Source organism: Mesorhizobium sp. M0833 (assembly GCF_040319905.1).
In the GTDB taxonomy this organism is placed as follows: domain Bacteria; phylum Pseudomonadota; class Alphaproteobacteria; order Rhizobiales; family Rhizobiaceae; genus Mesorhizobium.
The window spans coordinates 1-54973 of sequence record NZ_JAMYOQ010000007.1 but is presented as its reverse complement, the minus strand read 5'-3'; the positions used below and the strand labels follow the sequence as shown (position 1 = coordinate 54973).

Sequence of the window (54973 nt, the reverse complement as noted above, 5' to 3'; positions counted from 1 at the left end):
GTCGCAATAGGGGCATTTGGCCGCGCAGAACGGCCAGTGGACGTAGACGCCGAAACCGGGGCTGCGGTCGAGCAGCATGGTCATGCGCCGGCCAATCGGGCTTGCGCGAATTTCTGGAAGGCACGGGCACGGTGCGACAATGCGGTTGGCTGGCCGGGCTTCCAGCCATGCTTTTCCTCCGCGCTCATCTCGCCAAAGGTCTTTTCGAACCCATCGGGCAAGAACACCGGATCGTAGCCGAAGCCGAGCTCGCCGCGCGGCGGCCATACCAGCGTGCCCTCGACCTCACCGCGAAAATATTCCGCCTGGCCATCAGGGAAGGCAAGGCAGATGACCGCGACAAAGCGGCCCTTGCGCTGGGCAGGCGTGATCGCGCCAACTTCTTGCAAGGCCACTTCCGTGCGCTGCATGGCCATGCCGAAGTCGCGGGAGCCGTCCGGCGTCTCGGCCCAGTTGGCGGTGTAGACGCCGGGTGCGCCGTCGAGCGCATCGACACACAGGCCGGAATCGTCCGACAGCGCCGGCAATCCAGTGGCCTTGGCGGCGGCCAACGCCTTTATGAGGGCGTTCTGCTCGAAAGTGGTGCCAGTCTCGTCCGGCTCCGGCAAGCCGTATTCCTTTGCGGACTTCGCTTCTATGCCGAATGGCGCCATCAGATCGGTGAATTCGCGCAATTTGCCGGCATTGTGGCTTGCGACGACGATCTTATGCCCGTCAAGCGAGTGAACAGCTGGCGAATGAACAGTCGGCGAATGCATCAGATGCCCCAAATTCTTGGCTCGGCGAATTCGATCGAATTGCCTGAGGGGTCCCGAATATAGATCGAGCGGCCGCCTTGCGGCCACTCGAACTCGCTTTCGATGGCGATTTTCTTCGCCTCAAGATGCGCTTTCCAGCGTGGGATTTCATCCGCGCTTGCGGCGAAGCAAAGATGGCCCTCGCCGACCGTGCCATGCGGCGGCACGGGCAGCTTGGCCTCGGCCCGCGGCGGCACCTTGGTCGCCTCGGCATTGAAGATAAGCAGCACGCCGTCGCCGCAGCGGAAGAAGAGATGCCTGCCATCGACCTTACCGAGCAGATCGAGCCCGAGGACGCCCGAATAGAACCGTTCCGCGGCAGCAAGGTCCGTCACGTAGAGTGCTGATTCCAGGATTGCGGAAGGAGTCACAGGATCGCCAATCTCTTCAATATTGACCGCAGCTAAGCCACCGCCATCTGCTGCAAGCTGACCAGGCGCTGAATGCCTTTCTTGGCGAGCCCCATCAGCGCCGCGAACTGCTCTTCCGAGAACGGCTCGCCCTCGGCTGTGCCCTGGATCTCGACGATGCCGCCCTTGCCGGTCATGACGAAATTGGCGTCGGTGCCGGCCGAGGAATCCTCGATATAGTCGAGATCGATGACCGGCTGGCCATCATGGATGCCGCAGGAGATCGCTGCGACGTGATCCTTAAGCACCTTGCCCAGGCTCGCCATCTGGCGAGCTTCCATCCAGCGCAGGCAGTCGTAGAGCGCCACCCAGCCGCCGGTGATCGAAGCGGTGCGCGTGCCGCCGTCGGCCTGGATCACGTCGCAGTCGACGGTGATCTGCTGCTCACCGAGCGCCTGCAGATCGACCACGGCGCGCAGGGAGCGGCCGATCAGCCGCTGGATCTCCAGCGTGCGGCCGCCTTGTTTGCCGGCCGAAGCCTCGCGGCGCATGCGCTCGCCGGTCGAACGCGGCAGCATGCCGTATTCCGCCGTCACCCAGCCCTTGCCGGAGTTGCGCATCCAGCCCGGCACCTTTTCCTCCAGGCTGGCCGTACACAGCACATGAGTGTCGCCGAACTTCACCAGGCACGAGCCTTCCGCATGCTTGGAGACGCCGCGCTCGAAGGAGATGGGGCGCATTTCGTCGAATTGGCGTTTGGAAGGGCGCATTCAGGCTTCTTTCTTTCTTCGGAATCTTGGCCGGGGAATCTTGGCCGGCTTGTAGCCGCACGGGGCGTGAGGCGCAAAGGAAAATGGACCGGTTGCGCCGACGCCGCGGAAGTCTATATCTTCGGACCGGAGGTTTTTGGCTCGAATGACCAAGGTAGTCGATCCCGGTTCGCAGTCGCCAGTGCTCTCGTCGCCGGCACTTCAACCGCCCGCGCTTCAATCGCTCGATATGCGTTCGCGCGACATCTTCCGGCGCATCGTCGATTCCTATTTGAGGGATGGCGAGCCGGTCGGTTCGCGCAGCCTGTCACGCATCCTGCCGTCATCGCTGTCGCCGGCCACCATCCGCAACGTGATGAGCGACCTCGAGCATCTCGGCCTGATCTACGCGCCGCACATCTCGGCTGGCCGGCTGCCGACGCAGGCCGGCTTGCGCTTCTTCGTCGATGCATTCATGGAACTCGGCGACCTCTCCGACGAGGAGCGCCGCACCATCGAGGCGCAGGTGCGCGCCTCCGGCTCGGGCGCGACACTGGAGCATATGCTGACCGAGGCCAGCCAGATGCTGTCCGGCATGTCGCGCGGCGCCGGCCTCGTGCTCGCCGCCAAAAATGAGGCGGCGCTGAAGCACATCGAATTCATCCAGCTCGAGCCGACCAAGGCGCTGGCCGTGCTGGTCTCGCAGAACGGCGACGTCGAAAATCGCGTCATCGATCTGCCCGCCGGCATCACCGTCTCGCAATTGCACGAAGCCTCCAACTTCCTCAACGCCCATATCCGCGGCCGCACCCTGGCCGAGGCCCGGGTCGAGATCGCCCGCATCAAGGAAGAGACCAGGGCAGCCCTCGACACGCTGTCGCAGGATCTGGTCGAGAAGGGCCTGGCGGTCTGGGCAGGCGCCGAAAGCGGGGTGCCTGGGCGGCTTATCGTGCGCGGCCGCGCCAATCTCCTGGAAAACGTCACCGCCCAGGCCGACATAGAATTGCTGCGGCATCTGTTCGAGGATCTGGAGACGCAGGATGGACTGATCCAGCTCCTCGACCTCGCCGAGGAAGGCCCGGGGGTGCGCATATTCATCGGTTCGGAAAACAAGCTGTTTTCGCTGTCGGGCTCCTCGCTGGTGGTGGCACCCTATCGCGACAAGGACGCGCGCGTCGTCGGTGCGCTCGGCGTCATCGGGCCGACGCGGCTGAATTATGCGCGCATAGTACCGATGGTCGACTATACCGCACAGCTGATTTCGCGCATGCTGCGCTAGGAGCCGCCGCGGCCTGCCGCAAGGAGAAAAAGAATGGCGCTGGAATCGTTCAAGGCCCAGATCAGCCTGCTGCTCGAGGAAATGGTCAATCAGCCTGAGGATCAGCACGAGGTGCAAGAGCAGTTGCGTGAGAAGCTGCAAGAGATGCGGGCCATGGGCCTGCCGCTGCCGGCCGATCTGGTCGCGCTGGAAAAGCGCCTCGACGACGACTTCTACGCCTCTGGCAACTGAACGGGGTTCGGCTTCAAATCCTCGTGTGCTGGACCACCGCTTGGAACGACCAATGCCTGATCCCGTTTGCCCTCTTCGAGGCAAACCTCGGAGGACGTTAATGATCCGATCTGGCGGCTTTGCGGCCGTTGCCGCTGCCCTCCTTGTCGCGACACCGGCAGCCGCCCAGCAGGCGGATCAAAAGGTGCTCAAAGGCGAAGCCGCTTTTGGCGATTGGCACGCCGACAGGCCTGGCGTCCGCCGCCTGATCGGGCCGCAAGACATGCCGGCAGCCGACCCCGCTCAATCCGCTTCGAACGGCGGCGGCGTGGCGGAACGGCCCGAAAGCGCCGAGCCAGAATTGCCGCCGGGCTTTTCGGCCGAAAGGATCGCCTCCGGACTCTATAATCCGCGCGTCGTTCGCGTCGCTCCGAACGGCGACCTGTTCATCGCAAACGGCCATGCCGACCAAATACGCGTCTACCGTCTGGCCGAGGGCCGCGCCAAACCCATCGAGAAAGCGATTTTCGCCCAAGGCCTCAACTATCCATACGGCATCGCCTTCTATCCGCCAGGCGGCAAGCCGCAATGGGTCTATGTCGCAAACAGCGACAGCATCGTCCGCTTCCCCTATCGCGACGGTGACCTGAAGGCGTCCGGTAAACCAGAAACCATTGTCGCCAAAATCCCGTCGGGCGGTCACTCGACCCGCGACATCGCCTTCTCGCTTGACGGCAAGACGCTTTTTTTATCGGTTGGCTCGGACTCGAATGTCGCCGAGGACATGGACAAGCAGCCGGATGGCGGCCTCGACGCCTGGGCGAAATCAAAGCCGCTCGGGGCGGCCTGGGGCCCCGAGGAAGGCCGTGCCGATGTGCTCGCCTTTGACCCGGACGGGAAAAATCCCCGAACTGTCGCCACCGGCCTGCGCAACTGTACGGGCATGACGGTGCAGCCCGCCAGCGGCGCGTTGTGGTGCGTCGTCAACGAGCGCGACGAGCTCGGCGACAATGTGCCGTTCGAGTTTGCAACTGAAGTCAAGGACGGTGCGTTCTATGGTTGGCCTTGGTACTACATCGGCAACCACGGGGATCCGCGCCATCACGGCGAGCGGCCAGACCTCGCCGGCAAGGCCACTGTCCCCGATGTATTGATGCAGGCGCATTCGGCGCCGATGAACATAGCCTTTTACGACGGCAAGAACTTTCCGGCGGATTACCGGGGGGATGCTTTCGTCACCATGCATGGTTCGTGGAACCGTGGCGCCAGGACCGGCTACAAGGTGGTGAGGCTCAAATTCAGGGATGGCAAGCCGACCGGCGAGTATGAGGACTTCATGACCGGCTTCGTCATCTCGAACGACGCCGTCTGGGGCCGCCCGGTCGGTGTCGCCATGGCCAAGGACGGCTCCCTGATCGTCACCGAGGACGGTAACGGCACCATCTGGCGCGTTACCTACGAAGACGGCCGCTCCTGAACGGCGGCGTCGCCTGCTGCGCTGGCGCAATCGAATTCGGCCCGAGGGAATTCACCCAACTTCAACATTGTGCGACAAGCGCGAACCATGACGCTCACCGGGTTCCTCGCCTATAGCGCCGCCCTCGGCATCGCCGCAGCCATCCCCGGCCCAGGCGTCACCGCGCTTGTTGCGCGTGCGCTGGGTTCCGGCTTCCGCTCGTCGCTGGCCATGTCGTTCGGGCTGATGCTCGGCGACCTGACCTATTTGACTGCCGTGGTGCTCGGCCTGGCTTTCGTCGCACAGACGTTCGGCATGGTCTTCCTGGCCATCAAATGGCTGGGTGTCGCCTACCTCGCTTTTCTTGGCTGGCGTTTCTGGACGAGCGGCATCACGCCCGAAACGGTAGAGGCGAAGAAAGGCAAAGGCGGCTTGGCATCCAGCTTTGTAGCCGGTCTCGCCGTCACACTCGGCAATCCGAAGACGATGATCTTCTATCTCGCCATCACCCCGACCATCGTCGATCTGAAGACGATCACGCTGGCCGATTACGGCATCCTGGTCGCGCTCACTATCGTCGTTCTACTCGTGGTGCTGGTGCCCTATCTGGCGCTGGCGGCCAAGGCGCGCTGGTTCCTGAAGTCGCCGCGGGCGCTGAGGGCACTCAACCGCACCGCCGCCGGCTTCATGGTCGGTGCGGCGGGGGCAATTGCCGCCCGCCAGTAGATCTCTTCGCCAATCCGCCCAACGCCCTGCAAGGCGTCGGTATTCAGCACGAACGTCACTCGGATATTTTTCGAACGTGCCTATCTTGCGCGGTGGATGGCTCTATCCTATGCCCGCCCGGCTCTTGCCGCTTGACCTCTGGGAGGAAAACCAATGAACAAGCCCGCCACCCACACACACGTGCCCGGCCGCGGCCGCATCTACAATTCGATCACCGAGACGATCGGCGACACGCCGCTGGTGCGGCTGGATAAATTCGCCAGGGAGAAGGGTGTCGTCGCCAATCTGCTGGCCAAGCTCGAATTCTTCAACCCGATCGCCTCGGTCAAGGACCGCATCGGCGTCTCGATGATCGAGGCATTGGAGGCTTCGGGTAGGATTACACCCGGCAAGACCACGCTGATCGAGCCGACCTCGGGCAATACCGGCATCGCGCTCGCCTTTGCCGCCGCCGCCAAAGGCTACAAGCTGATCCTGACCATGCCGGAAACCATGTCCGTCGAACGCCGCAAGATGCTGGCGCTGCTCGGTGCCGAGCTGGTGCTGACCGAAGGGCCGAAAGGCATGAAGGGCGCCATCGCCAAGGCGGACGAGCTGGCGGCAACACTGCCCGACGCCGTCATTCCGCAGCAATTCGAAAACCCCGCCAATCCGGAAATCCATCGCCGCACCACGGCCGAGGAAATCTGGAACGACACCCATGGCGAAGTCGATATCTTCGTTGCCGGCATCGGGACCGGCGGCACCATCACCGGCGTCGGCCAGGTGCTGAAGAAGCGCAAGCCCTCGGTGCATGTCGTCGCCGTCGAACCGGAAGCCTCGCCGGTGCTGTCGGGCGGCCAGCCAGGCCCGCACAAGATCCAGGGCATTGGCGCCGGCTTCGCGCCAAAAATCCTCGACACGACGATCTACGACGAGATCATCAAGGTCTCGAACGAGGATTCGGTTGCCAATGCACGGCTCGTCGCTCGGCTCGAAGGTGTGCCGGTCGGCATCTCGTCGGGTGCCGCCCTGCAAGCGGCGATCGTCGTCGGCTCGCGGCCCGAGAACAAGGGCAAGACCCTCGTCGTCGTCATCCCCTCCTTCGCCGAGCGCTATCTCTCGACTATCCTGTTCGAGGGATTGGGGACTTAGAGTCTGGACACGAGAGTTTTTGACCGGTTCGTAGCGATCCTTTGCGCTGCCCCTCCGGCATCAAACGTTCTGTATCGACGCTTCGGCGTGGACCGCTGAAAAACCACCTGTGGCGGGCGTCGTTCGTTTGAGCGGCGGGTCACTTCCGTATCAAATCGTCGCTGCCCGGCAGGTGGAGGACTTCATGTACAAGCTCTATACGCGTGCCAATACCGGCGGCTTTGTCGTCGAGGCGGCGCTCGCTTTGGCGGGCGTGCCTTTCCACCAGGTCGACGTTCCGAAGGGCCGCCTCGATCAGGCCTTTCTTGACATCAGCCCCTTGAACCAGGTGCCGGTGCTGATCTTGCCGGACGGACGCTCGATGACCGAATCCGCGGCGATCTGCATCCTGCTGGCCGAGCGCCACCCGGAAGCAGGACTGGCGCCCGCGGCAAGTTCGCCTGACCGTGCGGATTTCCTGCGCTGGATGGTTTTCATGTCGTCGGTCATCTATCCAGCCAACCTGCGGTTCTTCTACCCACATCGCTACACGGCCGACGCCGGCGGCGTGGACGCCCTCAAACAGGCGGCGGTCTCGGAAATGGATCGCAGCTTCGCCATTCTCGATGCCGCTCTCGACGGCCGCGACTGGCTGGCCGGCGACCAACTCTCGCTGGCCGACATCTATCTCGTCATGTTGGTGGCCTGGCATCCGGAGGTCGCGAAGGTTCCAACCGCTTGGCCGAACATCGAACGCCTGTGGGCCAATTTGCGGGAACATCGGGTGATGAAGAGGCTGAATGCTTCCCACGACATGTGGCCGGCCTGAGCACTCCGCCTTGTCTCAGTCTTTTTCCGCGCGGCCGAGCGCGGCCCGTCGTTCCTGCAGGAACCGGCGCACGGCTGGATCGCGTTCGAGGCCGATAGCCCGGTCATAGGCCTCGCTCGCCTGCGGAACTTTGCCGACCCTGGCCAGCAGGCCCGCGCGGGCGGCCCAGTAAGGTTGATAGTCATACAGCCGCTTATCGCCGCTGAGTTGATCAAGGGCGCCCAATCCTGCCGAGGCACCTTCGGCCTCGGCAATGGCCACCGCACGGTTGATCGAAACCACCGGCGAGCCGGCAATCACCGACAGCGCGTCATAGAGCTCCTTGATCGCGACCCAGTCGGTGCCGCCGGTCAGCCGTCTTGTCGCATGGGCGGACTGCACGGCGGCCTCAAGCTGGTAGCGGCCGACAACGCCCTTGGCCGCGGCGCGCCCAAGCAGCGTCTCCGCTTCATCGATCAGTGTATCGTCCCACAGTGCAAGATCCTGCTCGGCCAGCGGCACATAATCGCCCGCCGCATTGCGCCGCGCCGCGCGCCGCGCTTCGGCGAACAGCATCAGCGCCAAAAGGCCGAGCGCCTCCGGCTCGTCCGGCATCAGCGTGGCCATCAGACGGCCGAGCCAGATGGCTTCGGTCGCGAGGTTGCGGCGCCGCGTTTCGGTGCCGGCCGGGTCGGACCAGCCTTCGGCAAACGCCGCGTAGATTGCTTCCAGAACGGTGCCCAGCCGCTCGCCGAGTTCGGCCCGCTCCGGCACGCGGAACGGAATGCCTGTCTCGCGAATTCGTGTCTTGGCGCGCACCAGGCGCTGGCTCATCGTGGCTGGCGAGACAAGGAAAGCCGAGGCGATCGTCGCTGCGTCGAAGCCCAAGACCGTCTGCAGGATCAGCGGCGCGCGGACGCCGGCCTCGATCGCCGGATGGGCGCAGGCAAACATCAGCCGGAGCCGCTCGTCCGGCAGGTCTTCGTCGACCATGCGTGCCTCCATCTCCTCGGCGATCAGCCTAAGGTGGTCGCGGGCCGCCTCGCTTGTCAGTCGCCGTCTGACCGCGTCGACGCGGCGCTTGCGTGCCACCGCCAGCAGCCAGGCGTCCGGCTTGTCGGGCACGCCCGCCTGTGGCCAACGCTCGAGCGCCGCTGCAAAGGCATCTGCCAAGGCGTCCTCGGCAGCGGCCACGTCGCGTGTGCGCGCGGCGAGATACGCGACCAGCTTGCCGTAGCTTTGCCGGGCGGCCGCTTCCGCCGCCGCCCGCGCGATCTCCGGACGACTGTCCATCACACGGTCACTTCTGGGATGGGTACTCGGTCATTTCCCAGATCGGCCGCACCTCGATCGTGCCGGTGCTGGCACCCGGGCAGCGAGCCGCCCAGGCAATTGCTGCGTCGGCGTCCTCAGCCTCGATCATGTAGAAGCCGGCGAGCTGCTCCTTGGTGTCGGCATAGGGACCGTCGAGCACATTGGTCTTGCCGTTGGCCATCCGCACCGTGGTGGCGGTCTGGGTCGGCTTCAACCGGTCGCCGGCCAGCCACGCTCCGGATTTCTTCAACGCCTCGGTATAGGCTCCATAGGCTGCGCTGATTTCGTAGGTCTTCTCCGTCGGCGCGGCCGCCATCGCGGCTTCGTTCGCATAGATCAAAAGCATGTATCGCATGGTCTTCTCCCGTTTTTCTCGAAGGCCGCTCCGTTGCGGGCCGAACGTATGTCGCGCGGCCTCGCCCGATTTCGACAGGCGCTGCAAAAATCTTTCGGCTCCCATGGCATTTCACGCAAGCTCAACCGTTCGTCTAATGGCGACAATTGCGGGTTGGCATTTCCCGTCCGCTCTCTAAACTCGTCCCGGATCGCGCTGACGAGGAGAGTGCGGCAGATACTTCAGGGAGGAAACCGAATGCTCAATTTCAGGACGAAGTTCGTTGCCGCCGGCGCCATAGCGCTGTCGCTTGGCCTTGGCGCGGTATCGGTCAAGGCACAGGAATTCATCAACGTGCTGACCGGCGGCACGTCGGGCGTCTACTATCCGCTCGGCGTGGCGCTGTCGGAAATCTACGGCAAGGGCATCGAAGGCGCGCGCACCCAGGTGCAGGCGACGAAAGCGTCGGTCGAAAACCTCAACCTGCTGCAGCAGGGCAAGGGCGAGATCGCCTTTGCGCTCGGCGATTCCGTCAAGCTGGCCGCCGAAGGCAACACCGAAGCAGGCTTCCCAGGCAAGCTCGACAAGCTGCGCGGCATTGCGGCCATCTATCCCAATTATATCCAGATCGTCGCCAGCAAGGAATCCGGCATCAAGACGCTCGCCGATCTCAAGGGCAAGAGCCTTTCGGTCGGCGCGCCGGCCTCAGGCACCGAGCTCAACGCCCGCACCATTTTCGCCGCTGCCGGGCTGAAATACGAAGACCTCGGGCGGATCGAATATCTGCCCTTTGCCGAATCCGTAGAGTTGATCAAGAACCGCCAGCTCGACGCCACGCTGCAGTCGGCGGGCCTTGGGGTCGCATCGATCCGTGACCTCGCCACCTCGGTGCCGGTAAACATCGTTGCCGTGCCGGCGGAGGACGTCGCCAAGATCGGCTCGCCCTATCTTTCCGTGGTCATCCCCAAGGGCACCTATGAGGGCCAGACCGAGGATGTCGCGACCGCCGCCGTCGGCAATTTCCTGATCACCAGCGCCGATGTCCCTGACGAGACCGCCTACCAGATGACCAAATTGCTGTTCGAGCATCTCGACCAGCTCACCGCTGCCCACGCCGCCGCCAAGGCGATCGACCCCGCCAAGGCGCTCGACGGCATGCCGGTGCCGCTGCATCCAGGCGCCGAGAGGTATTACAAGGAAAAGGGATTGGTGAAGTAAGGAGCCTCGCCTCGCTCCGCACCCTCCCTCGGGGAGGGGAGCGCCCCGCCAGGAACCCCGCCAATGACCGCAACCCCGACCGTTCTTTCCCCCACAGCGGAAGCTCCTGTCGAAGGATTGCCGCCGGGCTTCGGCGAAGGCATCGCCGGCAAGGCGGCTTTTCTCATCGCCATCGCCTTCTCCATCTTCCAGATCTACATCGCCGCCTATGGCAGCCTGCCGAGCCAGGTCGTACGCGCCATGCATGTCGGCTTCCTGCTGCTGCTCGGCTTTGCCCTAATCGCCAATCTGCGCGCCAAAAGCGTCCCGGCGAAAGCAGTGTTCTGGACGCTCGGCGTGCTTGGCTTCGCCACCGGTCTGTACAATTGGGTGTTCTATGCCGACCTCATCCGCCGCTCCGGCTTTCTCACCACGCCTGACCTGATCGTCGGCGCGGTGCTGGTCGTGCTGGTCTTCGAGGCGGCGCGGCGATTGATGGGGCTGCCGCTCGCCGTCATTGCCTTCATCTTTCTCGCCTACGCATTTGCCGGCAATCATCTGCCGCCGCCTTTCATCCATCGCGGCTATGATTTCGCCCAGCTCGTCGACACCTTCGCCTATGGCACCGAAGGCATCTACGGCACGCCGATCTATGTTTCGGCCGCCTACATCTTCATCTTCGTCGTCTTCGCCGCCTTTCTTGAGCGCGCCGGCATGATCGCGCTGTTCAACGATTTTGCGCTTGGCCTGGTCGGCTCATGGCGCGGAGGTCCGGCACAGGTCTGTGTGCTGTCCTCGGCGCTGATGGGCACCATTTCCGGCTCCGGCGTCGCCAATGTGGTGGCCAGCGGCCAGTTCACCATCCCGCTGATGAAGCGCTTCGGTTTCCGCTCGGCTTTCGCCGGCGCCGTCGAGGCGACCTCGTCGATGGGCGGCCAGATCATGCCGCCGGTGATGGGAGCGGTTGCGTTTATCATGGCCGAGACCCTGAACATCCCCTATGCCGCGGTGGTCAAGGCGGCGATCATCCCGGCGCTGCTCTATTTCGGCGCCTGTTTCTGGCAGGTGCACCTGGAGGCAGGCAAGGCCGGCCTGCACGGCATGGCCAAGGCCGACCTGCCCAATCCGTGGGATGCGGTGAGACAGCACTGGCCGCTGGTACTGCCGCTCGCAGCACTGATCTACCTGCTGTTTGCCGGCTACACACCGGTGTTCGCCGGCACCATGGGCCTCGCGTTGACCATCGTGCTCATCCTCGGCACGCCGCTGGCAGCATCGATCGGGCCGCTCGCCTTCCGCATCGTCTTCTGGCTGGCGCTCGGGCTTGCCGCGGCTTCCTTCATGAAATTCGGCGTCGACATCCTCAGCCTGGTCATCGCCGTGCTGGTCATCGCCTGCCTCACGTTCAAGGGCGGGCGCGAGACGCTGCGCATATGCATCGATTCCCTTGCGGAGGGAGCAAAGAACGCGCTGCCGGTCGGCATTGCCTGCGCCATCGTCGGCATCGTCATCGGCACGTTGACGCTTACCGGCATCGCCTCGACCTTCATCGGCTGGATCATCTCGATCGGCGAGAACAATCTGTTCCTGTCGCTGCTTTTGACCATGCTCACCTGCCTGGTGCTCGGCATGGGCATACCGACCATTCCCAATTACATCATCACTTCGTCGCTGGCCGGGCCGGCGCTGCTGTCGCTCGGCGTGCCGTTGGTGGTCAGCCATATGTTCGTCTTCTATTTCGGCATCATGGCCGATCTCACCCCGCCTGTGGCGCTGGCCGCCTTCGCCGCCGCACCCATGGCCAAGGAAAGCGGCCTCAAGATCGGCATCCAGGCCACCAAGCTTGCCATTGCCGGCTTCGTTGTGCCGTTCATGGCGGTCTATACCCCGGCGCTGATGCTGCAGGACCCCGGCCCGATCGCCGCCCAGTTCGGCTATCCCGTCGAGGTCGCCTATATCGTCATCAAAGCCTGCATGGGCATCGTCCTGTGGGGCGCCGCTGCCGTCGGATTTCTGGCCCGGCGCATGGCCTGGTGGGAACGCCTCGTCACCTTCGCCGCCGGCGTGCTGCTGGTTGCGGCGCTGCCGCTTACCGACGAGGCGGGCTGGGCGCTGTCCCTTGCCTGGATCGGCTGGCACTGCTGGCGTGCGCGGCAGGCTTCGCTGGCCAACTCGGCATGAGCCTCTGCATTGCCGCGGCCGGCAAGACGGTGACGCTCGCGGTCGCTGCCTTCACGCTCTCCTGGGTGCATTCGGTGGAGAAGACCCAGTGGCAGGAAGACTGGAAGGTGCTGCCGTCCGGCCTGCAGCTGGTCGAGGCCCGCATCAAGGGATCGGGCGCCGGGATGGAGCCGCCGCAAGGCTCGGTGCTGAGAAACGGCTGGTGGGTCTATGCGCCCAAGGTCGGGCCACAGCGGCGCCTCGTGCTCGCCGCGTCGGGCGCTACGGGTCAGGGTTGGACGCTGTGCACGGCGCAGGACTGCCGCGAACTGGCTAAGCTGGCAGGCGACACGATCTCGCTGGAGCCGTGCGGGCCGGAGGGCTCCAGCCAGCCGCGGTAGCAGGCGATCATGCCGGCAAGTGGATGCGAGATCTCGACGTGGAAGCGGAAGCGGCCATCCTCCACCGTTTCGTAGGAAGTCGAGCGTGGACCGAGCCACATCGGCAGCGGCAGGCCAAAAAAGCTCCAGCGGCGCAAGACCAGCGCCAGCCGGCCGTCCTCCGCAACCAGCGCCATCGCGAAGGTCAGCGGGCCGAAGCGTTCGCACAGCAGGCGCTGCGATCGACCCCGGCCTGCGAACTGTAGGCTCGAAAAACTGTGCTTGCCGAATGTCCGCGTCCAGGTCTCGCCGTCCTTCTCGGTGTCGAAGCGGACATGAACCGGGATGTCCTCGCTTGCCCCGGGGAAGCCGACCATCCGGGCCATTAGCCGGCCAAGAACATTGCGCCCGCGTTCGACGCGCGCGCGGCCTGCCGCCATTGTTGTGCAATCGTGCATGGCGCGGATTTCCCGGGGCAGGCCATGCCAGGCGTCGCCGAGCAAGACGGTATAAAGCGACTTGTCCCTGTCAGCGGGCTCATTCCTGAACCCGGTGTAGATTGTCTTGCCGGCGAACAGCGCTTCATAATCCCGGAGCTCCAAATCGCGCACCGCCGCCCGTGCGCCCGGCGCGGGCTGATGTCCGGCCAGCGCTTTGCGGACCAGCGCTTCGACCGCCATCGACGGGATCAGCGGCCCATCATTGCCCTCGGCCAAGAGATGCCACGAGCGCTTGACGATGGCGCGCGCCCGGTCAGATCCCTCCACCTCGACGAACATGCCGCCGCGATGCTCGCCCCAGCGCAGCCGGTTCGTTGCCTGATGCATCAGCGGCGCCAGCGGCAAAAGCGAACCGATCAATCCGGCGCGCACCAGCCAGGCGAGGCAGATCAGGGCGCGGTGCAGCAACTCGGGTACCGGCCCGGCTCCCATCCAGATGGTCCTCGCCTCCGGCCAAAGTTCGGCTAAGGCGCGCAGGTCGGGAACGTCGACAAGCGAAAACAGCGTGTATCGAAGCGGCAGCCGGCCCGGCGGCGCGATGGTGTAGCGCAGTTGTTCGGTGAACGGACGGCCTTGTTCCGGACGGCCATTGCGAACAAGCCGCACCGGCTGACCAGCATAACCGGCGATAGCGTGAATGATGTTCCCGCCGACACCGGCAAAGGGCGACGGCGCGATGCCGCCGCGAATGCCGTCGACCCGCGTCAGGTCCGACGACAGGCGGCGCACAACCGCGGCCGTCAGCACCGGAAAGCTCGAGACGCCGGACAGCGCGAAAACCCCTGCATTTCGCGCCGCCTCGTCGAACGCAGAGACGCCGGCGACGAAATCCGAGCCGTCGGCTAGATCGAGATAGTTGATGCGCCGGGCGATGCAGGCCTCGATCAGGCGATAGCGTCCCTCGCCATAGGCCTGGAACGGGCCGCTCGCGTCGACTACAATATCAGGCTCAAATGCAGCGAGTTGCGCGGCGAGATCGCCGTCACGGTCGAACAGGGCCGGCTGCAGCCGGGCTGCTGTCGGCGCACGCCTGTTGCAATAAGCGTCAGCCTTGGCAAGCGAGCGCCCGGCGACGAAGAGGATCAGACGCGGTTCGCCTTCCAAAAGCTCGACGGTGCGACCGCCAAAGGTGCCATAGCCGCCGACGACAAGAACCTTCATCCGCAGTTCCCCCAAAATGCCCCGCGCCGCTCCCGGCCACGGCAATGAGCCTAGCCGATCAACCTTGCCCTCACCTCGGCGGAAGGGATTTCACAATTGTCCTTCTTGCCGAACAGGGCATAGCGGTTCTTTGCGATGCGGTCGTAGAGCCAGTCGCGAAGTGGGCGCGGCAACAGCAGCAGGATCAGCGCCGCCCGCCACGGCCAGCCGAGTTCGGCCATGACGGCAACGAAACTGTCCAGGCGGGTGAAAGCGGCGCCATCGACGATGACGAGATTGGTCTCGTAGCGATCCGTTCGCAGCCCGGATTTCTTGAACAGCATCTCGCCGAAGGGCGACTGCGCCGTTGCGAAATGGAAGCGGCCCTTGCGGTCGAGCTTCACCACCATGCGCACAAAGCCCGAGCACAACACGCAAATACCGTCGAACACGATCAACGGGCGACGTGATTCGAATTCTGGCGGCTCAGGAGAATGGTTCGGCTTGACGATCACGTGACGCCCGGCAGCTGGTGTCACGCGACACTAGACCTGCCGACGGCTGGATCAAAGCCCGAACTGCTGAAGGCTTGGCGTTGTCGCACGCCGTCTGTCGGTCAGCGCAGGGCGCTCGGCGCGATAGGTCGTTGACCGATTGTCGGCATCGGGCCGGCATATCCGGCTGTCGTGACGGCTCTCCATGCTCATCATCAGTGCACGCTGATCCCAAGCGTGTTGCCACGGCGCGCGCAGGCGGGGCCTGGGCCGCGCATGTAATAGCGCTCGGGCCGATAGGTCGGTGCGACGAATTCGCGGATGGCGGCAGCATAGCCGGCGATGTGATTCCAGAAGCTCATTTTACTCGGTCCCTATCCCGTTTCGGATGTCCCTTCCGAATTGCGGGGATCATAGCGTCCAGGCGTGAATAGTCGGTGAACGCGATGTTAATCTCTGGTCGAAAATGCCTTCGTTCATGGCTGGAATGCGGCTGATTCGCGGTGTTTCCATGCAGTCCGTCGGCATTTCGCCCAGTGTGACTTTTGCATCACATATGTTTCGCCTGAATGTCGCTGAGACGCGATTTTGTTTCAGCTTTTTGCTGGACCGCGAAATTTCCGTGCACGCGGCCGGAAAACCAGGAACCCGCCCGTCAGCCGCACGTTGATTTCCCAGTGCCGGGACGAACCGGTTCCGCAGGCTGTGGTGCTCGGGTTGGGCCGCAGCCAAAAATCCGAAACTGCAAGAGCAATGGAAAGGCAAAGGCCATGGGCTTCTTTTCGAAGGATATCAAAACACTCGATGACCTGTTCGTGCACACGCTGCGCGACATCTATTACGCTGAAAAACAGATCGAGAAATCGCTGCCGAAGATGATCGACAAGGCGAGTGATCCGCAGCTGAAAGCCGGCTTTGAGAAACATCTCGCCCAGACCAAGGGTCATATCCAGCGTGTCGAGCAGGTGTTCGAACTGCACGGCGTGAAGGCCAAGCAGGTCGACTGCCCGGCCATCGACGGCATTCTCGAAGAGGCCGACGACATCAGCGGCGACATCGCCGACAAGGAGGTCCTCGACGCTGCGCTGATCGCCTCGGCCCAGGCGGTCGAGCATTATGAGATGACACGTTACGGCACCTTGATTGCCTGGGCCAAGCAACTGGGCCGCAGCGACTGCGCCAATGTGCTGGCCAACAATCTCAAGGAGGAACAGGCGACCGACCGTAAGCTTACCGAGATAGCGGAAAGCAAGATCAACCTGCAAGCCGCCGAGTAGGGCAGCGATAGAGAATTGAGTTCGAGGCAAGGCCGGGCTGAAAGCCCGGACTTGCCTTTTTGCGCCGCCGGAACCGGAACGGGCTTTGGCCGTTCTCGGTTGAACGCCGTTATCGGTTGAACCTTGTCGCGCAGGGAGTTTGTCATGGCGCCGCGCCCCGCCTGGAGAGGATATCTCAAGCTTTCGCTGGTCACTTGCGCCGTCGAACTGACCAATGTCGTCACCCAGGCGGAGAAAGTCTCGTTCCGCGTGCTCAACCGCAAGACCGGCAATACCGTCAAGCGCGTCTATGTCGATTCGGCCAACGGCAAGCCGCTCGATGAAGGCGACGAGATCAAGGGCTACGAGATCGGCGACGGCGACTTCGTCCAAATCGAGGAGGAGGAGATCGAAGCCGTGCAGATTGAATCCTCGCACACGATGAGCCTCGATGGTTTTATCGAAAAATCCTCGATCCAGCAGATCTATCTCGATACGCCCTATTATGTGACGCCTGCGGACGAGGTCTCGGAAGAGGCCTTCGCCGTCATCCGCGACGCCATGGCCGCCAAGAAGACGGCGGGGCTGGCCCGTATCGTGCTCTATCGCCGCGAACGTCCGGTGGTCATCGAGCCGTTGGGCAAGGGTCTGCTGCTGACGACCCTGCGCTATGGCGATACGGTTCGCAGGCCCGAGATGGTGTTCGGCGACATCAAGTCGGTGAAGACCGACGCCGAAATGATCAGGCTGGCCGAACACATCGTCGATGAGAAACAGGCGAAGTTCGATCCTTCCGAATTCGAGGACAAATACGAAAACGCCCTGATCGAGCTGGTCCGCGCCAAGAAGGCCGGCAGGAAGGCACCGAAGACAAAGGCGGAACCACGGCCCTCCAACGTCGTCAATCTCTTCGATGCACTGAAGAAGAGCCTTTCGTCGGAAGCCGGTGCGCCGGCAAAGGGCGGACGCCCGGCAAAGGGCGCCAAGTCCAAAGCCGCTCGGCGCAAATCTGCTTAGGATCGGACCATGGCCAGCCTCGAGCAGTATCACGCCAAGCGCAATTTCAAGAAGACCACCGAACCGGCCGGCAAGGTTTCGCGCGGCAAGAAAGCCGAGCCAGGTGGCATCTTCGTCATCCACAAGCATGCCGCCACCAGGCTCCACTACGACCTTCGTCTCGAGCATGGCGGCGTGCTGTGGAGCTGGGCAGTGACGCGGGGCCCGAGCCTCGACCCGCACGAAAAGCGGCTCGCCGTGCATGTCGAGGACCACCCGATCGACTATGCGCCGTTTGAAGGCACTATCCCGAAGGACCAATATGGCGGCGGCTCGGTCATTGTCTGGGACGAGGGAACTTGGGTCCCCGATGGCGACCCGGCAAAGGCGATGAAGAAAGGCCACATCAGTTTCGAACTGCATGGCCACAAATTGCATGGCGCCTGGCATCTGGTGCGGCTGAAGCCGCGTCCGGGCGAAAAGCGTGACAACTGGTTGCTGATCAAATCCGACGATGCCGCCGCGCGTCCGGGCGAGGACATTTTGCAGGAGGCGCCGCAATCGGTGAAATCCGGCCTGACCATCGAGGAGGTCGGCGAAGGCAAGACCGCCGACGGCAAGAAGCCAAGCGTCTGGCAGTCCGACAGGCCGGCCGCCAGCAAGGCGAAGGCCGTCGCGGCAAGGCGGCTCGAATTCATCGAACCGGCGCTCGCAACACTGGAGCGGGACGCCCCGCCCGGCAAGGACTGGCTGCATGAGGTGAAGTTCGACGGCTATCGCATGCAGGCGCAGCTTGCCGGCACCGAGGTGCGGCTTTTGACACGCGCCGGCCTCGACTGGACCGACAAATTCGGTGGCGCAATTGTCGCGGCACTTGGCGGCCTGAAATGCACCGATGCTATCATCGACGGCGAAATCGTCGTGCTGGCGGATAATGGCGTGTCGTCATTCTCGCTGCTGCAGCAAGATCTGTCGGCGGGCCGCACGGATCGTTTCATCTACTACGTTTTCGACCTGTTGCGTCTCAACGGTGAGGATATCCGTTCCGAGCCGCTGGTCGAGCGCAAGGAAAGGCTGCGCACTTTGCTCGCCGGACAGGCCGAGGATCAGGCCGTGCGCTTCAGCGACCACTTTGCCGAGCCCGGCAAGATCATGCTGGAGCATGCTTGCCGGCTGGGGCTCGAAGGCGTCGTCTCCAAGCGCGCCGATGCGCCCTACCGCAGCGGCCGGGTCCCGTCCTGGGTGAAGTCGAAATGTACGGCGCGCCAGGAATTCGTCATCGGCGGCTACATGCCGTCGGACAAGACCGGGCGGGGCCTGCGCTCGCTGCTGGTCGGCTATCACGAGGGCGGCAAGCTGCGCTATGCCGGCCGCGTCGGCACCGGCTTCACGGCCAAAAGCACCAACGAGCTGAAGAAGAGGCTTGATGCGCTGAAGACGACAACCTCGCCCTTCGACAGGGCGGTGCCAAGGGGTAAGGGGCTGGTCTGGGTCAAGCCCGAACTTGTCGGCGAAGTGGAGTTTCGCAGTTGGACGTCGGACCGTATAATACGCCACGCGTCGTTCCAGGGATTGCGCGAGGACAAGCCGGCGGAGGAAGTCGTGCAGGAGAAACCGAAAGCACGCTCAGCCCCGGCAGAGTCGAAGCCAAAGCCCGCCAAACCCGCGGCCACGGCGAAAACCTCGGTTACGCTGTCCCGCCCCGACAAGCTTCTGTGGCCCGAGGAGAACGTATCGAAGCAGGATCTGGTCGATCACTACGCGCTGGTCTGGCCGCGCATGAAGCAATTCGTCATCAACCGGCCGCTCAGCCTCGTGCGGGCGCCGGACGGTGTTGGCGGCCAACGGTTCTTCCAGAAGCATGCCTCGGCCGGCATGCACGACAAGATCGCCGTGATGAAGGATCCCACCGACGGCGAGGAGATATTGTTCATCCGCGATTTCGACGGTGTCGTGGCCCTCGTTCAACTCGGCGTCGTCGAGATCCACATCTGGGGCTCGACCACGGACGAGCTGGAAAAACCAGACCAGATCATCTTCGATCTCGATCCCGACGAGGGTGTCGACGTGAAGGCGGTGCGTGCCGCGGCGCTCGACATCCGCAGCCGGCTCGACGAACTGTCCCTGCCTAATTTCGTCAAGACCTCGGGCGGCAAGGGCTATCATGTCCTCGTCCCGCTGAAGCCGTCGGCGGACTGGGACGAGGTCAAAGGCTTCGCCCATGAGTTCGCCCGAGCGCTCGAGCAAGCCGCACCCGACCGCTACACGGCGACGTTGTCGAAGAAGGCGCGCACCGGCAGGATATTCGTCGATTATCTGCGTAATGGCCGTGGCGCGACCACGGTCGCGCCCTATTCGTCGCGCGCCAAAAAAGGTGCCACTGTATCAATGCCGGTGACCTGGGCGGAAATCGAGGCCGGATTACCGCCGAACGCCTTTCCGATCGGCGACAAGACGACGCTGAAGCGGCTTGGGCAAGCCGATCCCTGGGAGGATTTTTTCAAGCAGGCCAAGCCGCTCAAGCGCGGCTAGAGCAATTCCAGGAAAAGTGTGTGGAACGATTTTCCGTCCGGAATTGCGTCAAAACAAAAAAGATAGAGCGGTTCGGCGTTTCCGTGGAGACGGCGAGCCGTTCTGGTGCGTCGAAGCGAGCCGTCAGGCGAGAAACGTCTTCTCGAACGCCTGCTTGCCTGTCGGCGAGAAGATTACCGCACGGCTGTCCTTCTCGCGCCGCGCCCATTTCTCGGCGAGGATCTTATCGAGAATGGCGGCGCCCAGCGTGCCGGCGAGGTGCGAACGCCGCACGCTCCAGTCGAGGCAGGCCCGGCACACCGGTCGCCGCGCCTTGCCCTCGACATCGATGCCGATCGCGGCGAAATGCGAGGCGGCCGACGGCCCAAGCCGGATCTCCTCATCATTGCGCAGGAGCACTTGTCGGGCGACGAGACGGTCCAGCATCGCCACCGCCTGCTCGCCGGCGAGGTGGTCGTAGCAGACCCGCGCCACGCGCATGGCGGCGTCGCGTGGGCCAGGCCGCACTCGTTGCGGCCCGACCGCGGCGGCAACACCGGTGATCGCCTCAATCATGCCTGCTACCTGCGGGCCGGCGAGGCCGTAGTAGCGATGCCGTCCCTGGCTCGCCAGCGTCAGCAGCCCGCCTTCCATCAGTTTCGACAGATGGGAACTCGCTGTCGGAAGCGACACGCCGGCCTCGAGTGCCAGTTCACTCGCCGTCAGTGCCGTGCCGCCCATCAGTGCGGACAGCATGTTTGCCCGCGCCGGATCGCCCACCAGGCTGGCAATGCGGGCTATGTCAGGTCCTTCGCGCATGGTTCGTTCCTCATCGAAGCATCCTCGTCAGACAAGCATTAATCTCCATGCAAATCAAGGAGACGACAATGCCTGCAAGGACCATTCTCGGCGCCGCGCCTGCTCGCCGGCCGTTCCCGTTCATTGTCTTGCGCCGCCTGCGGCTGCGGCTCCTGAAGCGGTGGTACGACCGTCATTTGCAGCGTCTCGACCTCGCCGAGATCGACGATCATCTGCTGCGTGACCTTGGCTTGACACCCGAAGACGTCCGCCGCGAATGCGCGAAATCCTTCTGGCAAACCTGACGTCCAGCGAATTGCCTAGCATATCGATCTTCGGAACGTTTCGACCCGGCTCGAACTGTGACCGCCAGAAAACATCCACCGCCAAGGAGGCGAAAATGACCATCACCTGCTTCATCCGCTACGAGATCGATCCGTTCGGCAAGGCGGCGTTCGAGCAATATGCACGTAATTGGGGGCAGGCGATCCCGCGCTGCGGCGCCGATCTGATCGGCTATTTCGCGCCGCACGAAGGCTCGGCCACTACGGCTTATGCCGCCTATAACATCGACAGTCTTGCGGCCTACGAAGCCTACCGCGCCCGGCTCGCCGCCGATCCCGCCGGCAAGGCGAATTACGAGTTCGCCCGGCGGGAAAAATTTATCCTGAAGGAGGACCGCGTCTTCCTCAAGCTGGCGTCCGGGCCACATGCTTCTTTGGTGAAGCCATGATCGCCGTCATCTTCGAGGTCGAGCCGGCGGCGGGCATGCGCGATGCCTATCTCGGCATCGCCGCCGATCTGCGCCCACTGCTCGACGGCATCGACGGTTTCCTGTCGATCGAGCGCTTCCAGAGCCTTGCCGATCCGAACCGCATCCTGTCGCTGTCCTTCTGGCGCGACGAGGATGCGGTGAAGGCCTGGCGCAACACGCAGGAACATCGGCAGGCGCAGAGGGCTGGGCGCAGCAGCATCTTTGCCGGCTACCGTTTGCGCATCGCCCATGTCATGCGCGACTACGGCCTGACCGAACGCGCCGAGGCGCCAGCAGACAGCCGGGCGGTGAATGGGTAGCGACTGCTATGCATTCCCGATCAGCACCCCTGCCGCAAACACCAGCGCGCCGCCCAGCACCACCTGGAAGGCGGCGCGCCAGAATGGCGTCTGCATGTAGCGGTTCTGTACGAAGGCGATCGTCCAAAGTTCGAAGAACACCACGACCGCGGCGACGATTGTCGCCGTCCAGAAAAGCGGGATGAGATAGGGCAGCGCATGCCCGAGCCCGCCCAGCGTCGTCATGACGCCGACGGTCAGCCCGCGTTTTACCGGCGAGCCGCGGCCGGATAGCTTGCCGTCGTCGGAGGCCACTTCGGTGAATCCCATCGAGATACCGGCGCCGATCGAGGCGGCAAGCCCGACCAGAAAGGTCTGGAACGTGTCGTGCGTGGCAAAGGCCGCGGCAAAGATCGGCGCCAGCGTCGACACCGAGCCATCCATCAGCCCGGCCAGCCCGGGCTGCACGTAGGTGAGGATGAACTGACGTTGCTCGGCCGCCGCCTCTTCGTCCTTGACCGCGCCCGATATATGCTTTTGCTCCAGCCGCTGCGCCAGTGTCTCGTGGCCCTGTTCGGCCACCGCCAGATCGTCGAGCAACTTTCTCGTCGAGGCATCGCCTGTGCGTTTGGCCGCCTCGATATAGAACAGGTAGGCCTGCCGCTCCATGGCCTCGGCTTGGCTGCGCACATGATCGATACCGAGCGGCCTCACCAGCCAGTCCGGCTTGCGTTCGTAATAGCCCTTCACATGCTCGCGCCGGATCAGCGGTATGCGCTCGCCGAAACGCTTTCGGTAAAGCTCGATCAGCGCGTCGCGATGGCCGTCCTCTTCCTCCGCCATCTCCTCGAACACTTTGGCCGATTGCGGAAAGCTTTCCGCCAGCCCGTCGGCATAGGCGCGATAGATGCGCCCGTCATCCTCCTCGGAGGAGATTGCGAGCGCCAGGATCTCCTGCTCCGAGAGAGATTCAAACGGACGGCGGCCGAAGCCGAAAACGCGGGAAAGCATGAGAAATTCACCCCAGTTTAGAATAGTTCTAAACTAGAGCTTCGCACATCCTCGGTCAATCGCGCCCGCTCCATTCATCTGCTCAAAAGTATCGACGTCGAAACCGAACGAGGCACCGTTTGCTATCGGCGAACGTTCACCTATATAATCGAATCTGAACCAAGAGAAAGGAACCCGCAGATGCCGGAGCAACAGCAGCCGTTTGACCCCAAGCCGGTTCTCGACCTGATCGCTAACATCGAGGCGGACTTGCAGCGCCTGAAAGGGTTGGTCGAGCAGCAGGTCGAAAAATTCGATCCCGCCAATCCGCACAACAAAGCTCCCGACGGCAAGTTGACCGAGGAGGGCGTCGAGTGCTGCTATCGCCTGTTCGACGAGGGTAAGTCGCGCTATTCGGTTGCTCAGCAGATGAAGATCTCCTTCGCTGCTGCCACCCATCGCTTCAACACCTGGCGCAAGATGGGCGGCCCCAAACGGCAAAAGACGCTGTTGGGATGAGGAGCGGCCGGCAATGCCGGGTCAGGCAACGATTTGTCGATTGAAGTGACGAATGCATAGCGGAGGGTGGAGGCGGCGGTGGGTGACAGTCACGCCCCACTCCTGCCTCCAAGTCGAATTGTAACGGTCACATTTTTTCATTGGTGCGCGGCCTCCCTTTCCGTGCACCATAGGCGGTCTCATTTCTTGCAGGACCCTAGCCATGACCACCCCTCCCGGCATCGCCGATATTCACAGCGCAGCAGCGCGATTGTCCGGACTGATCGTCGAAACGCCGCTGATCGAATCGCCGGAGTTGAATAAGCGCTTCGGCGCCAGGATCCTGTTCAAGCCGGAGACGTTGCAGCGCACCGGCTCGTTCAAGTTCCGCGGTGCATATAACAAGCTCTCCTCGCTCTCGGCGGAAGAACGCGCCCGCGGCGTCGTCGCCTTCTCGTCGGGTAATCACGCGCAAGGCGTTGCCGCCGCAGCGGCGATGTTCGGCGTCAAGGCCATCATCGCCATGCCTGCCGATGCGCCGGCGATGAAGGTCGGCAATGTCAGGAAGATGGGCGCCGAAGTGATCACCTTCGACCGGGTCCGCGACGATCGCACTGCCGCTGTCCGTTCTTACGTGGAAAAGGGCATGGTCCTGGTGCCGCCCTATGACGATCCGGCCATCATCGCCGGCCAGGGCACGATCGGCCTCGAATTGATGCGCCAAGCAAAAGCGCTTGGCGTCAGCCTCGATGCGGTGGTGGTTCCCTGCGGCGGCGGCGGGTTGAGCAGCGGCATTTCGATCGCGATCAAGGACGCCTCGCCGGACACCGCCGTCTGGGCCGTGGAGCCCGAGCATTTCGACGACACACGCCGCTCGCTGATCAAAGGCGCCAGGGTGTCGAACACGCCCGGCCACACCTCGATCTGCGATGCCCTTCTCGTCGCCGAGCCGGGTGCGATCACTTTCGAGATCAACCGCAAGAATCTCGCGGGCGCCATCGCCGTTTCCGACAAGGCGGTGGCTCAGGCGACGCGCGACGCGATGGCTTGCCTGAAGCTGGTGGTCGAACCTGGCGGCTGCGTCGGCTTGGCCGCGCTGTCGTCAGGCGAGATCGACCTTACCGGGAAATGCGTGGCCGTGGTGCTGTCCGGCGGCAATGTCGATTTCAGCACCTATGCCGAGATCATTGCTGCCAGCTAAGATAGCAACCAGTTGCAGGTCATGCGCAGGTTCGAGGCGCTCGAGCCTCCGTTGCGTCCGGTCGAACCGGTCCCATTCAAGGACTGAGATCAATGAAACTGTTCTTCAGCCGCAATCCCAATCCTCGCCTCGCGGTCGCCGTGGCACGTTATCTCAATGCCAAGGTCGAGTTTGAATTCGCCTCCCCCTTCGCTCCGGGGCAGGCCGAGCGCTTTCGGCCGCTCAATCCAAATCTTTCATTGCCCATCCTTGTGGACTTGGGAAAAAGCCTCTGGGAGGCCGATGCGATAGCCTGCCGGCTTTCACGCGACACGCATTCGCATTTTTGGCGCACCGGCGACGACGAGCCGGAGATGATCCGATGGCTGAGTTGGGGCAAAGAGAACTTCGCAAGAGCCTGCGATGTCGTTCATTTCGAACGCGGGACCAAACAGCGCTATGGGCTCGGCCCGATCGATCAGGCACGAGTTGAGGAGGGCCTGAGGGACTTCAGTACCGCCGCTGCAATACTTGATGCTGAGCTTTCCCAGCGAGAATGGCTGGTCGGAAATTCGGTTTCCTACGCCGACTTTCGAATGGCGACGTTTCTGCCCTTCAACGACGTCGCCCGATTGCCTCTCGACGATTATCCCTCGGTCGGCCGCTGGTATCGGCAGCTTGAAGAAATCGATGCCTGGCGCGATCCCTTCGAAGGGCTCAATGCACCTGAATTGACACCGGTCCCGGGCCAGGCCAAGGCCGTGTGATTCTCGATCATTTGCGCAAGCTGATTGCGTCGACCCTAATCCAGCGTCCGGCGGAACCGCACCAGCGCAACGCCGGCGAACAGCGCCACGAACACCACCAGCCAGCCGATCTCCGTTGCCACTGCCGGCAGCTCGGCGCCCTTCAGCATCACCGCGCGGATAATGCGCAGGAAATGCGTCAGCGGCAGCACTTCGCCGAAAACCTGCGCCCAGTCCGGCATGCCGCGATAGGGGAACATGAAGCCGGACAGCATGATCGACGGCAGGAAGAAGAAGAAGGTGAGCTGCAGGGCCTGCATCTGCGTGCGGGCGATCGTCGAAATCGTGTAGCCGAGCAGCACCAGCGCCAAGACGAAGATCAGAACCGCCGTCAACAGCAGCGACATAGATCCGGTGAAGGGTATGGCAAACAGAAGCTTCGAGGCCGCCAGCACCACCACCACCTGCACGGCGCCGACCGCCAGATAGGGCAGCACCTTGCCCAGCATGATCTCGAGCGGGCTGGACGGCATCGCCAGAAGGTTCTCCATCGTGCCGCGCTCGGTCTCGCGCGTCAGCGCGATCGAGGTCATCATCACCATCGTCATCTGCAGGATGACGCCGAGCAGACCGGGCACGATGTTGTACTGCGAGACGGCTTCCGGATTGTAGCGCCGGTGTACTACCACCTGGAGCTGGCCCCGGGCAGCTTCAGCCGCCGTCTCCTGCATGCCGCGTGCCCTGAGCAGCGCCTGGTTGGCGACGGTGCCGAGCGTCGAGATGGCGCCGCTGGCGACGGCCGGGTCGGTTGCATCCGCCTCGATCAGGATCTGCGGGCTGTCGCCGCGCTCGACCCGTCGGGCAAAATCGGCGGGAATGGTGACGACGAAGGCGACATCGCCGCGCGCCATCAGGAATTCGGCTTCGGCGGCACTTTGCGCTACATGGTCGAAGCGGTAATAGCCGGTGGTCTGCAGCGCCGAAACCATGGCCCGCGTGTAAGGATCGCTGCTCATCGCCACCAGCGCCGCCGGCAGGCTCTTCGGATCGTTGTTGATGGCATAGCCGAACAGCACCAGCTGCATCAGCGGCACGCCGAGCATCATGGCGAAGGTGATGCGGTCGCGCCGCATCTGGATGAACTCCTTGATCAGCAGCGCGCCTAGCCTGGCGAAGGAAAAGATGCTGTTTATCCCGTTCTTCATCCCATGTTGTCCTTCGAACCGGACATGAACTGGATGAACACATCCTCCAGGCTGGTCTCGCCGGGCGATACCGTGACGCCCTTGTGCTCCTTCTCGACATCGGCAAGCGCTGCCTGAAGCGCCTTCCTGTCGGAACCGACGACATGCAGCGTCGCCCCGAACGGCGCCACCTGGTCGACGCCGTGGCGGCCATGAAGTGCGGCCGCGACCTGATCGAGCCGTGGCCCTTGCAGGACGAAGGTGGTCAGCCCGGCATTCCTCACCACGTCCTCGACCGTGCCAGTGGCCAGCATCTTGCCGTAGGAGATGTAGCTGATGCGGTGGCAGCGCTCGGCTTCGTCCATGTAATGGGTGGAGACCAGCACGGTCAGGCCGCCGCTCGCCAGCCGGTGGATCTCGTCCCAGAATTCGCGTCTGGCCTTCGGATCGACGCCCGCCGTCGGCTCGTCGAGCAGCAGCAATTTCGGCTTGTGCATGATGCAGGCGGCCAGCGCCAGCCGCTGCTTCCAGCCGCCGGACAGCGTACCGGCCAGCTGGTTCTTGCGCGATGTCAGGCCGAGCTCCTCAAGCGTCTTAGCCACATGCCCGTCGAGCGGCTTCAGCCGGTAAAGCCGTGCCACGAATTCGAGATTCTCGCCGATCGTGAGGTCTTCGTAGAACGAGAATCTCTGTGTCATGTAGCCGACTTCGCGCTTGATCCGCAGGCTGTCGGTGCGAATGTCGAAGCCCAGAACCGTGCCTTCGCCCTCATCCGGCGTCAGCAAGCCGCACATGATGCGGATGGTCGTCGTCTTGCCTGAGCCGTTCGGCCCGAGGAAGCCGACGATCTCGCCCTCGGCCACCGTCATCGTCACATGGTCGACGACGGTCTTGTCACCGAAGCGCTTGACCAGGCCATGCACGTCGATGACGTTCATTTTCCGATGTCCGCCAGATCGACGTCGACGATCTGCCCGGGCTGCAATGCGCTGGCGTCGCCCTCCGGCCGCGCTTCCACCAGATAGACTAGCTTTTGCCGGGTCTCGAGCGAGTAGATCACCGGCGGCGTGAATTCCGGATCCGGTGACACGTAGCTGACGCGAGCCTTCACGCCCGATCCGCAACCGTCGCAATGGACGTTGAGCAGCGTGCCGACATCGACCGAAGAGAACGCGCTTTCCGGCACATAGACGCTAAGCTTCACCGCGCCATCCGGCAGTATGGAGATGACCGGCGCGGTCGGCCCGGCCGTGTCGCCAGGATAGCGGATGACATCGTTGACCCGGCCGGGCGAGGGCGCCGTCAGCACGCGCTTCGACAGCCGCCATTGCGCTTGCTCCAGCGCCGACTGCGCCTGCCTGACCTGATTGTCGGCGGCCTTGATCGTCTCGGGCCGTGCCGGCAGGCCGCCGACGGCGAGATTAGCCTCCGCCTGGCCGACCTGCGCGTTGGCCGTCTCCAGCGTCGCGGAAGCCGTGTCGTAGTCCGCCTGTGTGCCGGTGCCGCGTTTGAACAGATCGCTGGCGCGGATGTAACGGCGTTTGGCGTCGGCGGCTTGCGCCTTGGCCATGTCGACCTGCGCCTTGAGCACCGCAATCTCTTCCGGCCGCTTGCCGACCTGCAGGTCGGCAAGTTGCGCCTGGGCCTGCGCAAGGGCCGCCTCGGCTTGTGCGATGGCGATCTTGGCGTCGGCGTTTTCCAGCGTCACCACCGGCGTGCCGGGCGTGACGCGGTCGCCGCGCTTGACCGCAATCGTCTCGACCTGCGCCACCTCGATCGGCGCGAGCAGGACGTAGTCGCCCTCGACGTAGCCGACGGCGAGCGGTGCTGCCGGCGCGCAGGCGCTGAAAAGCTGGGCGGCAAGCGGCAAAGAACAGAGCAGGCTCATGATCCACGATCCTTCCGGACAGCCAAATCGCGCCGAGCTAAAATCGCGCTGAGATTGTCGGTTATTGTTGCCGCGATCTTGCCGGCCTCATCATCGCCGATCTTGCGCCAGCCCATCCGGCGCATAACCGCCTCGCGGCCGATGCGGAAATAGACGACCTGGCCGATCAGCGTGAATACGGTGAGTTTTGTGCGCTCGCTCTCGGCCGGCTCGCCCGTCGCCTGTTCCCAGATGAGGCAGAGCCGGCGATGCGCCGGTTCGAACACGCCGTCATAGATACGGTCGAGCGCCGCGGTAGGATGCGACAGCTCGCGCAGGACGAACTGTACAATCTCGCCGGCTTCCGGCCTTGCCGCGATGAAGGCGACCATGCGCTCCAGTGCGACGGCTAAATGTGCCCGCGCGGCCTCGGTGTCCGCCAATGCCGCGACCGGCGCCTGCAGATTGCCAATCGCCTGGCCGGCAACGGTCTGGATGGTGTCGACGATGTAGTCGGCTGCCGCGTTGCGGAGCCCTTCCTTGCCGCCGAAATGATAGGCGATCGAGCCGATATTGGCCTTGGCCTCAGCCGCGATCTGGCGCGTCGACGTGCCGTCGAAACCCTGGCGTCCGAACAGCTTCAGCGCCGCGCGCACGAGTGCCGTCCGCGTCATATCTGCGGCGGTCTTGGGCGCCTCATGAGGAAGGCTGCTGGCGCTGGGCGATTTGATCATCATCGACAATTTAATCAATCGAATGATTAAAGTCAACTGCGATCAAGCGGCTTGCCAACTCTGGCCGTGCGCGCTCTAGTGCATGGCCATGGGCAAGGAAATCGAGCGTAAATTCCTGGTCTCAGGTGAGGAATGGCGGGCAATGGTCGAGGCGGACATTCATATCCGTCAATTCTACCTTGTCGCCGAACCCAGCCGTACGGTGCGTGTGCGCATCAGCAATGATGCCGTCGCCAAGCTGACGCTCAAGTTCGGCAGCCAGGCACGCCAGCGCGATGAATTCGAATATCCGGTGCCTTTGGCGGAGGCGCAGGAGATGCAGGCCTTTGCCATCGGACATGTCATCGAGAAGACACGCCATCATGTTAGACACCGCGGCTATCTCTACGAAGTCGATGTCTTCGGCGGGACGCTTGCGGGGTTGGTGATCGCCGAACTCGAGACGCCGGAGGATGTACCGGACGAAATGCTGCCAGATTGGCTCGGCCGCGAAGTCACCGGCGAGCCGAGATTTTACAACGCGTCGCTCGCCCTTGGGGGGATTTCGGAGATCGTCGCATGAGCTTTCGTATCGATCCGCACATGTCGCTGACCGGCGAGATCAGACGCATTCTCGCCGAGGAGATCGGCAAGGCGCTTGTCCATCTGGACGCCGCGCGTGACAGGCCCGAACAGGGGCTGCACAACTGTCGCAAACGGCTGAAGAACGTCCGCGCCTTGCTGCGCCTTGTCCGTTCCGGAGACGAAACATTCTGCGTGACTGAGAATCAATGCTACCGCCAGGTGGCGGCCCTGCTTGCCGGCCCGCGCGAGGCGACCGCACTGGTGGAAACAATCGACCGGCTAGCGGCAAGCTTTCCCGAGCAAAGTGCCGGCGGTGGTCTCGATGCCGTTCGCGACCGGCTCGTCGCGCGCCTGCATGAACTGCATGGCGGAGCAGGCCTCGATGCTGCGATAGGCGCGGCGATCGCCGCTTGCGAGGAAGGTGTCGGCCGGATCGACAAGCTCGCTCTGCCCGACCAGCCGGAGCAGGCTGCCGACGTGCTCGCCGAAGGCGCGCGCGCCACTTTGCGCCGCGCCAGGAAAGCGCTGGACAAGGCGGCTTCGCGCGCCGAAGCCGATGACTTTCACGACCTGCGCAAGGCGGCCAAGACGCATGGCATGCACCTGTCGCTGCTCGGCCGGCTGTGGCCGACGCCGATCAAGGCCCGGCGCAAGGCCGTCGATGAATTGGGCGAGCGGCTCGGCGAACTGCACGACGTGTTCGTCATGCGCGCGCTTCTCGATGCCGAGGACCAGCCGCTCGGTCCCCCTGAGGACACGCGGTTGCTTGCCAAGCTGCTGAAGCGCTCGGAAAGAGCCTGAAAAAAACCTGCCTCGCCGAGGCGGCCGAGCTTTTCGGCGACCGTCCGAAGCGCTCGACAAGGAAGCTTGCCCGCAAGGTGCGCGACGATCTCACAGCGGTATCGCACGAAGACGCCGGCGCGCCTGGCGTGGGCTGACGCGATCCTTTGGGATCACGCGCAAGGAAATCCTGCACATCCACCTGGGGTCGGCATTGGCTGCTGCAAGCTCCGCATCGCATGCGGACGCGGCCAAAGGTCTGGACGTGGTCGTTCAGCGATTGTGTTTTGACCTACGCCGGCAGACGTCGTCCGTTTGCGGCGGGCGCAACTCGATCGTCCGCCCGCGCGCCTGCGTCGCGCGGATGCGGTCCGATCGGCATGATCGCCGGGAATGGCGTCGCGCCGAAAGCGAAGGTCCATTTGTAGCCGACCAACCCCTCTTCCGGCGTCGTGTGCTGATCGTGATGCGCAAGCAATTTGGCGCGCTCGGCCAGTTCCTCCGCCTCCCGCCTGACCATTTCCGCCGTCTCGGGCCGCATCCGCCTGGAGAAGCTGACGAATGTCGCCCCGCGCTCCAGATGGGTGATGGCCCAGCCGATGAAGTTCTTGTTGGTCACCTCGAACAGTGGTCGCAATGGCCCGTCGAAATTCCACTGGATTGGCGTCTCGACCAGCAGCCTGGCCGACAGGCCGCGACCGAGCGCGACCAGCCCCAACTCCTCGAGGTCGCGCAGATAGAGGAACATCGAAGCCTCGCTCAACCCCTGTGAGCGCATGATGCCTTCGGGCGTAAATTTTTCCGAAAGCATGACGAAGATGAACAGCAGTGCCGGCCGGCCGGCGAGCTTGCGCTCGATCTCCGGCGCGATGTGGTTGGCAGGTCCTGGTCCTCTGTTCATAGAGCCGAGCACGTTCTCCAACTCCACGCCGGCGGCAGCGCAGATCTCCATCAGCCGGTCGAGCTTGCAGTTGCGCTCGTGGAAAATGCGCTTCACCGTCGGCTCGGAAACGCCCATTCGCTCGGCAAGGACGCGGTAGGTCACGCCCTTGGCCTTCAGCGTCCGCTTCAGCGCGGCGAAGATCAGGCCGTTCATGGGATGCACCTCTTTTGCACGATTTGGTATCAACCTTCGGTACTAGTCCCGATAGATCTTCCCGAAAAGTATCGAAAGGCCTAGCTCTCCGCCAGCCCATTACAGGAGACTAGCCATGAAAAGCCTCTTCACACCGATACTTCTCGCCATCTTCGGCATCGCGACTGCGCCCGCAGTTCAGGCCGCTGAACTCTGGCGCGCCGGCGGCCTCGAGCAACCTGAATCGGCGCTGTTCGACGCCGCCGGCCAGCGCGTTATCGTCTCGAACATCGTCGGCAATCCCGGCGAAGCCGACGGCAACGGCTATCTGTCGGTTCTGTCGATGGACGGCAAGCTGGTCACGCAACACTGGACCGACGGCATGGACGCGCCCAAGGGCATGGCGATTGCCGGCGGCAAACTCTACGTCGCCGACATCACCCATGTGCGCGTCGTCGATCTCCAAAGCGGCAAGCTAGCGTCGACGATCGACGTGCCGAACGCTGTCTTTCTCAACGACATGACCGCTGATGCATCCGGCAAGGTCTACGTCACGGATATGCTTGCCGATACGATCTATCGCATCGACGGCGACCGGCTCGAACTGTTCATCAAGGATGCGGCGCTCGCTTCGCCGAATGGCATCTTCGCCGATGGCCGCCGGCTGATCGTCGCTTCGTGGGGCAAGGGCATCAAGCCCGACTTCAGCACCGCGGAGCCGGGCGGCCTGCTCTCGGTCGATCTCGCCACCAAGGCCGTTTCGCCTCTGGCTGGCGCGGAAAACTTTGCCAACCTCGATGGCGTCGTTGCCATCGGCGGCAGCATCTACGCCACTGCCTATATGACCGGCACGCTCTACCGCTACAAAGCCAGCGGTACGCCGCAAGTGGTTGCGACGTTCAAGCCGGGCAGCGCCGATATCGGCACAGATGGCAAGTCGACAATCTTCGTGCCGCTGATGAACGAGGGCGAGGTCTCAGCGTTGGGCCTCGACTAAGCCGGCAGTTGCCAGCTCAGGCGACAGGCGCGGCTTTCTTCAGCTGCGCCCGCGCATCCGTGATCGATGCGGCATAAGTCACCAGCGGCCGCTTGACACCGTGGTTGATCAGCATGCGGCGTGTCTGCGGTGAAGCGCCTGAGATAATAAAGCGAACGCCGGCGCGCTTGGCCTTGTGGGCCGCGCCCTCGATGACATTGGCCGCCGTCGAATCGAAGAACGGCACCGCCGAACAGTCGAGGATGAAGTTCTTGCGCTGGTCGGCGATGCGGTCCAGCACCGTGCCGACGGTCGAGGCGGCGCCGAAGAAAAAGGCGCCCGATATCCGGTAGACCACGGTGTCGGCATCGCTCGCCTCGCTGGAATCATAAGCGCTGGCTCGGTCGGCGACGTCTTCCTGCACCAAGGATTGATGGTCCGCCTCCACCGCGATGCTCTTGGCCATGCGGTCGATGAACAGGATCGAGCCTAGCGCGAAGCCGACGACGATGCCTTCGGTCAGGTCGCGGAAGATGACGATCAGGAACGTCGCCATCAGTACCAGCGCATCGCCGCGCGAGGCGCGCAGCAAGGTGGCGAAGGCCTGTTTCTCGAACATGTTCCAGCACACCACCGCCAGCACGCCGGCAAGTGCTGCAAGCGGGATATAGCTGGCCAGCGGTGCCGCCACCAGCATCAGAGCAAGCAGAATGGCCGAGTGCATCATGCCTGAGACCGGTCCATGCGCGCCGGCCCGTACATTGGTCGCGGTGCGGGCAATGGTGCCAGTGGTGCATATGCCGCCGAACAAGGCGGAGGCGATATTGGCGAAGCCTTGCGCCACCAACTCGCAATTGGAGCGATGCCGCCTTCCGGTCATGCCGTCGGCGACGACGGCCGACAGCAGCGATTCGATCGCCCCGAGCAGCGCAAAGGCGATGGCGTCCGGCAGCACGTCGATTATCCTGTCGAGGCTGAGCGGCGGGAAGGCCGGCCATTGCAGGCTGCGCGGGATGCCGCCGAAGCGCGTGCCGATCGTCTCGGCCGGCATGGCGAGCAATGCGACGACGAGGGATGCCAGTCCGATGGCAATCAGCATAGCCGGCCACTTCGGCCGAAACCGCCTCAACGTCGCAATGGTGATGATGGTCAGTGCCGCCACCGCAGTTGCGGCGAGGTTGATTGTTCCGGCCGCTTCGCCGATGGCCATCAGCTTCGGCACCAGCGGCCCTGGCTCCTTGCCGGCGAGCTTCAGCCCGAACAGTTCGACGATCTGGCCGGAGAAGATGATGACAGCGATGCCGGCGGTGAAGCCGACGGTCACCGGGTAGGGGATGAATTTGATGTAGGTGCCAAGTCTGAGATAGCCGATGGCAAGCAGGAACACGCCGGCCATCATCGTCGCCAGCAGCAAGCCGTCGACGCCAACCCGCGCCACCGTCGCCGCCACAAGCACAACGAAGGCGCCGGCCGGGCCGCCGATCTGGAAACGGCTGCCGCCAAGCGCCGAGACCAGGAATCCGCCAATGATCGAGGTGTAGAGCCCGCGCTCCGGCGTCACGCCTGAAGCAATGGCAATTGCCATCGACAACGGCAGCGCAACGATGGCGACAGTCAGCCCGGCGATGGCATCCGCCTTGAAATGCGTGAGCGTGTAGCCCTCGCGCAGCACCGTCACCAGCTTCGGGGTGAACAGTTCGGAAAATGTCGGCCGCGCCGGTTGATGCACTGCCCGCTGCGTCTGATCCATCGAGTGCCTTCCGCATGAAACCAAGGAGCGGCGGGATCGTCGGCAGGACTGTCGGCGGTCGCCGTCGCGACTTGGAGCGGCGTGCGTCCAAATAGGCGCACAGATACGCCCCAACACTTTTGACCCGCGCATCGGACTATCCGAAAATCGAATTTGATTTTCGGCGATGCGGCAGTAGCGTCAGCCTTGCGGGTTCTGCGGCGTGACAGGCTTGAGGCGAACGCCCCTGCCGCCACGCTCGCTCGCCTGGTTCTCGCCGATCAGCTCGACCCCGGCCTCTTCAAGGGCCTGGATGACCTTCATCAGCGTATCGACCACGCCCCGGACCACGCCGTCGCTCGCTTCCATGCGCTGAATGGTTGGAAGCGAAACCCCGGCGCGCTCGGCGAGGGTCTTCTGATCGATGCCGGCCAGCGCCCTCGCGGCACGCATCTGCGCGGCAGTGATCATCGGTCAAAACCCCGTCTGAGTTCTGCAGTATCACGTATAATACCTTCATAATGATGGGTCAAACATCATCTTGCATATGTGAAACATGCAACAGTCTTTGCCAGCCGGTGCGCTGGCATGCTACAAACCTCGACATCGTTAGGCGGGACATCCATTGCGGTACCGATTTCACAGGTACGACCTTAAAAGGGATGAGCAGGTGAAGACATTCAAAGCGTTGGCGACCTCGACAGTCTTGCTGTCGATGGTTTTCCTGCTGGCAGGCTGCGGACATGGCCTGATCAACAGGCTGATTTGAAGTAGTCCGGCCGACGTCAGGTGCCGTCGGCCCGCCCTAGCCATCGCTGCAGCAATCGTGCCGCCAGCCAGCACAGCATCGCCCAGGCAAAGCCGGCGCACCAGCCGGCCAGCACGTCGGACGGCCAGTGGACGCCGAGATAGATGCGGCTGATGCCGACCACCACCGTCGTCAGCACCGCCAGCACGAGCACATAGATCTTCGTTGTGCGCCCGGGCAAAAACCGTGCCGCCATGCTGCCCAGCGTCAAATACGTCACCGCCGACAGCATGGCGTGGCCGCTCGGAAACGAAAGCGATGCCACATCGGCGAGATGCGAGACCAGATCGGGGCGCGGCCGGTCGATATCGAATTTCAGCACGCTTGACAGGAGCTGGCCGCCCGCCACCGCGACGAACATGAGAAGCGCCGCGCCTGGCCTGCGGATAAGGAGCAGATAGACGATCATTGCTGCCGTGATCAGCACCAGCACGCTGGCGCTGCCAAGGCTGGTGACGTCGCGCATCGCTCCTTCCAGCCACGCCGGTCCGATCGGATTGTCGGGCTGGCCGGCCTTGCGGAAGGCAAGCAGGATTTCGGTGTCGAAGGCATGCGGCGTGGTCGCCCGCGCCAGCTCCATCAGTTCTTCGAACCCCCACAGCCCGCCGGCAATGACCAGCCCGGCCAGCAGAACCGGGAACTCCAGCCAGTTGCGCAGTCTGCTTGCAATCTTCTTCATCGGCCCGATCGCAGCTACAGCCTTTGCAGATAGGGCCCGAGCGTGATCAGCGCCACAGCTGCGATGGCAAGCACAATGCCGGTTGCCTGCAAGGCATTGACGCGCTCGCCGAAGAAGACCAGCGCCACCACATTCACCGACACCAGCTGGATCACCGCCGACAGGCTGAACGACACCGACATGCCGAATTCACGGATCAGCCTCAGCATGATCAGATTGCCCAGCGAATAGAGCGCCAACGTCAGCACGATCTTGCCGAGGCTCGGCGCCAGCCCCCACTGTTTTGCGGCCATCGCCGCCAGCAGGAAGATCACCGTCGAAACGCAGAGCTGCCCAAGTCCCCAGAAACTCACTTTTGTTCCTCCCGATGCGGTCCCTACGCGCCTGCCGCAGCTCTTGTTTCCGAAGCGCCGGTCGCGGTCAAGCGGGACTGATGTTGGATACGAAATCGCAGGTGGCAATTAGCCGGCATGTCATCAAACTGTGACCTGCCGGTAATACCGGATTGGCCAGGCAACACGCTCCAGCAATCTATCCAGCCAGAGGCAGGCCCCCATGACTGAACAGCGCTCGACCGAACATCGCACCCCTGACGCCCATTTCCGCACCAGTCTGCTCGAGGAAAACGATGGGCCAGGAGCCAATCCCACCGACAACCGCACCATGGGTGAGATCATCGCCGCGCGGTTCTCGCGCCGCGGCTTCCTCAAGGGCTCGCTTGCCGTCTCGGCCATAGCCGCTACCGTCAGCCCGCTGGCGCTGATTGCCGCCGACAACGCCCGCGCCGCCGAAGGCTCCGCCTTCGCTTTCGACGAGCTCGAGGCCGGCATCGACGACAAGCATCACGTCGCACCTGGCTATGACGCCGACGTGCTGCTGCGCTGGGGCGATCCGCTGTTCGCCGATTCGCCGGAATTCGATCCGACAAAACAGTCGGCGGAAGCCCAGGCCAGACAATTCGGCTACAACAACGACTATGTCGGTTATATCCCGATCGGCGGCTCGGCCGAGCATGGCCTGCTGGTCGTCAACCACGAATACACCAATCCGCATCTGATGTTCCCGGGCCTCGTCACCATCGTCGATGGCAAAGCCAAGCAGGCGCCCCTCAGCAAGGAGCAAGTCGATGTCGAGATGGCCGCGCATGGCGGCACCATTGTCGAGATCCGCAAAGAAGCCGGCAAATGGCAGGTCGTGCGCGACGGCAAGCTCAACCGCCGCATCACCTCCAATACCGAGATGGCACTGTCTGGCCCCGTCGCCGGCCACGACCGCGTCAAGACCAGCGCCGACCCGAGCGGTACGAAGGTCATCGGCACCCTCAACAACTGCGCCGGCGGCGTCACGCCGTGGGGCACCTATGTCATGGCCGAGGAGAACATCCACGGCTATTTCTCGGGCGAGCTGCCGCAGGGCCATAACGAGGCGGCCAACTACAAGCGCCTCGGCATTCCCGAAGGCGCCTATGAATGGGCGGCGCATCATGACCGTTTCGATATCGGCAAGGAGCCGAACGAGCCGAACCGCTTCGGCTGGATCGTCGAGGTCGACGTTCAGGATCCGACGTCGGTGCCGAGGAAGCGCACCGCCATGGGCCGCTTCAAGCATGAGGGCGCAGAATCGATCGTCGCCAAGGATGGCCGTGTCGCCTTCTACCTCGGCGACGACGAGCGCTTCGACTATGTCTATAAGTTCGTCACCACAGGCAAGTTCAATCCGGACGATCGCGCCGCCAACATGAATTTGCTCGACGACGGCACCTTGCAGGTCGCCAAGTTCGCCGAGGACGGTTCAATCGAATGGCTGCCGATCGTCTTCGGCCAGGGACCGCTGACAGCGGCAAACGGCTTTGCCAGCCAGGCCGACGTGCTGATCGAGGCGCGCCGTGCCGCCGACCTGCTTGGCGCCACCAAGATGGACCGCCCGGAAGACATCCAGCCCAATGCCGCCAATGGCAAGGTCTATGTCATGCTGACCAACAATTCGAAGCGCAAGGCCGACCAGGTCGACGCCGCCAATCCGCGCGCCGAAAACGCCTTTGGCCATATCATTGAGATCGTCGAGGATGGCGGTGATTTCGCTGCGACCAAGGGCAAGTGGGAAATCCTGCTGAAATGCGGTGATCCCGCCGTGGCCGAAATCGGCGCCACCTTCTCCACCGCAACCACTGCCAATGGCTGGTTCGGCATGCCGGACAATTGCGCGGTCGATTCGGCCGGCCGCCTCTGGGTTGCTACCGACGGCCAGGGCCCGAAGGCCACAGGCCGCACCGACGGCCTGTGGGCGGTCGACACGGAAGGCCCGGCGCGGGCGACCTCAAAGCTGTTCTTCCGTGTGCCGATCGGCGCCGAAATGTGTGGTCCCCTGTTTGCGCCGGACGACCAGACTGCTTTCGTTGCTGTCCAGCATCCAGGCGACGGTGGCGAGGACTGGGAGGCTTTTGGGCGTCCCTCCTATTATGAGGATTTGTCGACCCGCTGGCCTGACTTCAAGCCGGACATGCCGGTGCGCCCGGCGGTCGTTGCCATCACCAGGCAAGGCGGCGGCAAGATCGCGGTCTGAGACGCAGGAAGGCGTTGCAGTCTCGAGGAAGGATTTCGGTGATGCGAAATCCTTCCTTTCCTGATATGGGATGCATCCATGCTGCGCATCATGCGCCGACTAATCATTCGGTGCGCTGAACCACGGCCACATTCATTGTGCTTCGCAACCTGAAGCCAATGGACTCGTATAGTCTAATGGCCGTGGTGTTGCTGGCATAGGCGTGAAGATAGGGAACTTCGCCGCGCGCCACTATCCGGTTTGCCACGAACAGGGACAGCAGCTTGCCTAGGCCACCGCCGCGAAATTCCGGATGTGAGCACACCCCGCTGAGTTCGGTATAGCCAGGTTGTTTCATGCGCTCGCCGGCCATTGCCACAAGTCTGCCCTCGATTTTCACGCCCCAAAAATCGCCCAGGCTCAAGGCTTCGAGCGTGAATGGGCCAGGCTTGGTGAGCAATGCCAGGGCGAGCATCTCAGCCGCATCGTCTCGGGTCAGACGTTGTACACGTTGATCAGACACGGTTTGCAACGGCCGCTCGGCAATCATTTGAACCCCGGCTGCGGTCGACGTCGCGGAAAGCCCCGCGGGCAGAGCAATGGCGTCCGACTGAAGCAGGATGACGCTCTCGCCCGCGGAGACAAGCTGTTCGAGCGCCCGCAGGCTTTCGGCGTCGTCGGCGCCAGTGGCGGCGAATGGAACGATCGACGGCCGATACCGCTTGGCGAGGTCAGTACCTTGCGCGAACGCCCGATGTCGCGTCTGAAGCGCGCTCCAGATAGGCCGGTCGAGCAGGTGTCTCATCACGCAGCGCCCTCCGGATTTTTCACTCGACGGTCGAGAGGGGCCATGGCGAGGCCGTCCTCGATGGCGGTCAGCTGCTCAAGAAGCGACCCCGAAAGATCCGCGCACAAATCCGCAACGGCGTTTTCGATGCGCGGCCAGACCTCGCGCTTTGCGACATCGACCAGCCGCCGGCCGTCCCGAGTGAGAGAGACAATCCTGCGCCGCTGGTCATCGGTCGACGGACTAACCTCGAGCAATCCCAATCCGGCCAGAAGCGAGACGCTTCGCGTTACACCCGGCTGCGCGATGCCAAGCGATTGCGCCAGTTCCCCGACAGGCAGCGGGCCCAGCCTGTCGAGCGCGGCCAGCAGTGGGTACTGGCTCGCCTGAACCGGAACATCCAGCCGGTCGAGCATGCGCTGCGCCTCCGCTTGCAGTTGCTCGCCTATACGCTTCATCCTGCTGCCCAGGCACAAGAAACCAAGCGATCGTACGACGTCTTCCATACGCCAATCCGTCTCGCGAAAAACCATAACATGATATATAACAAACCATGAAGATCAAGGGGCTGTCGTCGCAAGGGCTGCACTCAGCGCTGTTTCCGTTGACTGATAAGGCTGCTTTGCCTAGCAGGCCAGTCGATCAGTTGCGCAGCCGGTAGCCGGTCCTGAAGATCCAGGCGACGATTGCTATGCAGACGAGCAGGAAAACAACCGTCATGCCGAGACTGACGCCGACCGAAACGTCGGATTTGCCGTAGAAGCTCCAGCGGAACCCACTGACCAGGTAGACGACCGGGTTGAACAGCGTCACCGTGCGCCAGATGCCCGGCAGCATGTTGATCGAATAGAAGCTGCCGCCGAGGAAGGTCAGCGGCGTGATGATCAGCAGCGGCACCAGCTGCAGCTGCTCGAAGCTCTTCGCCCAGATGCCGATGATGAAGCCGAACAGGCTGAAGGTCACCGCCGTCAGCACCAGGAAGGCGAGCATCCAGAACGGATGCTCGATGTGAAGCGGCACGAACAGCGAGGCCGTCGCCAGGATGATCAGGCCAAGCACGATCGACTTTGTCGCCGCACCCCCGACATAGGCGATGACGATCTCCAGATAGGACACAGGCGCCGACAGCAATTCGTAGATCGAGCCGACGAATTTCGGAAAATAGATGGCGAAAGAAGCGTTGGAGATCGACTGCGTCAGCAGCGACAGCATGATCAGCCCCGGCACGATGAAGGCGCCGTAGCTGATGCCGTCGATCTCGGTGATGCGCGAGCCGATGGCCGAGCCGAAAACGACGAAATAGAGCGACGTGGAAATGACCGGCGAAACAATGCTCTGCAGCACCGTGCGAAGGGCGCGCGCCATCTCCACCCGATAGATCGCCCATACCGCATGAAGATTCATGACCGCGCGCGGGTTCATGCCGGTTTCCTCACCAGATTGACGAAGATCTCCTCGAGCGAGCTGTTTTCCGTGTCGATGTCGCGGAACTGGATGCCGGCCGCCTCGAGCTCGCGGATCAACGAGGCGACGCCCGGCCGTTCGCTCTGGTTGTCATAAGTATAGGTCAGCTGCCCGCCATCCGGCGAAAGCTCCAGCGCGTAGCGCGAAAAGGCGTCGGGAACGGTGGCCAGGGGACTGCGCAGTTCCAGCACAAGCCGCTTGCGGCCGAGCTTGCGCATCAGCTCGGCCTTGTCCTCGACCAGCACGATCTCGCCGCGGTTGATGACGCCGACGCGATCGGCCATCGCCTCCGCTTCTTCGATGTAGTGCGTGGTCAGGATGATGGTGACGCCGTCTTCGCGCAGCCGGCGCACCATCGCCCACATGTCCTGGCGCAGCTCGACATCGACGCCTGCTGTCGGTTCGTCGAGGAACAGGATGCGCGGCTCGTGCGACAACGCCTTGGCGATCATCAGCCGGCGCTTCATGCCGCCGGACAGCGTGATCGCCTTGGCGTCCTTCTTGTCCCAGAGCGACAGGTCGCGCAGCACTTTTTCGACGAACGCCTTGTCCGCCGGTTTGCCGAACAGGCCGCGGCTATAATTGACCGTCGCCCACACGCTCTCGAAGGCGTCGATGGTCAGTTCCTGCGGCACCAGCCCGATCAGGCTGCGCGCCGCGCGGTAGTCGCGGTTGATGTCATGGCCGTCGACGGTGACGGAACCCGAGGAGCGGTTGACGATGCCGCAGACGATCGAGATCAGCGTCGTCTTGCCGGCGCCGTTCGGACCGAGCAGCGCAAAGATCTCGCCGCGCACTATATCGAGATTGATCTCCTTCAGCGCCTTGAAGCCGGTGGCGTAGGTCTTGGTGACCCCGGAAATCGAGATGATCGGCTGCATGGCTGAAAACGGCTGCTTGAAACAGAGTTGTTGATTTAATCCGCTGAATGTCGGTTCGCAAATCCGGATGTCAATGCCGCTCCTGACAGTTCTGGACATCGAGGTTCGCCGGAATAGGCGACACCTGCCCGATCGTCCAGCCAAATTCCGCGCAGAAGCAGATTCACCGGCACTGCGGCGTTCCGCCTCGCGGCGGGACGCCGCTTTGACCGTCCCGCGCATGAAGCCTATCCTTGTACAAACAAGCAGCAGCCGGAGCCGCCATGGACCCGCTCATCCTGTCGCGCATACAGTTCGGCGCGAACATCTCGTTCCACATCCTGTTCCCGGCGATCACCATCGCGCTCGGCTGGGTGCTGCTGTTCTTCAAGCTCCGCTACAACGCGACAAACGATTCCGCCTGGATGCGCGCTTATTTCACCTGGGTTAAGGTATTCGCGCTGTCCTTCGCCATGGGCGTGGTTTCCGGCGTCACCATGAGTTTTCAGTTCGGCACCAACTGGCCGGGCTATATGGAGACGGTCGGCAACATTGCCGGCCCGCTGCTGGCCTACGAGATCCTGACCGCCTTTTTCCTTGAGGCGGCGTTCCTCGGCATCATGCTGTTCGGCTTCCGCCGCGTCTCGAACCGCGTCCATACGCTGGCGACGGTGCTGGTGGCCGGCGGCACCACCTTGTCCGCCTTCTGGATCATCGCACTCAATTCGTGGATGCAGACGCCGGCCGGCTTCGAGATGCGCGATGGTGTAGCGCACGCCACCGACTGGTGGGCCGTTGTCTTCAATCCGTCCATGCCCTACCGGCTCGTCCATATGCTGCTTGCTTCGGGGCTGACCGTCTCGTTCCTGATCGCCGGCCTGTCGGCGCTGCGCTATCTCTACGGCGATCGTTCGGAATCGATGTGGAAGGCGCTGCGCACCGGCGTCTTCACCGCCGCGATCCTGATCCCGATCCAGATCTTCGCCGGCGACCAGCACGGCCTCAACACGCTCGAACACCAGCCGCAGAAGATCGCCGCCATGGAGGCCAACTGGAACACCGGTCCCAACGTGCCGCTGGTGCTGTTTGCGCTTCCCGATGAAGCGGCGAGCGAGAACAGGTTCGAGCTCACCATTCCCGACGGCGCCAGCCTCATCCTCAGGCACAGCGCCGGTGGCGTCGTGCCGGGGCTGAATGATTATGCCGGCAACCACCCCCCGGTGTTTCCGGTATTCTGGGGCTTTCGCATCATGGTCGGCACAGGCCTCCTTATGCTCGCCGTCTCCTGGTCGGCGGCCTTCTTCCTCAAGCGCCGCCACAGCCTGCCCAAGCCGCTGGCGCTCGTCATGGTGCCGATGGCGCTGTCCGGCTGGCTGGCGACGCTGGCCGGCTGGTACACCACTGAGATCGGCCGCCAGCCCTGGCTGGTCACCGGCGTGCTGCGTACCGCCGATGCTGTCGGGCCGGTCGCCGGCAGCCATGTCGCGCTGTCGCTCGCGGTCTATCTCAGCCTCTACGTGCTGCTGCTGATCGCCTATCTCAGCGTGTTGGTGCATCTAGCATTGAAGGCGGCGAAGGATGGAGACACCTCGCCGCTGCCGGGCGTCATGAACAGGCCGCTGTCGCAGCCGGTTGCGCAACCAGGAGAAACATCATGAGCTTCGACTGGCCGACCCTGCTGCCTCTGATCTTCGCCGGGTTGATGGGCCTCGCCATCCTGATCTACGTCATCCTCGACGGCTTCGATCTCGGCATCGGCATCCTGTTCGCCGCAGCCGAAGGCACCGAACAGGATACGATGATCGCCGCCATCGGCCCGTTCTGGGACGCCAACGAGACTTGGCTGGTGCTGGCGGTCGGCCTGCTGCTGGTCGCCTTCCCGCTGGCGCACGGCACCATTCTGACCGCGCTCTACATTCCGGTTTTCGTGCTGCTGGTCGGCTTGATCCTGCGCGGCGTCGCCTTCGATTTCCGCGCCAAGGTGCCGGCCGGCAGGAAACACCGCTGGAACCGCATCTTCTTCCTCGGCTCGGTCGTCGCTTCGCTGGCGCAAGGTTATATGCTCGGCGTCTATGTGCTCGGCCTCGACGTCGGCCCTGGCGGCATGGCGTTCGGCGCGCTGGTGGCGCTCTGCCTTGCCGCGGCCTACGCGGCAATGGGCGCGGCCTGGGTCATCTATAAGACCGAAGGCGATCTGCAGAGGAAGGCGGTGCTGTGGCTGCGCACGGCGCTGGTGCTGACCGCGCTCGGCATGGTCGCGGTGTCGCTGGCCACGCCCTTTGCCAGCGCGCGCATCTTCGACAAATGGTTCGTCTGGCCGGCCATGCTCTATTTGTCACCGCTGCCGATCCTGTCGGCAGTGCTGTTCCTGTGGCTGTGGCGCCAGACCTTCCATCTGCCGAAACCCGGCGACCGCCACGCGCTGCTCCCGTTCCTGACCTTGGCCGCTATCTTCACGCTCGGCTTTGCCGGCCTCGCCTGGTCTTTCTACCCCTTCGTGGTGCCCGACCGGCTGACCATCTGGCAGGCTGCTTCGGCACCCGAAAGCCTGGCCGTCATCCTGGTCGGCACGGTCGTCGTGCTGCCGATCATCATCTTCTATTCGTTCTTTGCCTACCGGGTGTTCGCCGGCAAGGCGACGGATCTGACCTATGACTGACCGGCATCGCCGTCGCAGCGTGAAACAGAATATTCATCTTCAAGCGGAATAACCTTCTCTGGCCGGCCGAACAGAATCGTCGGCATCAAGAAGGGCGATGCAATGACCCCCTTTTTTGCGGCAGGACAGGATCGGCTGCTGCTTTTGCTGATCCGGACGGTCGCGCTGATCGGCGCACTCGCGCTTGCCGGCCTGCTGCCGGCCATGCCGCAGGCGCATGCCCAGGACGCGGCCAACTGGACCGGCGTGTGGGACACGAAATGGCGCGGCGGCGGCGCCCAGATCAAGTTCGAGCAGACCGGCGCCGGTGTAAAGGGCGTGTACCCGCTTTATAACGGCCGTATCGAGGCCAAGGCCGAAGGCGACAAGCTTGTCGGCCACTGGTTCGAAGGCGACCGCCAGGGCGCCTTCACCTTCGTCCAATCGCCTGACGGCGGCAGCTTCATGGGCCGGTTCGATGCCGCCACCGCCGAATGGTGGACAGGTGTGCGCGTAAGCGCCGTCGAGGACGTGCGTGTCGACCAGTCGAGCCCGATGAGCACCATGCGCTCGTTCCTGCAGACGATGAACGAGAGCGGCGCCGACAACGTGCCGCGCGCCACCGGCGGCGGCATGGGTCTTGCCGGTCTGGCGGCGGGTCTCGTCGACGTCACCGAGGCCGACCGCGGCGGCCTCAACATGCCCGATTACACCAAGCTGCTGTTCACCGTCATCGACAACGCGACGCTCCGTCTGTGGAGCCTGCCGCATGACGCGATTGTCGGCGACGAGGTGACGGCGACGCTGCCGCAATACGGCACCAGGGTCTCCTTCGCCGTCACTTTTCGCCGCAAGAATGGCGACTGGTTCATCGTCGGGCCGCCACTTGGCCAGCTCCAGGCAAAGCTCGCCGAATTCCAGGAAGCGCGTGGCGAAGCCGTCGACATGGTCGACGATCCGAGCAGGCTCGCCTCGCCGCGCGACACGTTCAAGGTGCTGTTGAGCGGCCTCACCGAAGCCGGCGACCCGGCCCAGGCGGCGCTCGACCTGCGCAACTACAGTCAGGCGGTGCGCGGCGACGAGGCGTTCCTGCTCGAGCGCTATCTCAAAAAGGTCATCGACCGCATCGGCTACGTCTATTGGCAGGAGATCCCCGACGATCCAAAGAGCAACACCCCCTTCGTCTATTTCGAGCATCCCGCCGGCAACATCGTCATCGGCCCGGTCGAGACTGACCCCGACGGCACCGGCAAGCGCAAGATCTGGCAGTTCACGCCCGAGACGCTCGCCCACATCCGCGCGCTCTACGCCGACGTCGAAGACGTGCCGGTGGCGCCGGAATTCGCCGCCTTCGCCAGCACCGACCCGTTCTTCATCGCCCGTGGCCTTGCCCGCGAGATCAGCCCCGGCCTGCTCACCCGCGCCGGCCCGATGGAGCACTGGCAATGGTGGATGCTCGGCCTTGCCGCACTGGCCGGCATCGTCTTCGGCTTCATCGCCAATGCGCTGATTTCCTTGTTTGTCCGAAGGACGGAAAGCTCGGCCTTCTTCCGCATCGTCGAATGGGCGGTGCGCTCGATCGTGCTTGGCTTCTTCCTGCTGTTGACGCTGCGCCCGCTCGGTCTGCCGCAAGTGGTCGCCGCCCCGGTCAAGGCAATCGCCTGGAGCCTGATCGTGATCGGCGCGGTGCCGGTGGTCTGGCATCTGATCGGCAAGGTCGCCGAACACTATCGCGGACTTTGGCAAGTGCCCGGCTATCACGACACGCTGATTTCGCTGTCCACCGGCGTGGCGCGCGTCGCCGTGCTGGTCGTCGCCTTCCTGCTGTTGGCAGAAGTGCTCGCCATCCCCTACGAAGGCGTCATCGCCGGTCTCGGCATCGGCGGTCTGGCGGTGGCGCTGGCCGCGCAGCCGACGCTGCAGAACTTCCTCTCCGGCCTGACGCTCTATGCCGACCGGCCGGTAAGCGTCGGCGACTTCTGCAAGTTCGGCGACCAGTCCGGCACGATCGAGCATATCGGCATGCGCTCGACGCGCATCAGATCGCTCGACCGCACGATCATCTCGGTGCCGAACTCGGATTTCGCCGGCATGCAGATCGAGAACTACGCCCATCGCGACCGCACCCGGTTCGGGACGACGCTGCAGCTGCGCTACGAGACGACGCCCGATCAGCTGCGTTACGTCCTGGCCGAGCTGCGCAAGCTGCTGATTGCCCATCCACGCGTTATCGATGAGCCGTGCCGCGTGCGCTTTGCCGGCTTCGGCGCCTATTCGCTCGATATCGACGTGTTCACTTATATCAAAACCGCCGACGTGGCCGAATTTCAAGCCATCCGCGAGGACATCTTGTTGTCCATGATCAACATCATGGATGATGCCGGCGCGCAGTTCGCCTTCCCTTCGTCACTGGAATACAGAGCCACCGACCTTCCGGTCGACGACGAAAAACGCATCGCCGCGGAGAAAAGGGTCGGCGATTGGCGCGAGGCGCAAAATCTGCCTTTCCCCGACTTCAGCCAGATCGACAAATTCGCCCTCAACAACACACTTGCCTACCCACCTGAGGACTCGGCGCATTATCGCGAGATAGAGCCCGACCCGGACTCGGCCGAGGCAAAGGCGACGCTGGAGAAAGTGCGCTGGAGCCTGCCCTGGAAAAAGGGGAGGTAGTTTCGAGACGTTGGCGGGACAGCACCCCCCTCCGGCCTGCCGGCCATCTCCCCCGCAAGGGCGGAGATTAGCAGTTTCAGCGCTCCGCTCGTCCTGAACGTTGGAGATTTGGCGAAGGTCGAGGTGATAGCCGATCTCCCCCCTTGCGGGGGAGATGTCCGGCAGGACAGAGGGGGGTGCGAAGGATCGCCGACGCTTATTCTCCGTCGCGCCCGCCGGCGCAAAAGCTCAGCTCTTGTTGGCGGCCAGCACCAGCACCGGCTTTTCGCTGTAGAGGTTGGGGAACAGCCGCTTCAGGTTCTCGACCTTGGGCAAATCATTGTAGACGATATAGGGATAGGTCGGGTTGAGCGTCAGAAAATCCTGGTGGTAGTCCTCGGCCGGATAGAAGCTCTTGCCGGTCTCTAGCGTCGTCACGATCGGCTTAGGAAACACCTTGGCCTTGTCGAGCTGGGCGATGTAGCTTTCGGCGATCTTTTTCTGCGTGTCGTTTTCCGCAAAGATCGTCGAACGGTACTGTGTGCCGCTGTCCGGGCCCTGGTAGTTCAGTTGCGTCGGATTGTGCGCCACCGAGAAATACACCTGCAGCAGCTGGCCGTAAGTAACCTTGGACGGCTCGTAGGTGATCTCGACGGATTCGGCATGGCCCGTCCGGCTGGTGCCGACCATTTCATAGACGGCCGTGTCCTTGTCGCCGCCGGCATAGCCGGAGACGGCGCTGGTGACGCCCTTGACGTGCTGGAACACGCCTTGCACACCCCAGAAGCAGCCGCCGGCGAAGACCGCCTTTTCGGTGCCGGCGGTGGCCTTCTCGTCCATTGCCGGCGGCGGGATCACCACCGCGTCTTCGGCCGAGACTGCCGGGGTCTGCCAGAATACGGCGGCGGCGGCCGTGAGGATAAGCGCGGCAGCTGCTGCTTTTGCGAAAATTGACGATCGTTTCACGGCTGCGGTCATGTCTGATCTCCCATGATGTGGTGTGGATTATACGACGGATAGGTCCGCCGGGCTCTCACATTGCTGTGCGCATCGCCTATTTGGCCGGAGCCATGGCATCGCAGGCCTTGGTCGCCTCTGCCTTCTTCATGGCGTCCGTCTCGGCGTCGGCCTTGTTCATGCAGTCGGCCTTCATCGGATCTGTCGCCTTCATCGCGGTCGTGGCCATTGCGTCAGCCGCCATGGCGCCGGCCGGCTTCATTGCATCCGTTGCCGGCTTCATGGCGCCCGTTGCCGGCTTCATAGCGTTTGTCGCCATCGCCGGCTTCATCGCATCTTCGGCCCGCGCCGCGCCTCCTGCCAACAGCGCCGTTGAGCAAAGTGCGAAGGCGAGTGCCGCGAGGGTCGGGCGATTGGTCAAGATGATCTCCTAGGGTTTGGCAGGGGTTGACGGCATGCGGCGGCGCCGCTGCGCGTTGGGGGAATTTCGCGCGGGTTTCTAATTCGTAGCGGCAGCAAGGATCGGCCCGCCGCTCGGCACCTGTACCAGCACCGCCGTGCTAAGGCCGCCCGTCGTCGCCGGCAGCGGCAGCGCGGTGGCGTCGCCGGTCCAATTGCCCAGCCTGGTCAGCGAATGCACGACATTGGCGTGCGGCAGCGTGCGGCCGGTGTTTTCTCCGCGCGCCACCGGCACCTCGACGACGCCCTTGCCGTAACGCACCAACCAAACGTCGGCCTTGCCGCCGGGAACCGGACCGGCGCCGATGCTGACCGTCCCGCCGGCGAGCGACAGCGAAGGTCCGTCGGCGTGGCCGCCGCTCGCAATCAGCTGCTCGATCTCGCCCGGCCTGGCGCCGACCGCATCGGCCCTGCCGTTGACCACCACTTGCGGCGTGAACGGGCCGGAACGGCCGAGCGACGGTTCATAGCGGACCTGGCGCTGCGTGAATTCTTCTTTGCCGAATGTGTCCTTCCAGCCGAGATAGTCCCAGTAGGTGACGTTGAAGGACAGCGCCAGCACACCGGGCCGGTCCATCACCTTGATCAGATTGGCGTTGGCCGGCGGGCAGGACGAGCAGCCCTGGCTGGTGAAGAGCTCGACGACGGTCTGCGTTTGGCCGGCGGCCGCGCCGGTTGCCGACAGCACAGTTGCCGAAAACAGTATTGCGGCGAGCCCCTTCAGGGCTGTGCTGCGTCTCGCTGTCGATCCAGGCATTGCGTTTCTCCTGCGCAGACATCGTTCCATGTCCACACTTCGCCGCCGACAGACGGTTCGTTACAGCATCACCGCTTCGTGATCGTTCGCAGCTCTCCCTTGCCCTTGTGGGAGAAGGTGGATCGGCGCGAAGCGCCGAGACGGTTGAGGGGTGCTGGAAGCAATGAGGCGTCGGCGTTCCCTGGAACACCCCTCATCCGACCGAGCTTCGCTCGGCCGCCTTCTCCCACAGGGGCGAAGGGAAGACGGTCGCTCGCAACCAACACGCCACCCGGTGTGACCGGGCGGCGGTGTGATGGACGGGCAGCCTAAGCGGGCCGATATGCCCTCGCACTCAGCTGCGGGGTCCTATTGTGTCAACAGCGTTTCCGATGCCCGCTGATTGAAGGCGCACTTGCCGGTTACTGTGTAGAAAAAGTCCGCGTTGGAATCGGTGATGGTCGGAGATGTCGGCACCGGCGATCCCCCGTCTTCCCACGCTTGTATGCTGGTCTGGCCGCACGGCACCAGTGTAAAGATATCGACCGTTTGGCCACTGGCGATCTCGATGCCGTCCGCGTAGAGGCGATTCGATGTTGCCGGATCGTTCGATTTGAGCACCGTTGGATTGCCTGACGGCACATCCATCTGCAGGTAGAGCTGGTCCATCTGGCTGACGTCGATCACCGCGCCGGCACCGGTCGCCGGGTACATGGTGTTGACGCAGGTGGTCGCATATTTCTTGCCGTTGGAAGCGGTCTGGGTGATCGTGGTGCTGGGCAGCCCATAAAAGCTGAGCACCGTGGTGGTCGTACACACCTGCTGCTGGACCGTAGTGATCGTCGCTCCGTTGATGGTGGAGACGGTCGCCGTGCCATAGCCTTTCGGATCGCCATAACCGTTGTATGTGTAGGTGATTTTCATCAGCTTGTTGGCCACCGTGTCCCCGAATTTGGTGCCGTAGAGCGTCATTGTCTTGCCCCACCAGCCCGAGACCTTGGTCACCTTGAACGTGGCTTGCACCAGCGCCGGCCGCTTTGTCACTGCCGACGCAACGCCGACCTGCACCGTGTTGATCCTGGCGATCTGCATGAAATTCGTCGGCATGGCAAAGCCGGCCGAAGCCTTGATGCTGGCGGCGCCGTCGGTGGCGACGACGAAGCTGTCGAGCTTGGCCGTGCCTTGCCCGCCATTGGCCAGGTATACCTCCTGCAGTTTTACCTGGCGGTCCGCCAATGAGGTGTCCGTCGCAAGCGTCGTGATCGACAGCGACGCTGCATCGAGGGCGTTCTGCATCGATGCCCTAGTTGAAACCGCCGAGGTATAGTCGATGGAAAAGCCCAATGCGGCAACCATCGGGATAAGCAGGATGGCGAGCATCGGCGCGAACGAGCCGCTCACCGATCTGAGAAACTTGCGTGCTGACAGCGGCATTCCGACCCCCCGAAACGGCGATAGGCCAGTGGGCTATCACGCCGGGCGCGAACTATGCTCTAATCTCATGGATCAAAGTTTAACGACTTTGCCGCCTTGCTGCCGCACCCGCGTCCCGCCGCTTGCCGATATACCATGCCCCTGCTAAAGCGCGCCGCATGACCACGCCGATCAAGAACATCCGCAACTTCTCCATCGTTGCCCATATCGACCATGGCAAATCCACGCTTGCCGACCGGCTGATCCAGTCGACCGGCGGGCTGGAGCTGCGCGACATGAAGGAGCAGGTGCTGGACTCGATGGACATCGAGCGCGAGCGCGGCATCACCATCAAGGCGCAGACGGTGCGGCTGAAATACCGCGCCAACAATGGACAGGACTATGTCCTCAACCTGATCGACACGCCCGGCCATGTCGACTTCGCCTATGAAGTGTCGCGCTCGCTCGCCGCCTGCGAGGGCTCGCTGCTGGTCGTCGATGCCTCGCAAGGCGTCGAGGCGCAGACGCTGGCCAATGTCTATCAGGCCATCGACAACAACCACGAGATCGTCGTGGTGCTGAACAAAGTCGACCTGCCGGCCGCCGAGCCCGAGCGCATCCGCGAGCAGGTCGAGGAGGTGATCGGCATCGATGCCTCCAACGCCGTGCTGATCTCGGCCAAGACCGGGCTCGGCATTCCCGACGTGCTGGAGGCGATCGTCAACGATCTGCCGCCGCCGCGCGAGGGCGACATCACGGCTCCGCTGAAGGCGATGCTGGTCGATAGCTGGTACGACGCCTATCTCGGCGTCATCGTGCTGGTGCGCATCATCGACGGCGTCCTGAAGAAGGGCCAGACCATCCGCATGATGGGCACCGGCGCCAGATACCTGGTCGAGCGCACCGGCGTCTTCACGCCCGCCCGCATCAATGTCGACGAGCTCGGCCCCGGCGAGTTCGGTTTCTTCACCGGCTCGATCAAGGAGGTTGCAGATACCCGCGTCGGCGACACCATCACCGAGGACAAGCGCCCGACTGCACAAGCCCTGCCCGGTTTCAAGCCGGCGCAGCCGGTGGTGTTCTGCGGCCTGTTCCCGGTCGACGCCGCCGATTTCGAAGACCTGCGCGCCGCCGTCGGCAAACTGCGCCTCAACGACGCCTCCTTCTCGTTCGAAATGGAAACCAGTGCCGCGCTCGGCTTCGGCTATCGCTGCGGCTTCCTCGGCCTGCTGCATCTTGAAATCATCCAGGAGCGGCTGGAGCGCGAGTTCAACCTCGACCTTATCGCCACCGCGCCCAGCGTCGTCTACCGCCTGCTGTTGAACGACGGCACGGTCAAGGAACTGCACAACCCGGCCGACATGCCCGACGTGGTCAAGATCTCCGCCATCGAGGAGCCGTGGATCCGCGCCACCATCCTGACCCCCGACGACTATCTCGGCGGCATCCTGAAACTCTGCCAGGACCGGCGTGGCATCCAGGCCGACCTGTCCTATGTCGGCAAGCGCGCCATGCTGATCTACGATTTGCCGCTCAACGAGGTGGTCTTCGACTTCTACGACCGTCTGAAGTCGATCTCCAAGGGCTATGCCTCCTTCGACTATCACCTGACCGACTATCGCGAGGGCGACCTGGTGAAAATGTCGATCCTGGTCAATGAGGAGCCGGTCGACGCGCTGTCGATGCTGGTCCACCGCACGGCGGCGGAAAAGCGCGGCCGGCAGATGTGCGAGAAGTTGAAGGAGCTGATCCCGCACCACCTGTTCAAGATCCCGATCCAGGCGGCGATCGGCGGCAAGGTCATCGCCCGCGAGACCATCTCGGCGCTGCGCAAGGACGTCACCGCAAAATGCTACGGCGGCGACGTCTCGCGCAAGCGCAAGCTGCTCGACAAGCAGAAAGAGGGCAAGAAGCGGATGCGCCAGTTCGGCAAGGTGGATATCCCGCAGGAGGCGTTTATCCAGGCGCTGAAGATGGGCGATTGAGGACGGCTGTGAGCGTCCGGAGAGCGGAGGTCTCCGAACTAGGATCGCTGCCTCGAGACCATTTTGTCCATCGAAACGAAAACGCTTTCCCGTTTGCAGTTAACGCAGCTGGCCTAATGATGCTGCAAATGCTTAGCCTTTTGGTCAAGCCATCTGGCGTCTCAAATCCCGGTGGAAGAATCTTCCACTTCGTCACAGAGACCGCAGATAACAGTTGCATATCTGCAGGCCGGAGTGCCTGTTACGCGAGTCATGCCGGCCTAGGTGACCAATTCCCATTTCCTGTCATCTAGGCTGAGCGTTCGACACTAGAGGAATCGCGCAGGTGTCGGGCCAAAGGTCCTTTCAGCCGATCCTTCAACAACATCCCACTTTGGCGTATCCTCACCGCGCTTGGGGAAATACAATGCGTTCCACTCTGGACATCGTCGCCGCGATCGGCCTGGCCATCGGCGGCGCTTTTGGCCTGGCCGGCACCTTCGTAGCGAGTGCCGCGCTTCGCGAAACACTCTGGACGATCGACGGCGTGGCACTCGTGGTGGCAACCGCTCTGTTGACGATGAAGTATCAGCGGCAGGCCAATGACTGGGTGGCTGCCGGATTTCTGACTTTCTCGCCGGCGAGAGCCTGCTGCTCGCCGGCAACGCTGCGGGGCTTGAGGCCAGCGTGCCCTCCTATGTCGGCGGTATCTCGCTCTGGGCGGCGGCGCTGGTCATGGTCAGCGCGCCGAAAACCTTCGCCCTGTGGATGCGACTCACCGCTGTCGTGGCCGCTCTGCTGTTTGTCGTCTCAGTGGGCCTGATCCTGTGGGGCGCGCCTTTGCTGCCGACGTCGGCGCCGCTGCCCGCTGCCGGATATCCCTTCCTGGTGCTCACATTCATCGGCTGGATCTGGACGCTGCTGAAGCCCGGGCGTTGAGCCCGGTCGGACCGCCCCCTCTCCGGCCGCTTCGCGGCCACCTCTCCCCCACCTTGCTCCCACCTTGTGGGGGCGAGGAACCCAAGCCTTGTGAGGCTTCGGCGATTGGCATTCCTCGCCCCGGGGAGAGGTGGTTTGCGAAGCTAACCGGAGAGGGGTCTTGCTTAGCAACCTCGCGCACCACGCGATGCGCAAATGGCGCAACCCCCTTCCACCCATCCCGCCGCCATGCCATGTTCCCCCTCGCGGCCGGGCAGGCCGTTTTCATTCCGGGGGGAATCATCATGTTGTCCTACGCTTTGGTGCGCCGCGCTGCCGCGGCGCTCTGTCTTGCCGCATCGTTTGCGCCCGTTGCGCATGCCGGCGATGTCACGTTCGAGATCAGGAACAGCCATCCGAACGCCATGCGCGTCGAGCTCTACAGCCAGGACCGCGACCATGTCTGGCCGGGAAGCAATCAGGATTATTATCTCAACGACGGCGAGACCAAGTCGATCCCGCTGTCCTGCAATGACGGCGAATCGATCTGCTACGGCGCCTGGGTCGATGGCGACGACAGCACCTATTGGGGCGTCGGTCCCGGCAACACGGAAAAATGCGACGATTGCTGCTACACCTGCAGCGGCGGCGAGACCGAAGACATCGATCTGGTTCCGTAGCGCGCGAATCTCCCCCCTCGAGCGGGAGATGGCCGGCAGGCCAGAGGGGGTCGCCGCGCGTGGAGCGCCATCCTGTTCTGCAGTAGCAGGCCGAGCCCAGTCGGGCCGCCCCCCTCTGTCGCCTTCGGCGACATCTCCCCCTCAAGGGGGAAGATCAGGCGCCCAGCCTCTCAGGCAGCTTGACGCCGTCCCGGCCGCCGCCATAGCGTGACGCCTTCAGCAAGGAGATGCACCCATGGCAGGCACGGTCGAAGGCGAAAAAATCGATATCGGCTTTTCCGGGCGCCGCTGCATCCATTCGCGCAATTGCGTGCTTGGCGATCCGCGTGTCTTCGTGCCCAATGCGCCCGGCCAATGGATCCACCCCGAGGCGGCTAGCGTCGAGAAGATCGTGGCGCTCGCCGAAGCCTGCCCGTCCGGCGCCATCACCTATATCCGCAAGGATGGCGGGCCGCAGGAGCAGCCGCCGGTGGTTAACACCGTGCGCATCAGGGAGAACGGCCCGCTGGCGGTGCACGCCGAGATCGTGCTTGGCGGCGAGACGTTCTTCCGCGCCACGCTGTGCCGCTGCGGCGCCTCGGAGAACAAGCCGTTCTGCGACGGCAGCCACACCAAGGCAGGCTTTGCCGCCACCGGCGAGCCGCCGCTGAAGGATACGCCGGCGCTGGAGGCGCGCAATGGCCCGCTGACCGTTACACCGACGACCAACGGCCCGCTCAAGCTCGAAGGCAATGTCGAAATCGTCACCGGCACCGGCCACACGGTCGACCGTACGCAACGCACCTTCCTCTGCCGCTGCGGCCATTCCGCCAACAAGCCGTTTTGCGATGGCAGCCACAAGCGCGTGGGGTTTGTGGGGTAGGCGGCGCTGCGATCTCCCCCCTTGAGGGGGAGATGTCCGGCAGGACAGAGGGGGGCGCCGTAGAGCGCCAACTTCAGCAGCACAATGCCTCACACGCCACTGCCTCCAAAACATCGCGCAAACGCCAGATCGATGCGCAACGTCATGACATCCGCTGAATTGAAGCTCTGGAACGAGCTTCGCGCGCACCGGCTGATGGGACTTGGCTTCCGGCGGCAATTTCCTATCGCCGGCTACATTGTCGATTTCGCCTGCCCGGAGCAGAAGCTGATCGTCGAAGTCGACGGCTCCCAGCATACCGAAGCCGATGCTGTTGCCAGAGACGAAGCAAGGACAGTGCGCCTTGGAACAGGACGGCTGGACCGTCCTGCGTTTCTGGAACGATGACATCATCCGCGACATCGACAATGTCTGCCAGCATATCGTGATTGCGGCTGGAATCGCCGAGGTGCCTTAGATCGTGGCAAGGTCGGCGGGACAGCGCCCCCCTCTGTCCTGCCGGACATCTCCCCCACTTGGGCCTGTTGCGTAATTCGCTGATTGTGATTCTCTGAGACGAAGGTCGGAGGGAATCGCGATGGCAGTGAAGCAGATGGGCCAGTTGAGCTTGG

General features: G+C 63.4%; 56 protein-coding genes and 2 pseudogenes (1 of these 58 cut by a window edge). 30 read left to right on the top strand and 28 right to left on the bottom strand.

The genetic code is table 11. From position 1 onward, the window contains the following. The 4 genes in view from hemW to rph are tightly spaced (at most 32 nt apart) and all read right to left on the bottom strand, a layout consistent with a single transcriptional unit that may run on beyond the window. Nucleotides 1–84, bottom strand: the start of a protein-coding gene (hemW, locus tag NKH98_RS10250; protein WP_352898074.1) for a radical SAM family heme chaperone HemW. Its footprint begins 1080 nt before the window's first position; 84 of the gene's 1164 nt are visible here — the first part of the coding sequence; the start codon lies at nt 82–84; its stop codon lies beyond the left edge, outside the window. Next, nucleotides 81–758 (bottom strand): RdgB/HAM1 family non-canonical purine NTP pyrophosphatase, encoded by a 678-nt coding sequence (gene rdgB / locus NKH98_RS10245; protein WP_352898072.1) that lies wholly within the window; start codon nt 756–758, stop codon nt 81–83. The genes hemW and rdgB overlap by 4 nt, the downstream gene beginning before the upstream one ends. Next, a complete protein-coding gene (locus NKH98_RS10240) occupies nt 758–1168 on the bottom strand; it encodes a VOC family protein (RefSeq protein ID WP_352898069.1) in 411 nt (136 codons plus the stop codon). Before NKH98_RS10240 ends, rdgB begins: the two co-directional genes overlap by 1 nt. A 32-nt stretch (nt 1169–1200) precedes the next feature. Continuing rightward, nucleotides 1201–1917 carry a ribonuclease PH gene (gene rph / locus NKH98_RS10235; protein WP_254818003.1) on the bottom strand — a complete coding sequence of 239 codons (717 nt, stop codon included), beginning with the start codon at nt 1915–1917 and terminating at the stop codon, nt 1201–1203. A gap of 145 nt (nt 1918–2062) precedes the next feature. On the opposite strand from rph, the gene hrcA reads away from it, so the two are divergent. From hrcA to NKH98_RS10205, 6 genes are all read left to right on the top strand, one after another. Beyond that, on the top strand, nt 2063–3175 hold the full coding sequence (hrcA, locus tag NKH98_RS10230) for a heat-inducible transcriptional repressor HrcA (RefSeq protein ID WP_254818004.1): 1113 nt from the start codon (nt 2063–2065) through the stop codon (nt 3173–3175). A gap of 33 nt (nt 3176–3208) precedes the next feature. Continuing rightward, on the top strand, nt 3209–3406 hold the full coding sequence (locus NKH98_RS10225) for a hypothetical protein (RefSeq protein ID WP_254818005.1): 198 nt from the start codon (nt 3209–3211) through the stop codon (nt 3404–3406). A 100-nt stretch (nt 3407–3506) separates the two neighbouring features. Then, nucleotides 3507–4862 carry a PQQ-dependent sugar dehydrogenase gene (locus tag NKH98_RS10220; protein WP_352898067.1) on the top strand — a complete coding sequence of 452 codons (1356 nt, stop codon included), beginning with the start codon at nt 3507–3509 and terminating at the stop codon, nt 4860–4862. An 87-nt stretch (nt 4863–4949) separates the two neighbouring features. After that, nucleotides 4950–5567, top strand: a complete 618-nt coding sequence (locus NKH98_RS10215; protein WP_352898065.1) for a LysE family translocator — start codon at nt 4950–4952, stop codon at nt 5565–5567. A gap of 153 nt (nt 5568–5720) precedes the next feature. Continuing rightward, entirely contained in the window at nt 5721–6701 is a 981-nt protein-coding gene (gene cysK / locus NKH98_RS10210; protein WP_352648468.1) for a cysteine synthase A, read from the top strand. Between the two features lie 184 nt (nt 6702–6885). After that, nucleotides 6886–7509 carry a glutathione S-transferase family protein gene (locus tag NKH98_RS10205; RefSeq protein ID WP_352898062.1) on the top strand — a complete coding sequence of 208 codons (624 nt, stop codon included), beginning with the start codon at nt 6886–6888 and terminating at the stop codon, nt 7507–7509. A 15-nt stretch (nt 7510–7524) separates the two neighbouring features. On the opposite strand, the gene NKH98_RS10200 is transcribed toward NKH98_RS10205, so the two are convergent. Next, nucleotides 7525–8781, bottom strand: coding sequence for an RNA polymerase sigma factor (locus tag NKH98_RS10200; RefSeq protein WP_352648464.1), 1257 nt, complete (start codon nt 8779–8781; stop codon nt 7525–7527). A 7-nt stretch (nt 8782–8788) separates the two neighbouring features. Continuing rightward, the gene (locus NKH98_RS10195) at nt 8789–9157 is read right to left on the bottom strand and encodes a YciI family protein (RefSeq protein ID WP_352648462.1); all 369 of its coding nucleotides are present in this window, start codon (nt 9155–9157) and stop codon (nt 8789–8791) included. A gap of 237 nt (nt 9158–9394) precedes the next feature. Between NKH98_RS10195 and NKH98_RS10190 the strand changes: the two genes are divergently transcribed. From NKH98_RS10190 to NKH98_RS10180, 3 genes are all read left to right on the top strand, one after another. After that, nucleotides 9395–10354, top strand: coding sequence for a TAXI family TRAP transporter solute-binding subunit (locus tag NKH98_RS10190; protein ID WP_254818012.1), 960 nt, complete (start codon nt 9395–9397; stop codon nt 10352–10354). 63 nt (nt 10355–10417) lie between these two features. Then, entirely contained in the window at nt 10418–12514 is a 2097-nt protein-coding gene (locus tag NKH98_RS10185; protein ID WP_352898060.1) for a TRAP transporter permease, read from the top strand. Then, nucleotides 12511–12894: a DUF1850 domain-containing protein gene (locus NKH98_RS10180; protein ID WP_352476825.1), complete on the top strand. Its 384-nt coding sequence runs from the start codon at nt 12511–12513 to the stop codon at nt 12892–12894. The genes NKH98_RS10185 and NKH98_RS10180 overlap by 4 nt, the downstream gene beginning before the upstream one ends. Here NKH98_RS10180 and NKH98_RS10175 read toward each other — a convergent pair. From NKH98_RS10175 to NKH98_RS10165, 3 genes are all read right to left on the bottom strand, one after another. Continuing rightward, on the bottom strand, nt 12783–14534 hold the full coding sequence (locus NKH98_RS10175) for a saccharopine dehydrogenase family protein (RefSeq protein ID WP_352898059.1): 1752 nt from the start codon (nt 14532–14534) through the stop codon (nt 12783–12785). The genes NKH98_RS10180 and NKH98_RS10175 overlap by 112 nt on opposite strands. A 50-nt stretch (nt 14535–14584) precedes the next feature. Further along, nucleotides 14585–15025 carry a thiol-disulfide oxidoreductase DCC family protein gene (locus NKH98_RS10170; RefSeq protein WP_352898349.1) on the bottom strand — a complete coding sequence of 147 codons (441 nt, stop codon included), beginning with the start codon at nt 15023–15025 and terminating at the stop codon, nt 14585–14587. Nucleotides 15026–15222: 197 nt separating this feature from the next. Continuing rightward, a complete protein-coding gene (locus NKH98_RS10165; protein WP_254818015.1) occupies nt 15223–15369 on the bottom strand; it encodes a hypothetical protein in 147 nt (48 codons plus the stop codon). A gap of 408 nt (nt 15370–15777) precedes the next feature. On the opposite strand from NKH98_RS10165, the gene NKH98_RS10160 reads away from it, so the two are divergent. The 3 genes from NKH98_RS10160 to ligD all read left to right on the top strand — a co-directional run bounded on the left by NKH98_RS10160 (nt 15778) and on the right by ligD (nt 19791). Further along, nucleotides 15778–16284, top strand: coding sequence for a YciE/YciF ferroxidase family protein (locus tag NKH98_RS10160; RefSeq protein WP_254818016.1), 507 nt, complete (start codon nt 15778–15780; stop codon nt 16282–16284). Between the two features lie 144 nt (nt 16285–16428). Further along, the gene (ku, locus tag NKH98_RS10155) at nt 16429–17280 is read left to right on the top strand and encodes a non-homologous end joining protein Ku (RefSeq protein WP_352898056.1); all 852 of its coding nucleotides are present in this window, start codon (nt 16429–16431) and stop codon (nt 17278–17280) included. A gap of 9 nt (nt 17281–17289) precedes the next feature. Beyond that, nucleotides 17290–19791, top strand: a complete 2502-nt coding sequence (gene ligD, locus NKH98_RS10150; RefSeq protein WP_352898054.1) for a DNA ligase D — start codon at nt 17290–17292, stop codon at nt 19789–19791. Nucleotides 19792–19914: 123 nt separating this feature from the next. Here the strand turns inward: ligD and NKH98_RS10145 are convergent, their stop codons facing one another. After that, nucleotides 19915–20589: an ArsR/SmtB family transcription factor gene (locus NKH98_RS10145; RefSeq protein ID WP_254818019.1), complete on the bottom strand. Its 675-nt coding sequence runs from the start codon at nt 20587–20589 to the stop codon at nt 19915–19917. 68 nt (nt 20590–20657) lie between these two features. Here NKH98_RS10145 and NKH98_RS10140 point away from each other — a divergent pair, with 68 nt between their 5' ends. From NKH98_RS10140 to NKH98_RS10130, 3 genes are all read left to right on the top strand, one after another. After that, nucleotides 20658–20873 carry a DUF1127 domain-containing protein gene (locus NKH98_RS10140; RefSeq protein ID WP_254818020.1) on the top strand — a complete coding sequence of 72 codons (216 nt, stop codon included), beginning with the start codon at nt 20658–20660 and terminating at the stop codon, nt 20871–20873. A gap of 95 nt (nt 20874–20968) precedes the next feature. Next, nucleotides 20969–21301, top strand: a complete 333-nt coding sequence (locus NKH98_RS10135) for an NIPSNAP family protein (RefSeq protein WP_352898052.1) — start codon at nt 20969–20971, stop codon at nt 21299–21301. After that, nucleotides 21298–21642 carry an antibiotic biosynthesis monooxygenase family protein gene (locus NKH98_RS10130; protein ID WP_352898050.1) on the top strand — a complete coding sequence of 115 codons (345 nt, stop codon included), beginning with the start codon at nt 21298–21300 and terminating at the stop codon, nt 21640–21642. The genes NKH98_RS10135 and NKH98_RS10130 overlap by 4 nt, the downstream gene beginning before the upstream one ends. A 6-nt stretch (nt 21643–21648) precedes the next feature. Here NKH98_RS10130 and mbfA read toward each other — a convergent pair whose 3' ends face one another. Beyond that, entirely contained in the window at nt 21649–22632 is a 984-nt protein-coding gene (mbfA, locus tag NKH98_RS10125) for an iron exporter MbfA (protein WP_254818023.1), read from the bottom strand. A 180-nt stretch (nt 22633–22812) separates the two neighbouring features. Between mbfA and NKH98_RS10120 the strand changes: the two genes are divergently transcribed. The 3 genes from NKH98_RS10120 to NKH98_RS10110 all read left to right on the top strand — a co-directional run bounded on the left by NKH98_RS10120 (nt 22813) and on the right by NKH98_RS10110 (nt 25056). Continuing rightward, nucleotides 22813–23130: a hypothetical protein gene (locus NKH98_RS10120; RefSeq protein ID WP_254818024.1), complete on the top strand. Its 318-nt coding sequence runs from the start codon at nt 22813–22815 to the stop codon at nt 23128–23130. A gap of 202 nt (nt 23131–23332) precedes the next feature. Beyond that, nucleotides 23333–24310 carry a threonine/serine dehydratase family protein gene (locus NKH98_RS10115; RefSeq protein WP_352898048.1) on the top strand — a complete coding sequence of 326 codons (978 nt, stop codon included), beginning with the start codon at nt 23333–23335 and terminating at the stop codon, nt 24308–24310. Between the two features lie 92 nt (nt 24311–24402). Further along, nucleotides 24403–25056, top strand: coding sequence for a glutathione S-transferase family protein (locus NKH98_RS10110; RefSeq protein ID WP_352802339.1), 654 nt, complete (start codon nt 24403–24405; stop codon nt 25054–25056). Between the two features lie 35 nt (nt 25057–25091). On the opposite strand, the gene NKH98_RS10105 is transcribed toward NKH98_RS10110, so the two are convergent. The 4 genes from NKH98_RS10105 to NKH98_RS10090 are packed head-to-tail and all read right to left on the bottom strand — an operon-like array spanning nt 25092 to nt 28820. Further along, the gene (locus tag NKH98_RS10105) at nt 25092–26228 is read right to left on the bottom strand and encodes an ABC transporter permease (RefSeq protein ID WP_352802379.1); all 1137 of its coding nucleotides are present in this window, start codon (nt 26226–26228) and stop codon (nt 25092–25094) included. Between the two features lie 8 nt (nt 26229–26236). Next, nucleotides 26237–27157, bottom strand: coding sequence for an ABC transporter ATP-binding protein (locus NKH98_RS10100; RefSeq protein ID WP_352737840.1), 921 nt, complete (start codon nt 27155–27157; stop codon nt 26237–26239). Further along, a complete protein-coding gene (locus NKH98_RS10095; protein ID WP_352737839.1) occupies nt 27154–28107 on the bottom strand; it encodes an HlyD family secretion protein in 954 nt (317 codons plus the stop codon). The genes NKH98_RS10100 and NKH98_RS10095 overlap by 4 nt, the downstream gene beginning before the upstream one ends. Next, complete coding sequence (locus NKH98_RS10090) at nt 28104–28820, bottom strand: CerR family C-terminal domain-containing protein (RefSeq protein WP_352477088.1); 717 nt, start codon at nt 28818–28820, stop codon at nt 28104–28106. Before NKH98_RS10090 ends, NKH98_RS10095 begins: the two co-directional genes overlap by 4 nt. Before the next feature lie 88 nt (nt 28821–28908). Between NKH98_RS10090 and NKH98_RS10085 the strand changes: the two genes are divergently transcribed. Together NKH98_RS10085 and NKH98_RS10080 are read left to right on the top strand one after the other, a co-directional pair. Further along, nucleotides 28909–29382 (top strand): CYTH domain-containing protein, encoded by a 474-nt coding sequence (locus tag NKH98_RS10085; protein ID WP_352898047.1) that lies wholly within the window; start codon nt 28909–28911, stop codon nt 29380–29382. Then, nucleotides 29379–30322, top strand: a pseudogene (locus NKH98_RS10080) (CHAD domain-containing protein). Before NKH98_RS10085 ends, NKH98_RS10080 begins: the two are co-directional and overlap by 4 nt. A 134-nt stretch (nt 30323–30456) precedes the next feature. Here NKH98_RS10080 and NKH98_RS10075 read toward each other — a convergent pair. After that, on the bottom strand, nt 30457–31260 hold the full coding sequence (locus tag NKH98_RS10075) for a helix-turn-helix domain-containing protein (protein WP_352898045.1): 804 nt from the start codon (nt 31258–31260) through the stop codon (nt 30457–30459). A gap of 115 nt (nt 31261–31375) precedes the next feature. Here NKH98_RS10075 and NKH98_RS10070 point away from each other — a divergent pair, with 115 nt between their 5' ends. Further along, nucleotides 31376–32236 carry an SMP-30/gluconolactonase/LRE family protein gene (locus NKH98_RS10070; protein ID WP_352898043.1) on the top strand — a complete coding sequence of 287 codons (861 nt, stop codon included), beginning with the start codon at nt 31376–31378 and terminating at the stop codon, nt 32234–32236. Nucleotides 32237–32252: 16 nt separating this feature from the next. On the opposite strand, the gene NKH98_RS10065 is transcribed toward NKH98_RS10070, so the two are convergent. The 4 genes from NKH98_RS10065 to NKH98_RS10050 all read right to left on the bottom strand — a co-directional run bounded on the left by NKH98_RS10065 (nt 32253) and on the right by NKH98_RS10050 (nt 35784). Next, nucleotides 32253–33965 carry a SulP family inorganic anion transporter gene (locus tag NKH98_RS10065; protein WP_352898041.1) on the bottom strand — a complete coding sequence of 571 codons (1713 nt, stop codon included), beginning with the start codon at nt 33963–33965 and terminating at the stop codon, nt 32253–32255. 180 nt (nt 33966–34145) lie between these two features. Next, the gene (locus tag NKH98_RS10060) at nt 34146–34415 is read right to left on the bottom strand and encodes a helix-turn-helix domain-containing protein (protein WP_292656925.1); all 270 of its coding nucleotides are present in this window, start codon (nt 34413–34415) and stop codon (nt 34146–34148) included. A 314-nt stretch (nt 34416–34729) separates the two neighbouring features. Continuing rightward, a complete protein-coding gene (locus NKH98_RS10055; RefSeq protein ID WP_352476869.1) occupies nt 34730–35431 on the bottom strand; it encodes a phosphatase PAP2 family protein in 702 nt (233 codons plus the stop codon). 14 nt (nt 35432–35445) lie between these two features. Further along, nucleotides 35446–35784: a hypothetical protein gene (locus NKH98_RS10050; protein ID WP_023679017.1), complete on the bottom strand. Its 339-nt coding sequence runs from the start codon at nt 35782–35784 to the stop codon at nt 35446–35448. A 202-nt stretch (nt 35785–35986) separates the two neighbouring features. On the opposite strand from NKH98_RS10050, the gene NKH98_RS10045 reads away from it, so the two are divergent. Continuing rightward, on the top strand, nt 35987–37993 hold the full coding sequence (locus NKH98_RS10045) for a PhoX family protein (protein ID WP_352898040.1): 2007 nt from the start codon (nt 35987–35989) through the stop codon (nt 37991–37993). A gap of 103 nt (nt 37994–38096) precedes the next feature. Here the strand turns inward: NKH98_RS10045 and NKH98_RS10040 are convergent, their stop codons facing one another. The 4 genes from NKH98_RS10040 to NKH98_RS10025 all read right to left on the bottom strand — a co-directional run bounded on the left by NKH98_RS10040 (nt 38097) and on the right by NKH98_RS10025 (nt 41104). Then, complete coding sequence (locus tag NKH98_RS10040) at nt 38097–38777, bottom strand: GNAT family N-acetyltransferase (protein WP_352898038.1); 681 nt, start codon at nt 38775–38777, stop codon at nt 38097–38099. Further along, nucleotides 38777–39265: a MarR family winged helix-turn-helix transcriptional regulator gene (locus NKH98_RS10035; RefSeq protein WP_352898035.1), complete on the bottom strand. Its 489-nt coding sequence runs from the start codon at nt 39263–39265 to the stop codon at nt 38777–38779. Before NKH98_RS10035 ends, NKH98_RS10040 begins: the two co-directional genes overlap by 1 nt. Nucleotides 39266–39401: 136 nt before the next feature. Then, nucleotides 39402–40163, bottom strand: a complete 762-nt coding sequence (locus tag NKH98_RS10030; protein WP_352509411.1) for an ABC transporter permease — start codon at nt 40161–40163, stop codon at nt 39402–39404. Nucleotides 40164–40177: 14 nt separating this feature from the next. Beyond that, the gene (locus NKH98_RS10025; RefSeq protein ID WP_352509392.1) at nt 40178–41104 is read right to left on the bottom strand and encodes an ABC transporter ATP-binding protein; all 927 of its coding nucleotides are present in this window, start codon (nt 41102–41104) and stop codon (nt 40178–40180) included. A 263-nt stretch (nt 41105–41367) separates the two neighbouring features. Here NKH98_RS10025 and NKH98_RS10020 point away from each other — a divergent pair, with 263 nt between their 5' ends. The 3 genes from NKH98_RS10020 (at nt 41368) to NKH98_RS10010 (ending at nt 46394) form a co-directional block, all read left to right on the top strand. After that, nucleotides 41368–42741 (top strand): cytochrome ubiquinol oxidase subunit I, encoded by a 1374-nt coding sequence (locus tag NKH98_RS10020; RefSeq protein WP_352898032.1) that lies wholly within the window; start codon nt 41368–41370, stop codon nt 42739–42741. Further along, complete coding sequence (locus NKH98_RS10015) at nt 42738–43742, top strand: cytochrome d ubiquinol oxidase subunit II (RefSeq protein WP_352898030.1); 1005 nt, start codon at nt 42738–42740, stop codon at nt 43740–43742. Before NKH98_RS10020 ends, NKH98_RS10015 begins: the two co-directional genes overlap by 4 nt. Before the next feature lie 102 nt (nt 43743–43844). Further along, the gene (locus NKH98_RS10010; protein WP_352898027.1) at nt 43845–46394 is read left to right on the top strand and encodes a mechanosensitive ion channel family protein; all 2550 of its coding nucleotides are present in this window, start codon (nt 43845–43847) and stop codon (nt 46392–46394) included. Between the two features lie 228 nt (nt 46395–46622). On the opposite strand, the gene msrA is transcribed toward NKH98_RS10010, so the two are convergent. From msrA to NKH98_RS09990, 4 genes are all read right to left on the bottom strand, one after another. Continuing rightward, on the bottom strand, nt 46623–47351 hold the full coding sequence (gene msrA, locus NKH98_RS10005) for a peptide-methionine (S)-S-oxide reductase MsrA (protein ID WP_352476876.1): 729 nt from the start codon (nt 47349–47351) through the stop codon (nt 46623–46625). Between the two features lie 76 nt (nt 47352–47427). Further along, nucleotides 47428–47751, bottom strand: coding sequence for a hypothetical protein (locus tag NKH98_RS10000; RefSeq protein WP_502894225.1), 324 nt, complete (start codon nt 47749–47751; stop codon nt 47428–47430). A gap of 78 nt (nt 47752–47829) precedes the next feature. Then, nucleotides 47830–48546 (bottom strand): DUF1223 domain-containing protein, encoded by a 717-nt coding sequence (locus tag NKH98_RS09995; protein WP_352898024.1) that lies wholly within the window; start codon nt 48544–48546, stop codon nt 47830–47832. A 348-nt stretch (nt 48547–48894) separates the two neighbouring features. Further along, nucleotides 48895–49959 carry a TadE/TadG family type IV pilus assembly protein gene (locus NKH98_RS09990; protein ID WP_352898022.1) on the bottom strand — a complete coding sequence of 355 codons (1065 nt, stop codon included), beginning with the start codon at nt 49957–49959 and terminating at the stop codon, nt 48895–48897. Nucleotides 49960–50117: 158 nt separating this feature from the next. Between NKH98_RS09990 and lepA the strand changes: the two genes are divergently transcribed. The 5 genes and pseudogenes from lepA (at nt 50118) to NKH98_RS09965 (ending at nt 54819) form a co-directional block, all read left to right on the top strand. Continuing rightward, a complete protein-coding gene (lepA, locus tag NKH98_RS09985; protein ID WP_352898019.1) occupies nt 50118–51923 on the top strand; it encodes a translation elongation factor 4 in 1806 nt (601 codons plus the stop codon). A 666-nt stretch (nt 51924–52589) separates the two neighbouring features. After that, nucleotides 52590–52841 (top strand): hypothetical protein, encoded by a 252-nt coding sequence (locus NKH98_RS09980; protein ID WP_352898016.1) that lies wholly within the window; start codon nt 52590–52592, stop codon nt 52839–52841. 284 nt (nt 52842–53125) lie between these two features. Then, nucleotides 53126–53500 (top strand): hypothetical protein, encoded by a 375-nt coding sequence (locus NKH98_RS09975; protein WP_502894224.1) that lies wholly within the window; start codon nt 53126–53128, stop codon nt 53498–53500. A 235-nt stretch (nt 53501–53735) separates the two neighbouring features. Beyond that, complete coding sequence (locus NKH98_RS09970) at nt 53736–54362, top strand: CDGSH iron-sulfur domain-containing protein (RefSeq protein ID WP_352898013.1); 627 nt, start codon at nt 53736–53738, stop codon at nt 54360–54362. Nucleotides 54363–54446: 84 nt separating this feature from the next. Beyond that, nucleotides 54447–54819, top strand: a pseudogene (locus tag NKH98_RS09965) (endonuclease domain-containing protein). The last annotated feature ends 154 nt before the right edge of the window (nt 54820–54973 follow it).

Coding starts and splice junctions, on each gene's coding strand:
- rdgB (WP_352898072.1), bottom strand. CDS start 758: ATGCATTCGCCGACTGTTCATTCGCCAGCTGTTCACTCGCTTGACGGG.
- rph (WP_254818003.1), bottom strand. CDS start 1,917: ATGCGCCCTTCCAAACGCCAATTCGACGAAATGCGCCCCATCTCCTTC.
- hrcA (WP_254818004.1), top strand. CDS start 2,063: ATGACCAAGGTAGTCGATCCCGGTTCGCAGTCGCCAGTGCTCTCGTCG.
- NKH98_RS10225 (WP_254818005.1), top strand. CDS start 3,209: ATGGCGCTGGAATCGTTCAAGGCCCAGATCAGCCTGCTGCTCGAGGAA.
- NKH98_RS10220 (WP_352898067.1), top strand. CDS start 3,507: ATGATCCGATCTGGCGGCTTTGCGGCCGTTGCCGCTGCCCTCCTTGTC.
- NKH98_RS10215 (WP_352898065.1), top strand. CDS start 4,950: ATGACGCTCACCGGGTTCCTCGCCTATAGCGCCGCCCTCGGCATCGCC.
- cysK (WP_352648468.1), top strand. CDS start 5,721: ATGAACAAGCCCGCCACCCACACACACGTGCCCGGCCGCGGCCGCATC.
- NKH98_RS10205 (WP_352898062.1), top strand. CDS start 6,886: ATGTACAAGCTCTATACGCGTGCCAATACCGGCGGCTTTGTCGTCGAG.
- NKH98_RS10200 (WP_352648464.1), bottom strand. CDS start 8,781: ATGGACAGTCGTCCGGAGATCGCGCGGGCGGCGGCGGAAGCGGCCGCC.
- NKH98_RS10195 (WP_352648462.1), bottom strand. CDS start 9,157: ATGCGATACATGCTTTTGATCTATGCGAACGAAGCCGCGATGGCGGCC.
- NKH98_RS10190 (WP_254818012.1), top strand. CDS start 9,395: ATGCTCAATTTCAGGACGAAGTTCGTTGCCGCCGGCGCCATAGCGCTG.
- NKH98_RS10185 (WP_352898060.1), top strand. CDS start 10,418: ATGACCGCAACCCCGACCGTTCTTTCCCCCACAGCGGAAGCTCCTGTC.
- NKH98_RS10180 (WP_352476825.1), top strand. CDS start 12,511: ATGAGCCTCTGCATTGCCGCGGCCGGCAAGACGGTGACGCTCGCGGTC.
- NKH98_RS10175 (WP_352898059.1), bottom strand. CDS start 14,534: ATGAAGGTTCTTGTCGTCGGCGGCTATGGCACCTTTGGCGGTCGCACC.
- NKH98_RS10165 (WP_254818015.1), bottom strand. CDS start 15,369: ATGAGCTTCTGGAATCACATCGCCGGCTATGCTGCCGCCATCCGCGAA.
- NKH98_RS10160 (WP_254818016.1), top strand. CDS start 15,778: ATGGGCTTCTTTTCGAAGGATATCAAAACACTCGATGACCTGTTCGTG.
- ku (WP_352898056.1), top strand. CDS start 16,429: ATGGCGCCGCGCCCCGCCTGGAGAGGATATCTCAAGCTTTCGCTGGTC.
- ligD (WP_352898054.1), top strand. CDS start 17,290: ATGGCCAGCCTCGAGCAGTATCACGCCAAGCGCAATTTCAAGAAGACC.
- NKH98_RS10145 (WP_254818019.1), bottom strand. CDS start 20,589: ATGCGCGAAGGACCTGACATAGCCCGCATTGCCAGCCTGGTGGGCGAT.
- NKH98_RS10140 (WP_254818020.1), top strand. CDS start 20,658: ATGCCTGCAAGGACCATTCTCGGCGCCGCGCCTGCTCGCCGGCCGTTC.
- NKH98_RS10135 (WP_352898052.1), top strand. CDS start 20,969: ATGACCATCACCTGCTTCATCCGCTACGAGATCGATCCGTTCGGCAAG.
- NKH98_RS10130 (WP_352898050.1), top strand. CDS start 21,298: ATGATCGCCGTCATCTTCGAGGTCGAGCCGGCGGCGGGCATGCGCGAT.
- mbfA (WP_254818023.1), bottom strand. CDS start 22,632: ATGCTTTCCCGCGTTTTCGGCTTCGGCCGCCGTCCGTTTGAATCTCTC.
- NKH98_RS10120 (WP_254818024.1), top strand. CDS start 22,813: ATGCCGGAGCAACAGCAGCCGTTTGACCCCAAGCCGGTTCTCGACCTG.
- NKH98_RS10115 (WP_352898048.1), top strand. CDS start 23,333: ATGACCACCCCTCCCGGCATCGCCGATATTCACAGCGCAGCAGCGCGA.
- NKH98_RS10110 (WP_352802339.1), top strand. CDS start 24,403: ATGAAACTGTTCTTCAGCCGCAATCCCAATCCTCGCCTCGCGGTCGCC.
- NKH98_RS10100 (WP_352737840.1), bottom strand. CDS start 27,157: ATGAACGTCATCGACGTGCATGGCCTGGTCAAGCGCTTCGGTGACAAG.
- NKH98_RS10095 (WP_352737839.1), bottom strand. CDS start 28,107: ATGAGCCTGCTCTGTTCTTTGCCGCTTGCCGCCCAGCTTTTCAGCGCC.
- NKH98_RS10090 (WP_352477088.1), bottom strand. CDS start 28,820: ATGATCAAATCGCCCAGCGCCAGCAGCCTTCCTCATGAGGCGCCCAAG.
- NKH98_RS10085 (WP_352898047.1), top strand. CDS start 28,909: ATGGGCAAGGAAATCGAGCGTAAATTCCTGGTCTCAGGTGAGGAATGG.
- NKH98_RS10075 (WP_352898045.1), bottom strand. CDS start 31,260: ATGAACGGCCTGATCTTCGCCGCGCTGAAGCGGACGCTGAAGGCCAAG.
- NKH98_RS10070 (WP_352898043.1), top strand. CDS start 31,376: ATGAAAAGCCTCTTCACACCGATACTTCTCGCCATCTTCGGCATCGCG.
- NKH98_RS10065 (WP_352898041.1), bottom strand. CDS start 33,965: ATGGATCAGACGCAGCGGGCAGTGCATCAACCGGCGCGGCCGACATTT.
- NKH98_RS10060 (WP_292656925.1), bottom strand. CDS start 34,415: ATGATCACTGCCGCGCAGATGCGTGCCGCGAGGGCGCTGGCCGGCATC.
- NKH98_RS10055 (WP_352476869.1), bottom strand. CDS start 35,431: ATGAAGAAGATTGCAAGCAGACTGCGCAACTGGCTGGAGTTCCCGGTT.
- NKH98_RS10045 (WP_352898040.1), top strand. CDS start 35,987: ATGACTGAACAGCGCTCGACCGAACATCGCACCCCTGACGCCCATTTC.
- NKH98_RS10040 (WP_352898038.1), bottom strand. CDS start 38,777: ATGAGACACCTGCTCGACCGGCCTATCTGGAGCGCGCTTCAGACGCGA.
- NKH98_RS10035 (WP_352898035.1), bottom strand. CDS start 39,265: ATGGAAGACGTCGTACGATCGCTTGGTTTCTTGTGCCTGGGCAGCAGG.
- NKH98_RS10030 (WP_352509411.1), bottom strand. CDS start 40,163: ATGAATCTTCATGCGGTATGGGCGATCTATCGGGTGGAGATGGCGCGC.
- NKH98_RS10025 (WP_352509392.1), bottom strand. CDS start 41,104: ATGCAGCCGATCATCTCGATTTCCGGGGTCACCAAGACCTACGCCACC.
- NKH98_RS10020 (WP_352898032.1), top strand. CDS start 41,368: ATGGACCCGCTCATCCTGTCGCGCATACAGTTCGGCGCGAACATCTCG.
- NKH98_RS10015 (WP_352898030.1), top strand. CDS start 42,738: ATGAGCTTCGACTGGCCGACCCTGCTGCCTCTGATCTTCGCCGGGTTG.
- NKH98_RS10010 (WP_352898027.1), top strand. CDS start 43,845: ATGACCCCCTTTTTTGCGGCAGGACAGGATCGGCTGCTGCTTTTGCTG.
- msrA (WP_352476876.1), bottom strand. CDS start 47,351: ATGACCGCAGCCGTGAAACGATCGTCAATTTTCGCAAAAGCAGCAGCT.
- NKH98_RS09995 (WP_352898024.1), bottom strand. CDS start 48,546: ATGCCTGGATCGACAGCGAGACGCAGCACAGCCCTGAAGGGGCTCGCC.
- NKH98_RS09990 (WP_352898022.1), bottom strand. CDS start 49,959: ATGCCGCTGTCAGCACGCAAGTTTCTCAGATCGGTGAGCGGCTCGTTC.
- lepA (WP_352898019.1), top strand. CDS start 50,118: ATGACCACGCCGATCAAGAACATCCGCAACTTCTCCATCGTTGCCCAT.
- NKH98_RS09975 (WP_502894224.1), top strand. CDS start 53,126: ATGTTGTCCTACGCTTTGGTGCGCCGCGCTGCCGCGGCGCTCTGTCTT.
- NKH98_RS09970 (WP_352898013.1), top strand. CDS start 53,736: ATGGCAGGCACGGTCGAAGGCGAAAAAATCGATATCGGCTTTTCCGGG.